The following is a 55450-nucleotide window of genomic DNA, read 5'->3' as shown; positions in this document are numbered from 1 at the left end:
CCGAGCGCGAAGACGCCGTCGATCTTCTCGACGGTCAGCTTCTCGACCCCGCGGGAGCGGACCAGCTGCGAGAGGGCGCCGGCCGCGTCGGCGAGGGCCGCCTCGTCGGCGGTGAAGGTGAGGGCCGTCTTGCCGCCGCGCTCGAGGTAGACCGCGAGCGTTCCGTCGACGACCGCGACCAGCGCGCCGGCCTTCCGACCGGGGCGGTGCCCCTCGCCCTGCGGCCACGGTAGAGCGGCGCCGAACGGATTCGCGGGGTCGGTCGCCGCGAGGGCGAGCACCGGCCGCGAGCACTCCTGCGCCTCGTCCTGCGGGGCGAACGTGCGGAGCCGGTCGACGCTGCCGGCCGTGCCGAACTGCGCTGCTCCCAGCTTCTCGATGAAGTAGCCCCTCCGGGCGCGGCCCTGCTGCTCGAAGCCGCTCAGCACCTTGTAGGCGAGGGCGAAGCCGCCGAGGACGCCCTCGGCCTGCACGGAGCCGCGGGTGACGATCCCGTACCGCTCGAGCAGCGTCTCGCCGAGCGCGTGCCCGCGGATCGTCGCGTCGGACTCCGCGAGCGGCACGATCGACCAGCGGCCGCCGGCGGTCGGGGGCCCGACGCGGGTGGCCATCGTGGGACGGGCGGTCATCCGGCCCCGCGGCGCGCGGGCGCGGGTGGGGGCGCGCGGCTGTCGGTGCGCGCCGCCGGTCGATCCGACGAGGGTGCGCAGCGGCGCCAGGGTGTCGTTCGTGACGAGTCCCGCCCAGACCAGCTCCCACAGGGCCTCGACGAGGCCGGCGTCGTCGGTGGAGCCGACCGCGTCGGAGAGCTGACGGAAGAAGTAGCCGCCGCCCGATCCGAGCACGCCGACGATCTCCTGCTGGAGCTCGGTCAGCGTCACGGACTCGGCGGCGGGGACGGGGAGGGTCAGCCCGGCCGTGTCGGCGAGGTGGAGGCTCACCCAGCCGTCGTTGCCGGGGAGGGTGCCCGCGCCGGCCCAGAGGACCTCGCCGGTCGCGGTGAGCTCGTCGAGCATCGCCGGGGAGTAGTCGCGCACCCGCGCGGGCAGGATCAGCGACTCCCAGGCGGACGCGGGGATGGGCGCGCCGGCCAGCTGGTCGATCACGGAGGCGACGCCGTCGATGCCGCGGAGCGAGCCGCCGACGTGCTGCCAGGCGGGGAGGAAGCGGGCGTACGCGGCCGCGTCGACCGGCTCGACCTCCTTGCGGAGCGCGGCGAGCGAGCGGCTGCGCAGGCGGCGCAGCACCTCGGCGTCGCACCACTCCGTCCCGGTGCCGGTGGGACGGAACTCGCCCTCCGAGACGCGGCGCTCGCCCGCGAGGCGCCGCAGGGTGTCGGTGACGACCGCGACTCCGAGGCCCAGGCGAGTGGCGACGGCGGCGGCGGTGAAGGGGCCGTGGGTGCGCGCGTAGCGGGCGACGAGGTCGCCGAGCGGATCGCGGACCGGGTCGATGAAGGCGACGGGGACGCCGATCGGCAGGGGCACGCCGAGGGCGTCGCGGAGCCGGGAGGCGTCCTCCATCGCGGCGTACCGCTGCTCGCCGCCGAGACCGACGGGCAGGACGCGCTTGGCCTTCACGAGCGCGGCCACGTCGGCCTCGAGCACCGGGCGCTCGATCGCGGGCGCCTTCGCGACGTCCGCCGAGGCGACCGACTCGTCGACCAGGCGCTCACCGAGCTCGTCGAGCGTCAGCGGCCCGAGCAGCCGGAGCAGGTCGGCGGCGCCCTCGAGGCCGCGGAGGCGGCGCTCCGGCTCCACGCGCTGCAGCTCGCGCTCGATCTGCGCGAGGACCGCCGGGTCGAGCAGCTCGCGCAGCTCCGCCCGGCCGAGCAGCTCGCCGAGGAGCGTCGCATCGACCGAGAGCGCGGCGGCGCGGCGCTCGGCGAGCGGGCTGTCGCCCTCGTACATGAAGGCCGCGACGTAGCCGAAGAGCATGGACCGCGCGAACGGACTGGCCGTCGGCGTCTCGACCTCGAGGATCCGCAGCTCGCGTCCGTCCAGCCGCGCGGCCAGCCGGAGCAGCGCGGGCAGGTCGTAGACGTCCTGAAGGCACTCGCGGACGGTCTCGAGGATGATCGGGAAGGTCGGGTAGGTGCGGGCGACGTCGAGCAGCTGCGCCGCCCGCTGCCGCTGCTGCCAGAGCGGGGAGCGCTTGCCCGGGTTGTACCTCGGGAGCAGGAGCGCCCGCGCCGCGCACTCGCGGAACCGGGCGGCGAAGAGGGCGGAGCCGCCGACCTCGCTCGTGACCAGCTGCTCCAGCTCCTCGCGCTCGAACAGGAACAGCTCGGAGCCCGGCGGCTCCGACTCGGTGTCGGGGATCCGCACGACGATGCCGTCGTCCCCGGCCATCGCCGCTCCGTCGACGCCGTGCCGCTCGCGGACGCGGGCGCCGATGGCGAGCGCCCAGGGCGAGTGCACCTGCATCCCGTACGGGGAGTGCAGCACCAGCCGCCAGTCGCCCAGCTCGTCGCGGAAGCGCTCGAGCACGAGGGTGCGGTCGTCGGGGATCTGCCCGGTGGCCAGGCGCTGCTCGTCGAGGAACGAGAGGAGGTTGTTGGTCGCGTACTCGTCGAGCCCGGCCGCCGTGCAGCGCTCGCGGGCCGTCTCGGGAGCGGCGGCGCCCACCTCGCGGGTGAACGCTCCGATCGCCTCGCCGAGCTCGGCGGGGCGTCCCTGCGAGTCGCCCTTCCAGAACGGCAGGCGCCCCGGCTCGCCGAACGCGGGCGTCACGATCACGCGGTCGTAGGTGATCTCCTGGATGCGCCAGCTCGTGGCTCCGAGCGCGAAGACGTCGCCGACGCGGGACTCGTAGACCATCTCCTCGTCGAGCTCGCCGACGCGGTTGCCGGTCGAGCCCGGCTCGCCGACCATGAACACGCCGAAGAGCCCCCGGTCGGGGATGGTGCCGCCGCTGGTGACGGCGAGGCGCTGAGCGCCGGGCCGACCGGTGAGCGTGTTCGCGTCGCGGTCCCAGACGAGGCGCGGCCGCAGCTCCGCGAACTGGTCGGAGGGGTAGCGGCCCGAGAGCAGGTCGAGGGTCGCCTCGTAGGCGGAGCGGGGCAGGGACACGAACGGGGCGCTGCGGCGGACGGTGTCGAACCAGTCGTCCACGTCGAGGCTCTCGAGGGCCGTCGCGGCGACGGTCTGCTGGGCGAGGATGTCGAGCGGGTTCGCGGGGACGGCGATCGCCTCGATCAGGCCCGAGCGCATCCGCTCCGTCGTCACAGCGGAGTGGAGCAGGTCGGCCCGGTGCTTGGGGTAGAAGGACCCGCGCGAGACCTCGCCGACCTGGTGGCCGGCGCGGCCCACGCGCTGCAGGGCGCTCGCGACCGAGGGCGGCGTCTCGACCTGGACGACGAGGTCGACCGCGCCCATGTCGATCCCGAGCTCGAGGCTCGAGGTCGCGACCACGCAGCGCAGGCGGCCGGACTTCAGGTCGTCCTCGATGATCGCGCGCTGCTCCTTGCTCACCGAGCCGTGGTGGGCGCGGGCGAGCAGCGGCTCCTCGTCGGGCGCGGACTGCCCGGTGCCGCTCGTCCCTCCGGCCGCTCCCATCGCCTCGGCGGGGGAGCGGCGGACGGAGGAGGACGAGGCCTCGGCGAGCAGGGCCCCGACCGCGACGGGCTCGCCCGCCTCGCGTGCGCGCTCGGCGGCCAGCTCGCGGCGCTCCGCGTAGATCTCGTTGAGCCGAGCGGTCAGCCGCTCGGCGAGGCGGCGGGAGTTCGCGAAGACGATCGAGGAGGTGTGCGCGAGGACCCGGTCGACGATCGACTCCTCGACGTGCGGCCAGATCGACCCGCTCTGCGGACCGGTGGCCCCCATCGTCGATCCGTCCTGCGGAGCCGCCGTCCCCAGTTCGGACATGTCCTCGACCGGGACGACGACGCTGAGGTCCCACTGCTTCTCGGACGCCGGAGCCACGATCGCGACGGGGGAGCGGCCGGCGAGGAACCGGGCCACCTCCTCGCGCGGGCGCACCGTCGCCGAGAGGCCGATGCGCTGCACCGGCTTCGGGAGCAGGGCGTCGAGCCGCTCGAGGGAGACGGCGAGGTGCGCCCCGCGCTTGGTCGACGCGACCGCGTGGACCTCGTCGACGATGACCGTCTCGACGCCGCGGAGCGACTCGCGCGCCGCCGAGGTGAGCATGAGGTAGAGGGACTCGGGGGTCGTGATCAGGATGTCCGGCGGCGTCTTCTGCAGAACGCGCCGCTCGGCGGCGGGCGTGTCCCCCGACCGCACCCCGACGGTGACCGTGGCCGGCGCGCTGCCGATCCCCTCGGCGCTGAGCCGCAGCGCCGTCTGCGTGACGCCGACGAGCGGCGAGCGGAGGTTGCGCTCGACGTCGACGCCGAGAGCTTTCAGCGGCGAGACGTAGAGCACGCGAGTGCGGTGCTGCGGATCCTCCGGCGGCGGGCCCTGCACGAGCCGGTCGATCGCCCAGAGGAAGGCCGAGAGCGTCTTGCCGGAGCCGGTGGGAGCGACCACCAGGGCGTGCGCTCCGCTGGAGATGGCGGACCAGGCGCCCTCCTGGGCGGCGGTCGGCGCCGGGAACGCGCCCTCGAACCACGCGCGCGTGGCGGGGGAGAAGCGCTCGAGGACGTCCGGCATGCACTCATCCTCCCTGCCACCTCCGACATTGCCGGGGCCGCCGCCCGGAGGCGAGCCCTTGACTCGGGGGAGCCCGTCCGTCAGGCGAAGCCGAGACGCACGAACGTGCCGACGTCGGCGAGCTCGGCCTGCCCGACTCCGTGGGCGACGCCCTCGTAGACCCGCGCGTCGAGCGCCGTGTGCTCCGGGAACCAGTCCGCCGCGTCCCGCACGAGCTCCTCCGGGATCACCGTGTCGAGCGTCCCGCGGCCCCAGAACACTGGAGGACGCTCGCGGGCGAGCCGCTCGTCCGCGTCGTCGCCCTCGGCGAGCGGGACCACGAATCCGGACAGGGCGACCGCGAAGGCGAAGCGGCCCGGCGCGCGCCGCAGCAGCTGCACCGCCAGAGCTGCGCCCTGGGAGAAGCCCAGCAGGCCGACCGGACCCGGGTGCCCCAGAGCGTCCAGCCACTCGATCACCCCCGCCGCCGCCGCCTCGACGGCCTCGGGATCGGCCCGCGGCTCGTCCGGCACCAGCGGCACTCGGAGGGGCCACCACGCGTTCGCCCCGCCGCCCAGAGCGAGCGGAGCCCGCAGGGACGCGAGGACCGGCTCCAGCGGCAGGTAGGCGCCGAGCGAGAACAAGTCCCCCTCGTGCGAGCCGTAGCCGTGCAGCAGCACCAGGAGGGGCCTGCCGACGCGGTCGCGCTCGGAGGAGGACCACAGCACCGCGTTCGCGTCGATTCCCATCGCACCATCATCCCCCTGAGCGCGGGATCGCCGCCGCCGGTCGGAACACCAGCCGCGAAGGGTGAGAATGGCTGCATGAGCGTGCGCACCCCTGACCCGAACTCCGGGTGGCTGTCCGACGACGAACTCGCCGAGATCCGCCGGCGGCTCCCGCTGCTGTACGTGGAGGCCGTGCCCGTCCGCGTCGACGGGCTCGGGCAGGTCACCGAGGTCGGCGTGCTCCTGCGCGCGACCTCCTCCGGCCAGATCACCCGCACGATCGTCTCCGGCCGGGTGATGTACGGCGAGACGTTGCGCGACGCGCTGTTCCGCCACCTCGAGAAGGACCTCGGCCCCATGGCCTTCCCCCTCCTCCCGGCGAGCCCGCTCCCCTTCCACGTCGCCGAGTACTTCCCCATGCCCGGCATGGGACCGTTCACCGACGACCGCCAGCACGCGGTGTCCCTCGCCTACGTCGTCCCCGTCACCGGCACCTGCGATCCCCGCCAGGACGCCCTCGAGCTCACCTGGATGACCCCCGACGAGGCCTGCTCCGACGCCGTCTCCGCCGAGATGGAGGGCGGGCGGGGCGCGCTGCTCCGCGCCGCCTTGGCCTCCGTGGGCCGGCTGTCCTAGCGGCGCGGAGCGGCCTTCTTGCGCGCCGCGTGGCGGCGCGCCGCGGTCGGCTCTCAGGGACGGCCGGGCGGGTGGAGCGTCGGGCGTTCGCCTAGACGGATTCGCTGGCACGCGAATCCGCCGTTCGGCTCGTGGATTCGGTGTCCACTCGGCCTCCTGCGACGGGGCGTGGAGAGGTGGCGGCGCTGACCGGCGACGGCGCAGCGAAGGGGATCGCCGACTCGCGACGCGGTGAGGACTTCCGGACCTCCCTGCGCGGGACTCCGCCCTGAGATGTGAAGCGAGAACGACGAAGGGCCGGAGCCTGCGACCGAGAGTCGCGGGCTCCGGCCCTCCGTGATCCTGTCGTCCTCACCAGGACGCGCGCTGTCCCGCGATCACCGATCGCCCGGCCCCCGGACCAGCCGCTCCCCGCGAGGCGAACGGTCGATCCGCGTGCGAGCGGATCGGCCTAGCCGGTCGTGACTCGCTGTGCGGATCGCGACCGTCCTGCCGGCCGACCGCGGTGCGCCGCTCTGCGGCGCACTCGAAGGCACAGGCGAACGGTCGATCCGCGTGCGAGCGGATCGGCCTAGCCGGTCGCGACCCGCTCTGCGCATCGCGACCGTCCTGCCGGCCGACCGCGGTGCACCGCTCTGCGGCGCACTCGAAGGCACAGGCGAACGGTCGATCCGCGTGTCAGCGGATCGGCCTAGCCGTTCGCGACACGCTCTGCGCNNNGAGAGCCGACCGCGGTGCACCGCTCTGCGGCGCACTCGAAGGCACAGGCGAACGGTCGATCCGCGTGTCAGCGGATCGGCCTAGCCGTTCGCGACACGCTCTGCGCGTCGCAACCGTGCTTGAAGCCGACCGCGGTGCACCGCTCTGCGGCGCACTCGAAGGCACAGGCGAACGGTCGATCCGCGTGTCAGCGGATCGGCCTAGCCGTTCGCGACACGCTCTGCGCGTCGCAACCGTGCTTGAAGCCGACCGCGGTGCGCCGCTCCGCGGCGCACGAAACGGTTCAGCCCTGCGCGCGCCGTCCGCCGCGGCGGGCGCCGCCGCCGGCGGACTCGCGAGCGGGTGCGGCCGAGGACGCGCCACCGGTCGCGGTGCTGTAGAACGAGCGCGATCCGCCCGAGGTCGAGGGGGCGCCGGCGGCCGAGCGGCTGCGGCCTCCGCGGGCGCCGCCGCGGGCGGGTCCCTCGGCGGCGGTGCGGTCGCGGCGGGGGCGGTCGCCTCCGCCGGTCGCGGCGCCCGTCGAGCGTCCGCCGCGGGGTGCGGCGGTGCCCTCGGTGCGGGCCGCGCGCTTGCGCTGCGCGTTGGCGCCCTGCGAGCGTCCGCCCTGCGACTGGCCGCGGGCGGGCTCGACGACCGCGCTGGGGGTGACGTACGGAGCGACGTCGCCGATGAGCTTCGCGACGGCGGCCGAGTCGGCGGTCACCTGCTGGGGCGCGACCTGGATCGCGGCCTTGCGCAGGAGGGTCTTCACGTCGCTGCGCTGCGTGGGCAGGACGACGGTGACGACGTCTCCCTCGCTGCCGGCGCGGGCGGTGCGGCCCGAGCGGTGCAGGTACGCCTTGTGCTCCATCGGCGGGTCGACGTGGATGACGAGCTCGACGTCGTCGACGTGCACGCCGCGGGCGGCGACGTCGGTGGCGACGAGGACCTTGACGGTGCCGGCGCCGAACGCGGCGAGGTTGCGGTCGCGGGCGACCTGCGAGAGGTTGCCGTGCAGGTCGACCGCGGGGATGCCCTGGCCGGTGAGCTGCTTGGCGAGCTTCTTCGCGTGGTGCTTGGTGCGCATGAAGAGGATGCGGCGGCCGGTGCCGGACGCGAGCGTCTTCACGAGCGCGTTCTTGGCGTCGAGGCCGTCGACCTCGAACACGTGGTGGGTCATCAGCGCGACGGGCGAGTTGGCCTCGTCGACCGAATGGAGCACCTCGTTCTGGAGGTACTTCTTGACCAGCTTGTCCACGCCGTTGTCGAGCGTCGCGGAGAACAGCAGGCGCTGCCCGCCGCGGGGGGTCTTGTCGAGGACGCGCGTGACGACCGGCAGGAAGCCGAGGTCGGCCATGTGGTCGGCCTCGTCGAGCACGGTGATCTCGACGGCGTCGAGGTTCACGAAGCCCTGCTTCATCAGGTCCTCGAGGCGGCCCGGGCAGGCCACGACGATGTCGACGCCCTGCTTGAGCGCCGCGACCTGGCGCTGCTGCGAGACGCCTCCGAAGATCGTGGTGGTGACGATGCCGTAGGCGTCGGCGAGGGGCTGCATCGCGGCGGTGATCTGCGTGGCGAGCTCGCGGGTCGGCGCGAGGACGAGTCCGAGCGGGCGGCCGGGGCGGCGGCGTCCGCCGGCGAGGGAGCCGCCGAGGCGGGCGATCATCGGGATGGAGAAGGCGAGGGTCTTGCCGGAGCCGGTCTTGCCGCGGCCGAGGACGTCGCGTCCGCCGAGCGTGTCGGGCAGGGTGTCGACCTGGATCGGGAAGGGCTCGGTGATGCCGCTCGCGGTGAGCGCGGCCACGAGGGGGGCCGGCACGCCGAGGGCGCTGAAGGAGAGGGGGGTGTTCGACATGGAGTGGTGCCTTTCGGGGGCATCATGCCGATCGAGGACGCGCAGGCGGTGGCCGGGGGCGCGGGTGATCGGCGTTCGGGCGAAGGTGACGGTGGTCACATCCGTTCGCCGTACGATTCGGTGCGCGCGGCCGGGGGCCTCATGCACGTGCGCCAGATGGTCGGGACGGATCCTCGACGGTCAGAGTCCTAGGGGACAAGGGGCGTTCTACGACGCGGGGGAGCGCAGTCGCTGCGCTCGCACCCTCCTACTCTAGTGGATGCCGATCCATCCGCGCATCGCGGCCTGCACGCGGGAGCCGTCGAGGTCGCTCAGCTTGGTTCCGACGAAGTCGCCCGCCCAGTCCGAGGTCTGCACGCGGAAGGCCGGCTCCGGGTCGCGCAGCGTCTTCAGGATGACGGCGGCGACGTCGGACGGGTCCTGCGCGTGGGTCGAGGAGAAGGACGACGCGGCGCGGTCGAGATAGGCGCCGAGCGCCGGCGCGTAGGGGCCGGCCTGCGCGAGCATCGCCGCCGCGTCGATGCCGACGTTCTCGACGAAGCTGCTGCGGACCGCTCCCGGCTCGATCAGCGACACGTGGACGCCGACGGAGGCGGCGACCGGGGCGAGCGCCTCGAAGAACCCCTCGACCGCGAACTTCGCCGCGCAGTAGTCCTCGTTGAAGGGCTGCCCGATCGCGCCGCCGACGCTCGAGACGGTGACGATGCGGCCGCGGGACGAGCGCAGCATCGGCAGCGCGGCGCGGGTGACCGCGACGGTGCCGAAGAAGTTGACCTCCATCACGCGGCGCAGCTCCTCCGGATCCTCCAGCTCGAGGGTGCCGAGATGGCCGGCTCCGGCGTTGTTCACGAGGGCGTCGAGACCACCGAGCTCCTCCTCCACGGCGCGGAGGCACCCGGCGACGGAGTCCGCGTCGGTCACGTCGAGCGCCCGCAGGTCGAGCTCGACGCGGGCCTCGGCGGCGGCGGCGCGCAGGCCCTCCGCCCGCTCCGGATCCCGCACCGTGGCGACCACCCGCCAGCCTGCGCGTGCGGCCTCGATCGCGGTGGCGCGGCCGATGCCGGTGGAGGTTCCGGTGACGAGGAGGACGGGACGGGGCATGCGGCTTTCCTGCTTTCCGGCGCGGGACGGCGCCGCCCGGAGGCTATCGGCCGACCCTCCGAGAACGTCCAGGGTCGGCGTCAGCCCCGGTAGCGCTCGCCGACCGGCACCTCGACCGCCAGCCGGTTGCCCGCCTGGGCGAGCGGGCAGGCCCAGGCGGGGTCGTAGGCGCAGGAGGGGTTGTAGGCGAAGTTGAAGTCGAGCACCAGCGTCCCCGGGGCGGAGCCCGGGCCGAGGTCGGCGCCCTTCACGGTGTCCAGGAGGTAGCGGCCGCCGCCGTAGGTGCCGCCGGGGGTCCCCGCGAGGGCGTCCTTGACCGGCAGGAACAGGCCCCCGCCGTAGGAGGCGAGCCGCCAGACGTCGAGGCTGCCGGCGTCGGGCACCTCGACCGTGCCGATCAGCTCGAAGGGGACGGTGCCGTCGGTGCCGGTCTCCACGTCCATCCGCCGCGCCTCCTCGGCGGGAGCCACCTCGAGCTCGAAGCGCCAGGCCGCGTCGTAGGGCGCGATCGGCAGCGAGCGGAAGTGCGCGCGATCGGCCGGCAGGAGCGGAGTGGAGGGGTGCTGCGCGAAGAGCGCGTTGCGCCCGCGGATCCAGGACGCGTGCGCGGCGAGCAGGTCCACGTTCGAGAGCCGGCGCACCTCCGCGTAGAGGGCCTGGACGTGGCGGCGCCAGTCCGACACCTCGACCGCGGTCGTGAGGCGGCGGCGGGGCGAGACGGCGTCGTCGTCGTCCTGCTCCTCCTCCTCGGCGGAGGGCCACTGCAGCCGCAGGAGCTCCGAGCGCGACAGCTCGGTCTCCTCCTCGGCGACGCCGTCGGGGCTCATGCGGCGGACTCCCCGCGCGGGCGGGTGTCGGCGCCGAGATCGTGGCGCCAGGTCGGGGCGAGGGAGCGGATGCGGATGCCGCGCCACTGCCAGAACGCCCACATCGACGGCCAGAGCGCGGCCGAGGCGAGGCCCGCCGAGAACTCGAGGCGGTCGCGGAAGAGCGTGCGCCCGTCGGGGAGCGGGGCCACGGCCATGCGGTGGTCCCACGCGGTGATCAGGCGGAGGGAGCCGGTGAGCGGCCCGCCGCTGTCGCGCAGGATCCGCACATCGGGCATCGAGGGGACGCGGCGGTAGGAGAGGTCGATCTCCTGCGCTCCCATCGGCACGATCCCGAGGGCGTCCATCGCGACCTCGTGGGAGCCCAGCCCCCAGGTCGGGCGGAAGCCGCCCTCGTCCAGCGACGCGGCGGTCAGGAGCGGGGACATCACCTCCCGGAACACGGCCGGACTCTGCAGGGCGCGCCAGGCGGAGTCGGCGTCGGTGTCGAGCACGTGCTTGAGCATCACCTTCACGAGGGACATCCTCCTCCGCCCGCCCCTGCGCGGGAACCGGGTGCGCGCGGAGCCCCGGACGTGTATGCGCGTCAGGGCTCGCTAGCGTGTCAGGGTGACCGCTCCCGCCGCCTCCGTCGACCAGTCGACCTATCAGATCCGCTTCGAGTGGGGCGCCCGCGCCCTCCGCGTGCTCGCCCCCGCCCACGTCACGGTGCTCGTCGACGCCCTGCCCGGAGGCGAGGGCCCGGACCTCGGGGCGGTGGAGGGCCGCGTCGTCCGAGCGGGACTGGCCGACCGTTCCGCCGTCGCCCGCTGGATCCTGGAGCGCCAGCACGAGAACGGCGGGCGCACCAGCGTCAACGTGATCGCCCTGGGCGACGTCGACGAGAGCGGAGCGGTGCGGTTCGCGATGGAGGACCAGCTGGCCGCCGGCGCCGTCGTCGACGCGCTCATCGGGCTGGGCATCGATCACGTCTCGCCCGAGGCCGCGGTGGCCTGCGCGTCCTACGAGGGCCTGCGCCGGGCGTGCGCGCACCTGCTCACCGCGTCCGAGTCCGGCCGTCTGCTCGCCGCCGAGGGGCGGGCGGACGAGGTCCGCGCCGCCGCGAGGGTCGACACCGTCGACGAGGTGGCGATCCTCCGCTGACCCGCCGCTCCGGCGGGCGCTGCCTCCGCGCGGTGCTGGAGGTCCGCGGAGCGCACAAGCCCCTGCGGATCGGAGCCGCCGCCTCGACCACGCGCCCGCCCCCGGCGTAGCGTTCGGCGGAGGCGGTCCCTCCGCCCCCGCCCCGACCGAAAGCTGGCCCGCATGAAAGCCGTTCTCCACGACGTCGTCCTCGCCGACGCCCCCGACTCCGACCTGATCTCGATCGAGGGCAACTGGTACTTCCCGCCGTCGAGCATCGCCGAGGGCGTGCTCGTCGAGAGCCCCACCCCCTACACCTGCCCGTGGAAGGGCGAGTGCCAGTACTTCTCGGTGCAGACCGGCGACGGCCTGCAGAAGGACAAGGCCTGGTCGTACCCGCACCCCTACCCGACGGCGTTCGACCGCGTCGGCAAGGACTTCTCGGGCTACGTCGCCTTCGACCGCTCGGTCCGCGTCTCCGACTGACCCGTCCCGCCGCGGCGCTGCTCCCGGTGCCGCGGCGGTCCGTCAGCCGCGCGGGGCGGCGGCGCGCGCCCGGTAGGCCCGGACCTTCGCCCGGTTCCCGCAGCGCTGCATCGAGCACCAGCGGCGCGAACCGGCGCGCGACGTGTCGAGGTAGAGCATCCGGCACTCCGGATCCGCGCAGCGCCGCAGCCGTCCGGCCACGGCCGGCCCCAGCAGCCCCACGGCCTCGCGGGCGATCGACGCGAGCGCCTGCCGGCCCGCCGCATGGAGCCGTCCGGCCTGCCGCGATCCGCCGCTCAGCACCGGCGGGATGTCGGGCATCGCTGCGACCAGGTTGACCACGTCGACGTCGCGCGGATCGAGAGCGGTGCCGGCCTCGGCCGCGACGGCCAGGCGCGCGATCGCGCCCCGGAGCATCAGCGCGTCGTCCAGGCGCGCGTCCCGGCTGTCGGGGCCGACCGCCTCGAAGCGCTCGGCGAGCCAGGCGGCCAGGGCGGCGTCGGAGTCGAGGTGCTCGGCCGCGCCCGCGGGCAGTGCTCCGGTCGTGGCGAAGTCGAGTGCGAGGCTGCCGGAGTCGAACCACCAGCGTCGGCCGTCGGCCTCGGGGAGCCACTGGCCGGTGACCGGGGTGCGGCCGCCGTGCGGAGCCTCGTCCGGGCTCACGGCGCCGGGACCGGTCGGCGGCGCCACTGGATCGCGTTCGCGGGCTCGAACCGGCGCGCGCAGCGGCCGCAGGCCAGGGGCCGGGTGGGTCGGCGGTGCCGGTAGAAGAGGTGGCCGCCCGGGCAGGTGCCGACCCACGGAGCGAGCTCGTCCGCGGTCGGGTTGCTGTGGGTGCGCGATCCCGTGTAGCCGAGCCGCCCAGCGATCCGCCCCCACTGAGGTCCGTGCCCGGCGTCGGGACCGGCGAGCGCGTGCGCGACCTCGTGCAGGAGGGTCTGCCGGACCTCCTCGTCGCTCCAGCGGGCGGCGAGGTGGCGCGAGACCGTGATCCGGCGGCGCGTCCAGTGGCAGGCGCCGCCGCGGGTGCGCGCGTGGTCGAGCGCGAAGGACCAGGAGGGGTCGAGGTGCTCCTCGATCAGCGCGTCGGCCCAGCGGGCCACGTCGTCGAGGTCGGCCACCGGTGGCGCTGCCTAGGACTCGTCGCCGTCGGCGCGGCGGCGGCCGCGGGCGGTGCCGTCGGCGCGGAGTGCGCGGTCGGACCCGTCCTGGAACTCGGACGCGGCGGCGTAGCCCAGGCGCGCGACCTCGAGCTCCTCCTCGGGGACCCCGACGCGCTCGCCGAGTGCGGTCGCGGCGTCGAAGTCGCGCATCGCCCGGCCGTACTCGCCCAGCTCGAAGAAGGTGAGGCCGCGGTGCTTGAGCGCGAAGGAGTGCTCGAGGTGCCACTCGTGCGTGCGCGCCTCCTCGACGCAGAGCGCGAGCTCCGAGAGGGCCTCGTCGGTGCGGCCCCGGAGCTGCATGAGGCGGGCGCGGCGGACGCGGGCGGTGAGCAGCTCGGCGCGGTCGCCGGAGAAGCGGGTGCGGCGGACGGCCTCGTTCGCGAGGTCCCACGCCTCGTCGACGCGCCCGAGCAGGCGCAGCAGCTCCGCCTTCTCGGTGAGCGCGGCGAGGCTGCGCAGCGCGCCGATCTCCTCCAGGCGCTCCTGGGCGGCGTCGACGTCGATCTCCTCGTGGAGGGTCGCGGGGTCGTGGCGGATGATGATGCTCAGGGCGATGCTTCCTCGTGGAGTGCGGATCCGGATCGTCGCGCGCGGCGGACGAGAGGACGGTCGGGGTCGCTGACCCCGGCGTCGAGTGTACCGGCGGGTCCCCGGACGGCGCCCCGACGCGCGGCCCGGGTCAGCCCCGTCGCACCTGGAAGATGCTCCGCGCCGGCAGCGGCGACGGGGTCGCGGTCTCGTCCGTGACGACGAGGGCGCCGGCGATGAAGTTCTCGAGCTCCCGTCCCTGCACGAGCTTGGAGGGCGCGGGGTCGGAGGCGAGGCGCCGCGGCAGGCCGTCGAGCGGCAGCGGATCGGCGGAGGCGAGCATCACCACGTTCCCGAAGCGCTTGGCCTTGAGCATCTGGGTGTCGGTCATGATCGCGGTGTGCGCGAAGACGGAGGCGAGCGTCGCGGCCTGGGCGCGGGCGAAGGCGAGCGCACCGCCGTCGGCCACGTTCACGGCGACGAGGCCGCCGGGGGCGAGCAGCGGCGCGATCGCCCGGTAGAACTCGGCGCTGGTCACGTGCGCGGGCGTGCGCGCGCCCGAGAAGATGTCGACCACGACCACGTCGACCGTGCCGCGCAGCCCGGGCGGCAGCTTGCCGAGCACCTCGCGGGCGTCGCCCTGGCGGATGCGGATCTGCGCCCCACGGGGGAGCGGGAGCGCCTCGCGCACCAGCTCGACCAGAGCGCCCTCGATCTCGACGACCTGCTGGCGCGAGCCCGGCCGGGTCGCGGCGACGTAGCGGGGGAGGGTCAGCGCTCCGGCTCCCAGGTGCAGCGCCGTGACGCTCTCGCCCTCGGGGGCGACGAGGTCGATCGCGTGGCCGATCCGGCGGACGTACTCGAAAGAGAGGTGCGTCGGGTCCGCGAGGTCGACGTGCGACTGCGGAGTGCCGTCGACGACCAGGGTCGCCGCCTCGGGCGAGTGCCGGTCGGGCTCGATCTGCGCGGTGTACCCGCTGGCGAGCACGGCGCGAGGGTGCTCGGAGTCGTCTCCGCGTCGGCGGCCGGTGCGTTCCTGCATCCGACCAGTCTGCCGCGACGGCGGGATCGCGGGGCTCCGCGCCCCGGCCCGCTCGGGACGATCCGGGAGGCCGTGGCCTCGTATACCGGACCCCGCGGGGCGGCGCAAGCATCCGCACTTGCGCGGCGTGGCGCGATACGGCTATATTCGTACTTTGCGCTCCCGAGTACCCATGCCCTCATATCGCGGTCGGCAGGTCACCGGAACCCGGCATCAGATGGTGGATGCCGTTGCCACACTCTAGCCCCGCCCCCAAGACCGAGTCGCCTCGGTCCGCACGGCGTGCGGGCAGGGGTGGCGGCCCGTCCGGCGGGAGCCCACTCCACACATCCCACAGATTGAGACCCGCGAGGGTCTACGGAGGTTCCTTCCTTGGCTGCTGCGTCCACCGCGACCACCACCTCACCCAAGAACGGACGCGGAGCTTCGCGTCTCTCGTTCGCCAAGATCAGCGACACCCTGACCGTTCCGGATCTGCTCGCGCTGCAGACCGAGAGCTTCGACTGGCTCGTCGGCTCGGAGGCGTGGAAGACCCGCGTCGCCGAGGCGAAGGCCGCCGGCCGGGAGGACCTCCCCGCCAACTCCGGACTCGACGAGATCTTCGAGGAGATCTCCCCGATCGAGGACCTCAGCGAGACGATGCAGCTGAGCTTCACGAACCCGTACCTCGAGCCCGAGAAGTACACGATCGAGGAGTGCAAGGAGCGCGGCAAGACCTACGCCGCTCCGCTGTACGTCGAGGCCGAGTTCATGAACCACCTCACGGGTGAGATCAAGACCCAGACGGTCTTCATGGGCGACTTCCCGCTGATGACCGAGAAGGGCACTTTCATCATCAACGGCACCGAGCGTGTCGTCGTGTCCCAGCTCGTGCGCAGCCCCGGCGTCTACTTCGAGCGCCAGCAGGAGAAGACGTCCGACAAGGACATCTACTCCGCCCGCGTCATCCCGAGCCGCGGCGCCTGGCTCGAGTTCGAGATCGACAAGCGCGACCAGGTCGGCGTGCGCATCGACCGCAAGCGCAAGCAGTCGGTCACCGTGTTCCTCAAGGCCCTCGGCCTGACGAGCGAGGAGATCCTCGAGCAGTTCGCCGGCTACGAGTCGATCGAGCTGACCCTCGAGAAGGACAACATCCTCACCAAGGAGGACGCCCTCCGCGACATCTACCGCAAGCTCCGTCCGGGCGAGCAGGTCGCCGCCGAGGCCGCCCGCGCGCTGCTGGACAACTTCTACTTCAACTCCAAGCGCTACGACCTCGCGAAGGTCGGCCGCTACAAGATCAACCGCAAGCTCGGCATCGACAAGGCGCTGTCCGACTCGGTGCTGACGGTCGAGGACATCATCGCGACCATCAAGTACCTGGTCGCCCTGCACGACGGCCGCACCGCCCTCCCCGGCGTGCGCGACGGCGAGGCGGTCGAGCTGCGTCTGGACGTCGACGACATCGACCACTTCGGCAACCGCCGCATCCGCGCGGTCGGCGAGCTGATCCAGAACCAGGTCCGCACCGGACTGTCCCGCATGGAGCGCGTCGTCCGCGAGCGCATGACCACGCAGGACATCGAGGCGATCACCCCGCAGACCCTGATCAACGTGCGCCCCGTCGTCGCCGCGATCAAGGAGTTCTTCGGGACCAGCCAGCTGTCGCAGTTCATGGACCAGAACAACCCGCTCGCGGGTCTGACCCACAAGCGCCGCCTGTCGGCGCTCGGCCCCGGCGGACTCTCCCGTGAGCGCGCCGGCGTCGAGGTCCGCGACGTCCACCCCTCGCACTACGGCCGCATGTGCCCGATCGAGACCCCGGAAGGCCCGAACATCGGCCTGATCGGTTCGCTCGCGTCCTTCGCGCGCATCAACTCGTTCGGCTTCATCGAGACGCCGTACCGCAAGGTCGTCGACGGCACCGTCACCTCGCAGATCGACTACCTCACCGCGTCCGAGGAGGACGAGTACCTGGTCGCCCAGGCGAACGCCCCCCTCACGAAGGACTTCCGCTTCGCGGAGGGCAAGGTCCTGGTCCGCCCCAAGGGCGGAGAGGTCGAGCTCGTCGACGCCGAGCGCGTCCACTACATGGACGTCTCGCCGCGCCAGATGGTCTCGGTCGCGACCTCGCTGATCCCGTTCCTCGAGCACGACGACGCGAACCGCGCGCTCATGGGCGCGAACATGCAGCGTCAGGCCGTCCCGCTGCTGCGCAGCGAGTCGCCCGTCGTCGGAACCGGCATGGAGGGCTTCGCGGCCATCGACGCCGGCGACGTCATCACCGCCGACAAGGCCGGTGTCGTCCAGGAGGTCTCCGCCGACTCCGTCACCGTCCAGCTGGACGAGGGCGGCACGCAGACCTACTTCCTCCGCAAGTTCGACCGCTCCAACCAGGGCACCTCGTACAACAACCGCGTGGTCGTCTCGGCCGGCGAGCGCATCGAGGTCGGCGAGGTCGTCGCCGACGGCCCCGCCACCGAGAACGGCGAGCTCGCGCTGGGCAAGAACCTGCTCGTCGCGTTCATGCCGTGGGAGGGCCACAACTTCGAGGACGCGATCATCCTCAGCCAGAACCTGGTGAAGGACGACGTCCTCTCCTCGATCCACATCGAGGAGTACGAGGTCGACGCCCGCGACACCAAGCTCGGCAAGGAGGAGATCACCCGCGACCTCCCCAACGTCAGCCCGGAGCTCCTGGCCGACCTGGACGAGCGCGGCATCATCCGCATCGGAGCCGAGGTCCGCCCCGGCGACATCCTCGTCGGCAAGGTCACGCCCAAGGGCGAGACCGAGCTCTCGGCCGAGGAGCGCCTGCTCCGCGCGATCTTCAACGAGAAGAGCCGCGAGGTCCGCGACACGTCGCTGAAGGTGCCCCACGGCGAGCAGGGCACGATCATCGGCGTCAAGGTGTTCGACGCGCAGGACGGCGACGACGAGCTCGGCTCGGGCGTCAACCAGCGCGTGGTCGTCTACATCGCCCAGAAGCGCAAGATCACCGAGGGCGACAAGCTCGCCGGCCGCCACGGCAACAAGGGCGTCATCTCGAAGATCCTGCCGGTCGAGGACATGCCGTTCCTCGCCGACGGCACCCCGGTCGACATCGTCCTCAACCCGCTCGGCGTCCCCGGCCGCATGAACTTCGGCCAGGTCCTCGAGATCCACCTCGGGTGGATCGCGAAGCAGGGCTGGAAGGTGGAGGGCCAGCCGGAGTGGGCCGCGCGCCTGCCCGAGCACGCCCGCGAGGCGGCGCCCGGCACCAAGGTCGCGACCCCCGTCTTCGACGGTGCGGCGGAGGAGGAGCTCGCAGGGCTGCTCGACTCGACCACCCCGACCCGCGACGGAGAGCGCCTGATCGGCTCGTCCGGCAAGACGCAGCTGTTCGACGGCCGCTCCGGGGAGCCCTTCCCGGACCCGGTCTCGGTCGGCTACATGTACATCCTGAAGCTGCACCACCTCGTCGACGACAAGATCCACGCGCGCTCGACGGGCCCGTACTCGATGATCACCCAGCAGCCGCTCGGTGGTAAGGCGCAGTTCGGCGGACAGCGCTTCGGCGAGATGGAGGTGTGGGCCCTCGAGGCCTACGGCGCCGCCTACGCCCTCCAGGAGCTCCTCACCATCAAGTCGGACGACATCCTCGGCCGCGTGAAGGTGTACGAGGCCATCGTCAAGGGCGAGAACATCCAGGAGCCCGGCATCCCGGAGTCCTTCAAGGTCCTCATCAAGGAGATGCAGTCCCTGTGCCTGAACGTCGAGGTCCTCTCGGCCGACGGCACCGCGGTCAGCCTGCGCGACACCGATGACGAGGTCTACCGCGCCGCGGAAGAGCTCGGCATCAACATCTCCTCCCGGTTCGAGTCGTCCTCCGTCGACGACATCTGATCCGCGCCAGCCTCCGACGACTCCCGTCTCTGACGAGACACCCTGTTTTCCGACAAGGAGAAAACATTGCTCGACGTAACCACTTTCGATGAGCTGCGCATCGGCCTCGCGACGGCCGATGACATCCGTCGCTGGTCGCACGGTGAAGTGAAGAAGCCCGAGACCATCAACTACCGCACCCTGAAGCCCGAGAAGGACGGACTGTTCGGCGAGCAGATCTTCGGACCCTCTCGCGACTGGGAGTGCTCCTGCGGCAAGTACAAGCGAGTCCGCTTCAAGGGCATCGTCTGCGAGCGCTGCGGCGTCGAGGTCACCAAGTCCTCGGTCCGCCGCGAGCGGATGGGCCACATCGAGCTCGCCGCCCCCGTCACCCACATCTGGTACTTCAAGGGCGTCCCCTCGCGCCTCGGATACCTGCTGGACATGGCGCCGAAGGACCTCGAGAAGGTCATCTACTTCGCGGCGTACATGATCATCGACGTGGACGACGACGGCCGTCACGCCGACATGCCCGGTCTCGAGAACGAGCTCCGGCTCGAGATCAAGACCCTCTCGGACCAGCGCGACTCCCGCATCGCGGACCGCCTGGCGCGCCTGGAGACCGACCTCGCCGCTCTGGAGGCGGAGGGCGCCAAGAGCGACCAGAAGCGCCGCACCAAGGACGGCGCCGAGAAGGAGATGGGCCAGATCCGCAAGTCCTTCGACGAGGACATCGCGCGGCTCGAGAGCGTGTGGGAGCAGTTCCGCACCCTCAAGGTCGGCGACCTCAAGCCCGAGGACGCGGTCTTCAACGAGCTCGTCGACCGGTACGGCGTCTACTTCGAGGCCTACATGGGCGCCGAGGCGATCAAGAAGCGCCTCGAGCAGTTCGACCTCCAGGCCGAGGCCGAGACGCTGCACCTGCAGATCGCCGAGGGCAAGGGTCAGAAGAAGATCCGCGCCATCAAGCGCCTGCGCGTCGTCAACTCGTTCCTCGCCACCGGCAACTCGCCGGCCGCGATGGTCCTCGACGTCGTCCCGGTCATCCCGCCGGAGCTGCGCCCGATGGTGCAGCTCGACGGAGGCCGGTTCGCGACGAGCGACCTGAACGACCTCTACCGTCGCGTGATCAACCGCAACAACCGCCTCCGCCGCCTGCTCGACCTCGGTGCCCCCGAGATCATCGTGAACAACGAGAAGCGCATGCTCCAGGAGGCGGTCGACGCCCTCTTCGACAACGGCCGCCGCGGCCGCCCCGTCACCGGAACCGGCAACCGCGCCCTGAAGTCCCTGAGCGACATGCTCAAGGGAAAGCAGGGTCGCTTCCGCCAGAACCTGCTGGGCAAGCGCGTCGACTACTCGGGCCGCTCGGTCATCATCGTCGGCCCGCAGCTCAAGCTGCACCAGTGCGGTCTGCCCAAGCAGATGGCACTGGAGCTGTTCAAGCCGTTCGTGATCAAGCGCCTGATCGACCTGTCGCACGCGCAGAACATCAAGGCCGCCAAGCGCATGGTGGAGCGCTCGCGCCCGCAGGTGTGGGACGTGCTCGAGGAGATCATCCGCGAGCGCCCCGTCCTGCTGAACCGCGCGCCCACGCTGCACCGTCTCGGCATCCAGGCCTTCGAGCCCCAGCTGGTCGAGGGCAAGGCGATCCAGCTGCACCCGCTCGTCTGCGCCGCCTTCAACGCGGACTTCGACGGCGACCAGATGGCCGTCCACCTGCCGCTGTCCGTCGAGGCTCAGGCCGAGGCGCGCATCCTGATGCTCGCGTCGAACAACATCCTCAAGCCCTCGGACGGCCGTCCGGTCACCCTGCCCACGCAGGACATGATCATCGGCCTCCACCACCTGACGACGATCCGCGAGGGCGCCGCCGGCGAGGGCCGCGCGTTCTCCTCCGTCTCGGAGGCGATCCTCGCGAAGGACCAGGGCTCGCTGCACCTGAACTCGAAGGTCAGGATCCGCATGTCGGACGTGTACTTCGCGCAGGGTCAGGCCCCCGAGGGCGTCGAGATCGACGAGAACGGCAAGGTCACCGCGCCGGTCCTCCTCGAGACCACGCTCGGCCGCGCCCTCTTCAACGAGGCGCTGCCGGTGGACTACCCCTACTTCGAGCAGGTCGCCGACAAGACGACCATCTCCGGGATCGTCAACGACCTCGCGGAGCGCTACCCGAAGGTGGAGGTCGCCGCCTCGCTCGACCGGATCAAGGACGCCGGCTTCTACTGGGCCACCCGCTCGGGTGTCACCGTGGCGCTGTCCGACATCCTCACGCCTCCGTCGAAGCCCGAGATCATCGCGGGCTACGAGAAGAAGGCCGCCAAGGTCGAGTCCGAGTACGACAAGGGTCTGACCACTCAGGCCGAGCGCCGCCAGGAGCTCGTGAAGATCTGGACCGAGGCGACCGACGAGGTCGCCAAGGCCATGCGCGCGAACTTCCCGACGGACAACACCATCAACCGCATGGTCACCTCCGGTGCCCGCGGAAACTGGCTGCAGGTGCGCAACATCGCCGGCATGCGAGGCCTGGTGAACAACCCGAAGGGCGAGATCATCGCCCGACCGATCATCTCCTCGTACCGCGAGGGCCTGTCGGTCGCCGAGTACTTCATCGCCACGCACGGTGCCCGCAAGGGCCTGGCCGACACCGCGCTCCGCACCGCGGACTCGGGCTACCTGACGCGTCGACTCGTCGACGTCTCGCAGGACGTCATCATCCGCGAGGAGGACTGCGGCACCTCGAAGGGCCTCGACCTGCCGATCATGCTCCAGGACGCCACCGGCGCCTGGATCAAGGACTCCAACGTCGAGAACTCCGTCTACGCCCGTTCGCTCGCCACCCCGGCGTCGAACGAGGCCGGCGAGCTCGTCGCCGAGGCCGGCGAGGACGTGGGCGACGTGCTCATCGAGAAGCTGGTCGGAGCGGGCGTGCGCCACATCAAGGTGCGCTCCGTCCTGACCTGCGAGTCCGCCGTCGGCGTCTGCGCGGCCTGCTACGGCCGCTCGCTCGCCACCGGCAAGCTCGTCGACATCGGAGAGGCCGTCGGCATCATCGCGGCCCAGTCGATCGGCGAGCCCGGCACGCAGCTCACGATGCGCACCTTCCACACCGGTGGATCGGCCTCGGCCGACGACATCACGCAGGGTCTTCCCCGCGTGCAGGAGCTCTTCGAGGCCCGCACCCCCAAGGGCGCGTCGCCGATCGCGGAGGCCGCCGGCCGGATCACCATCGAGGACACCGACCGTGCCCGCCGCGTCATCCTCCAGCCGGACAACGGCGACGAGGCGGTCATCTACCCGGTGCTCAAGCGCTCGCAGCTCCTCATCGAGGACGGCCAGCACGTCGAGCTCGGGCAGCAGCTGCACGTCGGAACGGTCGACCCCAAGGAGGTCCTGCGCGTGCTGGGCGTCCGCGAGGTCCAGAAGCACCTGGTGGGCGGCGTCCAGGGCGTCTACCGCTCGCAGGGTGTGCCGATCCACGACAAGCACATCGAGGTCATCGTGCGTCAGATGCTCCGCAAGGTCACCGTGGTCGACCACGGCGACACGGAGCTGCTGCCGGGCGAGCTCGTCGACCGCTCGCGCTACAGCGAGGTCAACCGTGCGGCTCTGACCGAGGGCAAGCGGACCGCGTCCGCCCGCCAGGAGGTCATGGGCATCACCAAGGCCTCGCTCGCGACCGAGTCGTGGCTGTCGGCCGCGTCCTTCCAGGAGACCACCCGCGTCCTGACGCAGGCGGCCATGGAGGGCAAGCGCGACCCGCTGATGGGCCTGAAGGAGAACGTGATCATCGGAAAGCTGATCCCGGCGGGAACCGGTCTGCCCAAGTACCGGAACGTGTCGGTCGAGGCGACCGAGGAGGCGAAGGCCGAGCGGTACCCCAACCGCATCTTCGCCGACGACGCCGCGTTCAGCGACGCCGACCTCTCGTTCGTGGACTTCGACTCGTTCTCGAGCGACGGCTACGAGCCGGGCAACTACAGCTGATTGAGATGAGCTGAACGATCGAAGGCCCCGTCGGGACACCGGCGGGGCCTTCGACGTCCCCGGCCCGCGGTCACCCGCACGGGGGGGGCCGCCCGTTCGCGACGAGCGGCCTTCCCCACGGCGGCGGGGTGATTGACTCGACAGGTGCTCGTCGGGTCGAGCCTGTACCCGTTCCCCCGTCCTGGTCGCGGCACATGAGGAAACGCGCGGATGAGACTCGTGATCGTCGTGCTGGCCGCACTGCTCGTGGTGGTCGGTGCCGTCGTCGTGCCCGCGGGGCGGGCGGAGGCGGCGGAGGCGGTCGCTCCCTCGTCCTGCGGCGTGGCGGAGCTGGCTCCCGTGCTCACGGGGGACGACGTCCGGCCGCGCTCCGCCGCCGGCCTGGTCCCCATCGTGATGCTGCACGGGTGGCTGGGCACGGCGACCCACGACGCCGACCGCACGGGGGCCTTCTCCCACCTCGTCGACATGGTGTCCTCCGAGTCGGCGACCCCTCCGCTCGACGCTCCCGAGCCGTCCCTCCTCGGGCGGCTGCAGCAGATCGACGGCGCCGCGGTCTACACCTTCGACTACCGCCGGCTCGCCGCGCGCTGGGTGACCGACCCGGGGATCAGCGACGCGCTCGCCTCCTCGATCGCGTGCCTCGTCTCCGCGACCGGGCACCGCGCCGTCGTCGTCGCGCACTCGATGGGCGGCCTCGCTGCGCGTCAGGCGCTGAGCGGCGCGGTCGACGGCACCGCCGTCTCCTCGATGGTCTCGTCCGTCCTCACCTTCGGCACCCCGAACACGGGATCCGATGTCGCGGAGCGCCTCGGACGGATGGTCGACGACTCCGGTCAGGTCAGCCCCGCGGTGATCGCGGGACTGGACCCGCAGAGCCGGCTGAGCGTCTCGGCGATGCTCGCCTCCTGCGGGGACGCCGTCTCGGAGGACGCCGAGCACGCGGGGGAGTGCACGGGAGTGCCGATGATCGACGCCCTCGCCTCGGCGGCGGGCAAGGGTCTGCGGACGGGATCGACCGAGCTCGGCTCCCTGCCGCCCTGGCCCGCCGGCGTGCACGTGACGGCGCTGGTGGGCGACATCCAGGTGACCGCCGCGGTGGCGCTCGGCCTCGCCAGCGCCCCGGTCGACCTCGGCGACATCATGGTCGCGACCGGATCGGCGACGGCCGGAGTCGACGACTACGTGGTCTCGACCTGCCGCTACACGTACCTCGCCGCAGCCGACGTGCCGTCCCTCGTCGCCGAGCTCTCGCCGTTCGCGCGGCTCGGCGACGCCCTGCGCTTCGCGAAGCTCGTGGTCGACGTCGACGCGAGCCCGTGCCACCACGCGCGGCTGACCCGGAACGTCGACCTCGTCGAGCACGCCACCGCCGTCGTGTCGGACGTCGTCGCGGGCGCGCTGTCCGCTCCGCACGCCTCTCGAGCGCAGACCGCGGCGAGGGCGCTCCCGGCGGCGGAGGAGTCCCGGAGGCGGTCCTCGTGACAGGGTGGCGGCCGCCACGAGGAGACATCATGTCGCGTCAGTTGACGGACGTCTGTCGGGAAGCATACGGTCGGACCGGCCCATGGGGAGGCCGCCTGGGGGACAGGCAGCGCGGCCCGCGCGGCACCCGAGCCGCATGCGCGGGCCGCGCCCGTCTCCGATCTCCTCTCACGTTCCGCGCTCCGTCCGGGTACGCTCGGCTGCAGCAGATGCCGGAGGAACCTCCGTGCATCCCGGCGCCGGAGGCCTGATGAGCGACGACCCCCTCGACGCGGAGGAGTCGGCGCGTCCTCCGCGCCTGACCCGCGATCAGGTCCGCACCCGCCTGCTGGACGCCGCTCTGGCGGTCGTCCGCGCCGAGGGCCTGCGCGTCGGAGTCGCTCACCTGCCCCTCGAGGACGTCATCCGCTCGGCGGGCGTGCCGCGCAGCACCGTGTACCGGATCTGGCCCACCCGGCAGTCCTTCTACGACGAGCTGATCGCCGCGATCCCGGAGCGGGTCCTCGCCACCCGGCTCGATCAGCCGTCCCTGCGGGCAGGGAACGCCCACCTCCACCGGAGCCTCGATCCGGAGCCCACCCCGGCGCAGCGCCGCGAGGCTCTGATCGCCTCCGTCCGGATCGCCGTGGACGCGAACGTCGACAACGTCTTCTCGGCGCAGCACTGGCGCAACTTCATCGCTCTCGCCGGCGCGGTCGACTCGCACGAGGAGCCGGCGCGGTCCGCCATCGGCTCCGCTCTGCGCGCCCGTCAGCTGCACTTCATCGACAACATGGCGAAGTACTACGAGCACACCCTCGCCGAGGCGGGGCTCCGGCTGCGCCCGGGCCGCGGCTCCGCCGCTCTCGCCTCCGCCGTCTCGGCCCTGGTCGAGGGGCTGTGCGTCGCGCGCATCGCGGCACCGGAACTGGTCACCGGCCCGCTCGACCCGGCCGATCCCGACGGGCCGTCGCTGGCGGTGGTGTCGGTGCTGCTGCTGATCGACGGGTTCACCGAACCGGACGAGTGATCCGGGCGGCGGATCCGCTCAGTCCTCCGCGACCGGCTCCAGCATCCCGTCGACGATCGAGCGGATCGTCCAGGCCGCGAGGGTCCACTCGACCGGCTCGCCGTCGAGGCCGGGGGCGGTCACCGGAGCGTCGAGGTCGTCGTCGAGGAGCCGGCCGCGGTGCGCGAGCCCGTCGACCACGATCGCGGTGAGGTGGGCGAGCTGGAGCGTCGTGAATCCCGGGCGCATCGTGCCGCCGAAGACCGCCAGCGTCTCCTCGTAGAAGTCGCGCATCCGGCGAGTGAGCATGCCCTCGATCCGCTTCGCCGTGGCGCGCACCGCGTCGCGCGCAGGCCCCTCCTCCATCGAGAACGTGCAGGCGAGCAGCGCGTTGTAGGACGACCAGTCGGCGGAGCGGCGCAGCGACTCGGCGTTCGCCCGCGCGCCGATGCGGATGGTCTCCCAGGCGACCCGCCGACGGCCGGCGGCGGTGGAGAGGAGCTCGGCGGAGCGGTCGTAGACCTCGCGCATCTCCTGCTGAGCCTCGGGATCGGAGCCCTCCGCGTACCGGTCCCGCACGAAGACCTCCCCGATGAGGTCGGCCACGAACTCCTCGCGGGTGCTCCAGATGCGGTAGACGGAGCTGCGCGGCACCCCGGCCAGACGGATGTACTCCTCCATGGGCAGGTGCGCGAAGCTCACCGTGAGGCCGTGGTTCGAGACGACGTCGCGCGCCGTGGTGATCATCCGGCTGCGGACCTGCTCCGCAGGGATCCTCCGGGCCCGCCGGGAGCCCTCTGCGCTGTCGTCCATGGAGAGGGACATTAGCCCCAGACGGCGCCGCGGGGGGTCCTCCACGCGCTCCGTGAGCCGATCCGGAGCGCTCTGTCGGCGTCCTCACACTGAGACGGAATGTCCCGTCGCGTGCGCGACGTCGCAGCGGCCCGCTACGGTGCAGCCGGGGCGGACCCGAACCTGCCCCTGCTAGGGGACCCCCGTGACCGGATTCGATCGGTTCACGCTGGCCGTCGTGGACGGACCAGCGATCGAGCGCGCCGCGCTTCAGGCGCTGCTCGCACAGCTGCTGCCGCAGTTCTCGCACGACGAGGAGGGCGTCGACCGCATCGCGGTCCTCGACCTCGACGGCGTGCCCGGCGAGGAGGTGGCCGACACTCTCGAGCGCGCGGCGGCCCGGACCGTCGGACTCGTCGTCCTCTCCTCCTCCGACTCCCTGGAGCCGGTGCGGGCGGTGCTGCGACGGGAGAGAGCGGCCTACGTCTGGAAGGGCGACGACCCGAGCGAGCTCGCCGCGGCGGTCGTCTCGGTCGCCTCCGGCCGCACCTGGATCTCGGACACGGCCCGCCACCGGCTCGTGCACGGGCGCGAGGAGCGCCGCCCGGTGCTGAGCCCGCAGGAGAGCCGCGTGATGCGCGCCTACGGAGCGGGTGCCGCGGTCCGCACCGTCGCGGTCGACCTCAGCGTCGCCGAGCACACCGTCCGCACCTACATCAAGCGGATCCGCGCCAAGTACCTCGAGACCGGCGTCACGCTCGATTCACGGGTCGACTTCTACCGCCACCTCGGTGACCACGACGTCGCGATCCGCCGCGGCGGAGACCGGGTGCGGGCCGGCGCGCAGCAGGCGGTCGGCGACGTGGTCGGCGATCGCCGAGCCTGAGGCGAGCAGGATCGCGTTCCCGCTGGTGCGCCCCTCGACGAACGCGGTCGATCCGACCGCTGCGGTGACCGGGAGCAGCCCGCGGACGACCCCGCGCAGGCGGTCCAGCCTCCGGTGGTCGGCGTCGTCGGCGACGTTGACCGCGAGGAGCCCGTCGGCGCCGACCCGGGCGGCGAGCGGAGCGAGGACGGACGCGCGGTAGAACGCCTCGGGGATCTCGTCCCCGTCGTACACGTCGAGCACGACGAGGTCGGCGCTCCAGGGCGGCAGGGGCCCTGCGGCGTCGGCCGTGAGAAGCCGGACGCGCGCGCCGCGGGGGAGCGGGGCGTGCTCGAGCACGAACTCCACGAGTCCCGCCGCGCTCTCGACCGCGAGCTGCTCGGAGCCCGGCCGGGTCGCGTCGACGTAGCGGGCCAGGGCCAGGGCGCCGGCTCCGAGGTGCAGCACGCGCAGCGGCTCGCCGGGAGGGGCGGCGGCGTCGACCACCGCGCCGAGGCGCGCGAGGTACTCGAGGTGCAGGGCACGGGGATCGCCCGGATCGATCAGCGACTGCTCCGCGCCGTCGACCGTGAGAAGCAGCGCCTCCGGCCGCACCGGATCCGGCCCCAGCACGGCCCTGCGGCCTCCCGGCAGCACGAGGGACGGAGGCATCCCGTCACGCTAGCGCTCCTCGCGCGAGCCGCCCCGCCGCCGCTACGGTGACAGGCATGGCCGCCCTGATCCTGCTCGACGTCGACGGCGTCCTGAACCCCTCCGTCCGCAGCGATCGCGCCTCGGGCTCGCACCGCCTGGAGCTCGAGCCGGAGCGGGAGGCGCTCGTGGCCCGGCTGGCCGCGGTCGGCACGATCGTCTGGGCCACCACCTGGCCGCCGCGCTTGACGCGGGTCCTCGCGCAGGACCTCGGGCTGCCGGCCGGCACGGACGCGATCGTCTTCGACGGGGGCCTTCCGCGCGACCCGCGATTCCCGGGCCGGACGGGCAAGCTCCAGCCCGTCGCGGTGTGGCTGGAGGCGGCCGCCGAGCGCGGCCCGATCGACGCCGTGGTGTGGATCGACGACAACCTCCACGAGGACGCCTACGACTGGGCCTGCGAGCAGAGCACCCCCTTCCACCTGGTGCGTCCGGAGTCGGCGACGGGCCTCACGAGCGAGGAGGTCGACGGCGCCGAGCGCTTCCTGGCCGGACTCCCGGCGTCACACGGCGACATGCGGGAATAGGGCCGCCCCCTCCACTGGTTATCGTCACTCCGGGCGGTTCCGCCGAGCAGCGGTCCGCCCCGGGACGACCCGTCCCCTCGTCGATCCCCGCGCCGCATCCGGCGCAGCGGGACCGCCACGACTCCGTGATGCACCGAAGGACAACACCGTGACCCTCTCCGCCCGCACCTCCCTGCGCGTCCTGGTCGGCACGACCGCCGCCGCCGCCGCCCTGGTCCTCGCCGGCTGCGCGCCCGCCTCGACCGACGATGTGGTCTCCGGCTCGAGCGGCGAGGGCACCGCCTCCGCGAGCTCCGGCCTGACCCTGGCCGAGGTGGAGGACTCGGGGAAGCTCACCATCGGCACCGAGGGCACCTACCCGCCCTTCTCCTTCCACGCCGACGGCGGGACCGGAGCTCTCACCGGCTACGACGTCGACGTGATCACCGCCGTGGCCGAGAAGCTGGGCGTCGAGCCCGACTTCCAGGAGACGCAGTGGGACGCGATGTTCGCGGGCCTGGACGCAGCGCGCTTCGACGTGATCGCGAACCAGGTCTCGATCAACGACGAGCGCGAGGCGAAGTACGACTTCTCGGAGCCGTACTCGGTCAGCCCCGGCGTCGTGATCGTCCCCTCGAGCGACACCTCGATCACCGACCTCGCCGGCCTCTCCGGCAAGACCACCGCGCAGTCGCTCTCGAGCAACTGGTACACCGTCGCGCAGGAGAACGGCGCCGAGGTCGAGGGTGTCGAGGGCTGGGCGCAGGCCATCGCCCTCGTCGAGCAGGGACGCGTCGACGCGACCGTGAACGACCGCCTCACCTGGCTCGACTGGTCCACGACCTACCCCGACCAGGCCGCGGGCCTCAAGGTCGCCGTCACCACCGACGACACCTCCGAGAGCGCCTTCACCTTCCCGAAGGGCTCGGACGACCTCGTCGAGGCCGTCGACTCCGCCCTCGACGAGCTGCGCGAGGACGGCACCCTCGCCTCCATCTCCGAGCGCTACTTCGGAGCCGACGTCTCCCAGTAGTCCGGCACCGAGACGGCTCCTCCCCTCCCGGGAGGGGCCGTCTCGTGCGTGAGCGGCGCCGACGCGGGGCGCGGCGGAGCGGCTCAGGCCGCGGGTCCGCCCGCAAGAGCGCCCGCCCCGGCGCGAAGCGTGCCAGCATTCCCGAGGAGGCGGACACGATCCGCCCCGACGCCACCACCCGATTGAGCCGACCGCGGATCCTCCCGCGAAGGCGGGAGAACACAATGGACCTCGTCCTCCGGTCGTTCTGGCCGATCCTCTCCGGGGGCATCGTCGGGACGATCCCGCTCGCGCTGGCGAGCTTCGCCATCGGGCTCGTGCTCGCGCTCGCGGTCGCCCTGATGCGGCTCTCGCGCGTGCGGATCCTCTCGTGGATCGCGCGCGCCTACATCTCCGTCATCCGGGGCACGCCGCTCCTGGTACAGCTGTTCGTGATCTTCTACGGCCTGCCGAGCCTCGGACTGAAGATCGACCCCTGGCCCAGCGCCACCATCGCGTTCGCCCTCAACGTGGGCGGCTACGCGGCGGAGGTCATCCGCGCGGCGATCCTCAGCGTCCCGAAGGGGCAGTGGGAGGCGGCGCACACGATCGGGATGAGCCGCTCGCTCTCGCTGCGGCGCATCATCCTGCCGCAGGCCGCGCGCGTCTCCGTCCCGCCCCTGTCGAACACCTTCATCTCGCTGGTGAAGGACACCTCGCTGGCCTCCCTCATCCTGGTGACCGAGCTCTTCCGGCAGGCGCAGAAGATCGCCACCGCGTCGAGCGAGTTCATGCTCCTCTACCTCGAGGCCGCTCTGATCTACTGGCTCATCTGCCTGGTGCTCTCCAGCGGCCAGGGCCTGCTCGAGAAGCGATTGGACCGCTATGTCGCCCGCTGACACCCCGACCGACGCCCGGCCCGTGCTCACGGCCCGCGGACTCCGGAAGTCGTTCGGCGGGGTGGAGGTGCTGCGCGGCATCGACCTGGAGGTCCGCCGCGGCGAGGTCGTCGCCCTGATCGGGCCGTCCGGCTCGGGCAAGACCACCGTCCTGCGCTCGCTGAACAGTCTCGAGGTGCCGGACGGCGGGGTGGTCGAGCTCGCCGACGGCAGCGTCCTCGACTTCGACCGCAGCGTCGGCCGGAAGGCGCTGACCAAGCTGCGCGACCACTCCGCGATGGTCTTCCAGCACTTCAACCTCTTCCCGCACCTGACGGTCCTCCAGAACGTGACGGAGGGGCCGCTGCGGGTGCAGCGCCGTCCCGCGTCCGAGGTGGTCCCGGAGGCGGAGCGCCTGCTCGAGCGCGTCGGCCTCGGCGGCCGGGGGAGCGCCTACCCCTTCGAGCTCTCCGGTGGTCAGCAGCAGCGCGTGGGCATCGTCCGGGCACTCGCGCTGCGGCCCGATCTGCTCCTCTTCGACGAGCCCACCTCGGCGCTGGACCCGGAGCTGGTCGGCGACGTGCTCTCGCTGATGCGGGAGCTGGCGGGGGAGGGCTGGACCATGCTCGTCGTGACGCACGAGCTCGAGTTCGCCCGGCAGGTGGCCTCGGAGGTCGTCTTCATGGCCGACGGCGTGGTCGTCGAGCGGGGCGCCCCCGCGCAGATCCTCCGGGAGCCGCGCGAGCCGCGCACCCGGCAGTTCCTGCACCGCCTCCTCCACCCGCTCGAGTAGACGATCGGCGCTGTCCCCCATCGACGGGGAGCCGCGCGGCGCACCGGGCGCGGCGGACGGCGTGCCTATGCTGTCCGGGTGACCTGGAGCAGCGACGCCGAGACCACGCGGATCCCCTCCGCGACCGAGACGTCCGGCGGAACCGGACCCCAGCCGACCCGCGAGTACGTGTGGCCCGAGCCCGTGACCGGCCGGCAGCCGACCGTCGAGCCCGCCGCCCCGGCCGCCGCGGCGTCCGCCCCCAGCGCCCTCGGGCCGGTCGAGGCCGAGCCCGAGCCGACCCAGCGCTCCGGCAACCGCCTCGCGGGCCTCGCGCTCGCCCTCCTGACGACCGCGGTCTTCGCCGTCCTGTACCTCGTCGCCCTCACCGCGATCCGCCTCCTCGTCGACCGCGTCGGCGGCGATCCGGTCGCCCTCGCGCTCGAGGTGGCGCCGACCGCGCTGTTCCTCGCCCCGGTCGCCGCGTTCCTCGTCGGCCTGGCGCTGATCGTGCTCGTCGTGAACCGCGCGGGCTGGTGGGCCTACGTCCTCGGCGGCTTCCTCGTCGCCCTCCTCACGGCTGCGGCCGCGCTGGTCGGCGGCTGGAGCGCCGTCGGACCGCTCGCCCTGCCGATCGACCGCTCCGTCGCGCTCGAGTTCGTCCGCGATCCCGCCGTCCTCGCGGCGGTCCTCGCCGCGGGCGTCCTCGGCCGGGAGGCGAGCGTCTGGGGCGGCGCCGCGATCGCGGGCCGCGCCCGGGGCGTCAAGCGCCGCAACGCCGAGCGCGAAGCGGCCGCGCAGTCGTGACTCCGGAGCGGCAGGGGCAGGGCCGCGGAGCCGGGCTGGGCTACGGCCTCGCGCTGGCCGGCTTCGCCGCGTTCCTCTACCTCGCTCTGGTCGTCTGCGCGTTCGGGGTCCTCAGCCTCCTGCTGGACCAGGACGTCGTGCCCGAGCGCGACGCCGGCCCGCTGCTGGGGCCGGTGTCGGTGGCGGTCTGCGTCGTCGCCGTGCTGGTCGCGATGGTGACCCTCGCCGCCCGTCCCGCCGTCCACCGCGTCCTCGGCCCGTCGCTGCTGACCGGGGTCGTCGTCTACCTGCTCTTCCTCCTCACGGGCGGAGCGCTCTACGGGCTCGGCCGTCAGGAGCCGGGGAAGATCCTCGGCTGGATCCTCGCTCATGCGCCCACTGTCTTCGCGATCGCGACCGGCGTGCTCGCGGCCGCCGTCCAGCTCGTGTTCCTCCTGCTCCTGGCCCGTCGCGACGCCGGCGGCCGCAGCCCCCACTGGGGCTGGGAGGGCGACGAGCGGGAGTGACGGCGGAGCCCCGGCGCGGCTCGTCGCGGCGCCGCGGCATCTCCCAGGGCGAACGCCGCTCGGTTGACCGGCCCCGTCACTCCCCGTAATATTCTTCGGGTGTGCGCTTTGCCGTGCGCTTGTGTCGTGCCTCCGGGTCGATGCGGTCGCCGCACTTCGCTCTACCGGGTCCGCGAGGATCCGCGGGTTCGTCCGATCGGGCGGCCCCCACGGCATACCCCTCACCCTCCCGGTCCCGCTCGCGGGGCCGCGGGGTGCGTCGGGTCCAGATGAACTCGGCCGTTCCCGGAGACGGGAGGGCCGAATGTCGACCATCGATCCGCTGTCACCGTGCAGCATTCAAGGAGCAAAACCAGTGCCAACGATTCAGCAGTTGGTCCGCAAGGGACGCACGCCGAAGGTCACCAAGACCAAGGCGCCCGCCCTGAAGGCCAACCCCCAGCAGCGCGGCGTCTGCACGCGCGTCTACACGACCACGCCCAAGAAGCCGAACTCGGCCCTCCGCAAGGTGGCCCGCGTGAAGCTCTCCAACGGCACCGAGGTCACCGCCTACATCCCCGGCGAGGGCCACAACCTGCAGGAGCACTCGATGGTGCTCGTGCGCGGCGGTCGCGTCAAGGACCTCCCCGGTGTCCGCTACAAGATCGTTCGCGGCGCCCTGGACACCCAGGCCGTCAAGAACCGCAAGCAGGCTCGCAGCCGGTACGGCGCGAAGATGGAGAAGAAGTAATGCCTCGTAAGGGCCCCGCTCCCAAGCGCCCCGTCGTCGCAGACCCCGTCTACGGCGCCCCCATCGTCAGCCAGCTCGTCAACAAGATCCTCCTGGACGGCAAGAAGGGCCTCGCCGAGCGCATCGTCTACGGTGCCCTCGAGGGCGTCGCCGGCAAGAACGGCCAGGACGCGGTCGTCACCCTCAAGAAGGCGCTCGACAACGTCCGCCCGACCCTCGAGGTCCGCAGCCGCCGCGTCGGCGGCTCGACCTACCAGGTCCCGGTCGAGGTCAAGCCCCACCGCGCCAACACCCTCGCGCTCCGCTGGCTCACCAGCTACGCGAAGGCCCGTCGCGAGAAGACGATGACCGAGCGTCTCATGAACGAGATCCTCGACGCGTCGAACGGTCTGGGCGCCGCTGTCAAGCGTCGCGAGGACACCCACAAGATGGCCGAGTCGAACAAGGCCTTCGCGCACTACCGCTGGTAGCGCACCCCGCGGCCGCCTCCGGGCGACCGCGACCACCGGGCCCGCGGCGTCAGCGCTGCGGGCCCGGTCCCGGCGGCGGATCGCCCGATCCCCGCGACCGGGCGACCGCCACCACCAGAATCCCAGCCATTCGGCCATGAACCCGGTGCGCTGGCTCCATCACCTATCGGAGGAACTCCGTGGCACAAGATGTGCTCACCGACCTGAACAAGGTCCGCAACATCGGCATCATGGCCCACATCGATGCCGGCAAGACCACCACCACCGAGCGCATCCTGTTCTACACGGGTATCACGCACAAGATCGGCGAGGTCCACGACGGCGCCGCGACGATGGACTGGATGGCGCAGGAGCAGGAGCGCGGCATCACGATCACGTCCGCCGCGACGACCTGCTTCTGGAACAAGAACCAGATCAACATCATCGACACCCCCGGTCACGTCGACTTCACGGTCGAGGTCGAGCGCTCGCTCCGCGTCCTCGACGGCGCCGTCGCCGTCTTCGACGGCAAGGAGGGCGTCGAGCCCCAGTCCGAGACCGTCTGGCGTCAGGCCGACAAGTACGACGTCCCGCGCATCTGCTTCGTCAACAAGATGGACAAGCTCGGCGCCGACTTCTACTACACGGTCGACACGATCATCAAGCGCCTCGGCGCGAAGCCGCTGGTCATCCAGCTGCCCATCGGCGCCGAGTCCTCCTTCGAGGGCGTCGTCGACCTGGTCGAGATGCGCGCGCTCACGTGGCGCGGCGACTCGAAGGGCGACGTCGCGCTCGGCGCGAAGTACGAGATCGAGGAGATCCCGGCCGATCTGGCCGACAAGGCGGCGGAGTACCGCGAGAAGCTCCTCGAGACCGTCGCGGAGACCTCCGACGAGCTGCTCGAGAAGTACTTCGGCGGCGAGGAGCTCACCGTCGCGGAGATCAAGGGCGCCATCCGCAAGATGACCGTCAACTCCGAGATCTACCCGGTGCTCTGCGGCTCCGCGTTCAAGAACCGCGGCGTCCAGCCGATGCTCGACGCGGTCGTCGACTACCTCCCCTCCCCGCTCGACGTCCCCGCCATCGAGGCGCACGACGTCCGCGACGAGGAGAAGGTCATCATGCGCCACGCGGACTCGACCGAGCCCTTCTCGGCGCTCGCGTTCAAGGTCGCCGTGCACCCGTTCTTCGGCCGCCTGACCTACGTCCGCGTCTACTCGGGCAAGCTCGACTCCGGCGCCCAGGTCATCAACTCGACCAAGGGCAAGAAGGAGCGCATCGGCAAGATCTTCCAGATGCACTCCAACAAGGAGAACCCGGTCGACTCGGTCACCGCCGGCCACATCTACGCCGTCATCGGCCTCAAGGACACCACCACCGGTGACACCCTGAGCGACCCGGCCGCGCAGGTCGTGCTCGAGTCGATGACCTTCCCGGAGCCCGTCATCGAGGTCGCCATCGAGCCCAAGACGAAGGCCGACCAGGAGAAGCTCGGCACCGCGATCCAGAAGCTCGCGGAGGAGGACCCCACCTTCCGCACCGAGCAGAACCAGGAGACCGGTCAGACGGTCATCAAGGGAATGGGCGAGCTGCACCTCGACATCCTGGTGGACCGCATGAAGCGCGAGTTCAACGTCGAGGCCAACGTGGGCAAGCCCCAGGTCGCGTACCGCGAGACGATCCGCCGCACGGTCGAGAAGTACGACTACACCCACAAGAAGCAGACGGGTGGCTCCGGCCAGTTCGCGAAGGTCCAGATCACCATCGAGCCGATGGAGGTCGAGGCCGACAAGACCTACGAGTTCGTCAACGGCGTCACCGGTGGCCGAGTCCCGCGCGAGTACATCCCCTCCGTCGACGCGGGCATCCGCGACGCCATGCAGGTCGGCGTGCTCGCCGGCTACCCCATGGTCGGCGTGAAGGCGACCCTGGTCGACGGAGCGGCGCACGACGTCGACTCCTCCGAGATGGCGTTCAAGATCGCCGGCTCGATCGCGTTCAAGGAGGCCTCGCGCAAGGCGCAGCCGGTCCTCCTCGAGCCGCTCATGGCCGTCGAGGTCCGTACTCCCGAGGAGTACATGGGCGACGTCATCGGCGACATCAACTCGCGTCGCGGGATGATCCAGTCGATGGAGGACGCCACCGGCATCAAGGTCATCCGGGCCAACGTCCCGCTGTCCGAGATGTTCGGCTACATCGGAGACCTGCGCTCGAAGACCTCGGGCCGTGCCGTCTACTCGATGACGTTCGAGACCTACGCCGAGGTCCCCAAGGCCGTGGCCGAGGAGATCGTCCAGAAGAACAAGGGCGAGTAGCTCCGCCCCTGGGCCGTCGCCGTTCCCCGGAACGGCGACGGCCTGGTAGTGTCGTGCGGGTTTGCTGCCGAGTGCAGCGCGCCCCCTGTCGCAGCGGGACGGCCGCACGACCACTGCCGGTAACATACGTACACAAAACCCCCGCAAGTCCTCCTGTCCTCGTGTCGCCCCGTGCGGCCGCCCGGATGCGGATGCTTGCACCTAAGTCCTGAGGAGGACCCACAGTGGCTAAGGCCAAGTTCGAGCGGACCAAGCCGCACGTCAACATCGGAACCATCGGTCACGTCGACCACGGAAAGACCACGCTCACCGCGGCGATCTCGAAGGTTCTGGCGGACAAGTTCCCGTCCGCGACCAACGTCCAGCGTGACTTCGCGTCGATCGACTCCGCTCCCGAGGAGCGCCAGCGCGGCATCACGATCAACATCTCGCACGTCGAGTACGAGACGCCGAAGCGCCACTACGCGCACGTCGACGCCCCCGGTCACGCCGACTACATCAAGAACATGATCACCGGCGCGGCCCAGATGGACGGCGCGATCCTCGTGGTCGCCGCCACCGACGGCCCGATGGCTCAGACCCGTGAGCACGTCCTCCTCGCCAAGCAGGTCGGCGTCCCCTACCTCCTCGTCGCCCTGAACAAGGCCGACATGGTGGACGACGAGGAGATCCTGGAGCTCGTCGAGCTCGAGGTCCGCGAGCTCCTCTCGTCGCAGGGCTTCCCCGGCGACGACGCCCCCGTCGTGCGCGTCTCCGGCCTCAAGGCCCTCGAGGGCGACGAGACCTGGACCCAGTCGATCCTCGACCTCATGGACGCGGTCGACGAGTCCATCCCGGACCCGGTGCGCGACAAGGACAAGCCGTTCCTGATGCCGATCGAGGACGTCTTCACGATCACCGGTCGTGGAACCGTCGTCACCGGCCGTGCGGAGCGCGGAACCCTCGCTCTGAACTCCGAGGTCGAGATCGTCGGCATCCGCCCGACGCAGAAGACCACGGTCACCGGAATCGAGATGTTCCACAAGCAGCTCGACGAGGCCTGGGCCGGCGAGAACTGCGGTCTGCTCCTCCGCGGCACCAAGCGCGAGGACGTCGAGCGCGGCCAGGTCGTCGTCAAGCCGGGTTCGGTCACGCCGCACACGGACTTCGAGGGCACCGCGTACATCCTGTCCAAGGATGAGGGTGGGCGTCACAACCCGTTCTACGCGAACTACCGTCCGCAGTTCTACTTCCGCACCACCGACGTCACCGGCGTCATCACGCTGCCCGAGGGCACCGAGATGGTCATGCCCGGCGACACCACCGACATGACGGTCGCGCTGATCCAGCCGATCGCCATGGAGGAGGGCCTCGGCTTCGCCATCCGTGAGGGTGGACGCACCGTGGGTGCCGGTACGGTCACCAAGATCGTCAAGTAGGTCCGTCCTACCGATCTCTCGAGAGGGGTCGTCCGCTTCGGCGGGCGGCCCCTCTCGTCGTTCCCGGGACGCCCGGCTAGCGTGGCCGCATGCCCTTCGTGAAGAGCGACCCCCGTGCCCGCCCGCAGTTCTTCGAGTGGGAGGCGGCCGGCCTGGGCTGGCTGCGCGAGGCGGACGGGGGTGCGCGCTGCGTCGGGGTGGAGGCGGTGTCGCCCGGGCGCATCGAGCTGGAGGAGATCCGCTCGGTCCGCCCGTCGGCCGAGTCGGCTCGCGCCTTCGGCGCCGCGCTCGCGCGGACGCACGACGCGGGAGCCACCGCCTTCGGAGCACCGCCCCCGGGCTGGACCGGCCCCGCGTACATCGGCCGCCGCGCGATGCCGTGCCGCCCCGACGACTCGTGGGGGCGCTTCTACGCGGAGCAGCGGGTGCGCCCGTTCCTGGGCCCCGCCGTGGAGGCGGGAACCCTCACCGCAGCCGAGTCGCGGGCCGTCGAGCGGGCGCTGGACCGGGTGGCGGCGGGCGCTTTCGACGACGGGGCGGGGCCCGCCAGGATCCACGGGGACCTCTGGACCGGCAACGTGCTCTGGTCGGCGGAGGGCGCCGTCCTGATCGACCCCGCCGCTCACGGCGGCCACCGCGAGACCGACCTGGCGATGCTGTCCCTCTTCGGCGCTCCGCACCTCGGCGCCGTCCTCGAGGGCTACCGCGAGCAGCATCCGCTGGAAGCCGGCTACGAGGAGCGGGTGCCGCTGCACCAGCTGCACCCGCTCGCCGTCCACGCCGCCGGTCACGGTCCCTCCTACGGCCGCGCCCTGGCCGACGCCGCGGCGCGGGTGATCGCGCTGGCCGGCTGACCGGCGCGCCCGCACCGTTCCCTCAGCCGGGAGCGCCACACTGAGGCACGCGCCGCCCTGTGCGCGTCGACAAGGAGGCATCATCGTGGATCTCGGGAAGCTCGGACGCCAGGCCGGCGAACTGCTCAACAGCCGGAAGGCCCAGGACGCGCTGCGGAGCGAGAAGGCCGAGCAGGTCTCCGACCAGACCCTCGAGAAGGCCGGCGAGATCGCCAGCCGCCTCACCAACGGCAAGTACGACGACCGCATCGAGGACCTGAAGCGCCAGGCCGACAAGCGGATCGGCAACGAGTAGCGGCTCCCGTCCGACTGCTCCTCCCCGCCGTCAAGCGGGTGCGGCCCTCCGATCCGCCGTCCTATCGTCGGATCGATGGCTGACACTCGCGCGCAACGACTCCGCAGGACCGATTCGAGCGGACGCGGCTACACCCGGGTGCGTGCGGGCTCCGGCTTCAGCTACCGCGACCCGAAGGGCGCGACGGTCGCCGACACGGAGCTGCGCGCGCGCTTCGACCGTCTCGGCATCCCGCCGGCCTGGACGGACGTCTGGATCGCCCCGTACCCCAACGGGCACATCCAGGCCACCGGCGTCGACTCGGCCGGCCGCCGCCAGTACATCTACCATCCGACCTGGCGCGAGCAGAAGGATCGGATCAAGTTCGACCGGGCACTGCGGCTCGCGGAGGCCCTGCCAGGGGCGCGCCGGGCCGTGACCATCGCCCTCCGATCGGACGGGCCCAGCCGCGAGCGGGCGCTGGCGACCGCCTTCCGGATGCTCGACACCGGGTCGCTCCGCGTCGGCAGCGAGAGGTACGCGAAGGAGCACGGCAGCATCGGCCTCTCGACGCTCCTGTGCGCGCACGCCACGACCCACGGGGACCGTGTCGCCCTCGCCTTCCCGGGGAAGAGCCACCAGGCGTGGACGAGCGAGATCCTCGACCACGATCTCTCGCGGGTCGTCCGTGCACTCAAGCGGCGCGGACCGAACGCCCGCCTGCTCGCCTGGAAGGACGGGCGGGAGTGGCGGCCGGTCTCGGCGCCCGAGATCAACGACTACGTGCGCGAGCGCGCGGGGGACGACTTCACGGCGAAGGACTTCCGCACTCTCCACGGCACGGTCGCCGCTGCGCTGAGCCTGGCGAAGTCGGGCCCGCAGGCCACGCAGCGCGCTCGGAACTCCGCGATCGCCCAGGCGATGCGCGACGCCTCCGACGTGCTCGGCAACACGCCCACGGTCGCCCGCGCCAGCTACGTCGACCCGCGACTGCTGGACCACTTCCGCGCCGGTGAGACGATCGACGCGTCGCGCCCCGCCTCGGCCGAGGCCGCCGTCCGGGCGCTGCTCTTCGAGTAGCAGGGGAGGCCCTCCTGCCCGCGGCGCGGCCGGGGATCATCGGCTCCGAGGGGAGGTCACGACGCGGTCGTGGAGGAGCCCTCCGGCGCGACACGCCCGGGTTGCAGGGGTGGGGCATCTGTGGGAGACTCTTCTAGTTCAAAATTTCCTCTCGGGCGGCGTGCTGCTCGGAGGGGGACACTGCCAGGCAGTGCCGAGACGGCATCGCGGAGGCTCGACCCGAGAGGGCGGCCACGCGGGTGCGACGTCGAGGCGGCGGGTAGCAGAACGACAACAACCGACATCTCAACGGGTTCTCCGTGCGTCGTGCGTTCTGCACGCCGATCGGAGCGCCCCCGGGATGCGGTGCTTTTGACAGAAGAACACTGGTTGCACTTTTCCGGGTCACCGGAGTTCCTTCGCGAGCGCGTCCAATGCGAGACGAGTCCGGCTCCGGCCGGGGGAGTCGCGTACGACGCAATAACAAGAGAGTGAGAGATCACACATGGCGGGACAGAAGATCCGCATCCGACTGAAGTCGTACGACCACGAGGTCATCGACACGTCGGCGCGCAAGATCGTCGACACGGTCACCCGTGCCGGTGCAACGGTGGTCGGCCCCGTGCCGCTGCCGACGGAGAAGAACGTGGTCTGCGTGATCCGTTCTCCCCACAAGTACAAGGACAGCCGCGAGCACTTCGAGATGCGCACCCACAAGCGCCTCATCGACATCATCGACCCGACGCCCAAGGCCGTCGACTCGCTCATGCGCCTCGACCTGCCGGCCGACGTCAACATCGAGATCAAGCTCTAAGGAGGAGTGCCACCATGTCTGTCACTGTTTCCCCCACGCTGAAGACCAGCAAGGGCCTCCTCGGCACCAAGCTCGGAATGACCCAGGTCTGGGACGAGGACAACAAGCTCGTGCCGGTCACCGTCATCGAGATCAGCCCCAACGTCGTGACCCAGGTCCGCACGGAGGAGAAGGACGGCTACACCGCCGTCCAGCTCGCCGCCGGTGCGATCGACCCGCGCAAGGTGAACAAGCCCGCCGCCGGTCACTTCGACGCCGCGGGCGTCACCCCCCGCCGCCACCTCACCGAGGTCCGCACCTCCGACGCCGCCGACTACTCGGCCGGCCAGGAGCTGACCGTGGACGCCGTCTTCGAGGCCGGCACCAAGGTCGACGTCGTCGGCACCAGCAAGGGCAAGGGCTTCGCCGGTGTCATGAAGCGCCACAACTTCAAGGGCGTCTCGGCTTCGCACGGTTCGCACCGCAACCACCGCAAGCCCGGCTCCATCGGCGCCTCCTCGACCCCCAGCCGTGTCTTCAAGGGCATGCGCATGGCCGGTCGCATGGGTGGCGAGCGCGTCACCGTGCTCAACCTCAAGGTGCACTCCGTCGACGCCGAGAAGGGCCTGCTGCTCGTCAAGGGCGCCGTCCCCGGTGCCCGCGGTCGCCTCGTGTTCGTTCGCAACGCCGTGAAGGGAGCGTAGTTCCATGGCTACCTCTGTCGACATCATCGACGTCAAGGGCCAGAAGGCGGGCTCGGTCGAGCTCCCCGCCGCGCTCTTCGACGTCCAGACCAACATCCCCCTCATCCACCAGGTCGTCGTGGCCCAGCTCGCCGCGGCGCGCCAGGGAACCCACAAGACGAAGAACCGCGGTGAGGTCTCCGGAGCCGGTCGCAAGCCGTTCAAGCAGAAGGGAACCGGTCGCGCTCGTCAGGGCTCGATCCGCGCCCCGCACATGACCGGCGGTGGCGTGGTCCACGGACCGACCCCCCGCAGCTACGCGCAGCGCACCCCCAAGAAGATGATCGCCGCGGCTCTGCTCGGCGCTCTCTCGGACCGCGCGCGCGGCGCCCGCATCCACGTGGTCGAGTCCCTCGCCCTCGGCGACACCCCCCGGACCAAGGACGTCCTCGTCCTGCTCGACGCCCTCTCGGTGTCGCGCAACGTCCTCGTGGTGCTCGAGCGCGACGACTACATCGCCGAGCTCTCGCTCCGCAACGTGCCGTTCGTGCACATCCTGCCGGCCGACCAGCTCAACGCGTACGACGTGCTCGTCTCCGACGACATCGTGTTCTCGAAGGGCGCGCTCGACGCGTTCATCGCGGCCAAGTCGGGCGTCGAGTCCAACAAGGAAGAGGTGAACGCATGAGCCAGTCCGCCGCGTTCAACAAGGACCCCCGCGACGTCATCATCTCCCCGGTGGTCTCGGAGAAGTCCTACGGACTGATCGACGAGGGCAAGTACACCTTCGTGGTCGACCCGCGTTCGAACAAGACCGAGATCAAGCTCGCCATCGAGAAGATCTTCGGCGTCGAGGTCGCGTCGATCAACACGCTGAACCGCCAGGGCAAGACCCGCCGCACGAAGTTCGGCACCGGCAAGCGCAAGGACACCAAGCGCGCGATCGTCACGCTGAAGTCCGGCTCCATCGACATCTTCACGAGCGTCGGCTGAGCCGAAGAAGCGTAGAGGAAACAGACAATGGCTATTCGTAAGTACAAGCCCACGACCCCCGGTCGCCGCGGCTCCAGCGTTGCCGACTTCGCCGAGATCACCCGCTCGACGCCCGAGAAGTCGCTCCTGCGCCCGCTGTCCAAGACCGGTGGCCGCAACAACTCCGGCCGCATCACGACGCGTCACATCGGTGGTGGCCACAAGCGCCAGTACCGCCTGATCGACTTCCGTCGCAACGACAAGGACGGCGTCAACGCCAAGGTCGCTCACATCGAGTACGACCCCAACCGCACGGCGCGCATCGCGCTGCTCCACTTCGTGGACGGCACCAAGCGCTACATCCTGGCCCCGAACAAGCTCTCCCAGGGCGACATCGTGGAGTCGGGCGCCGGAGCCGACATCAAGCCCGGCAACAACCTGCCGCTGCGCAACATCCCGACCGGTACGGTCATCCACGCCATCGAGATCAAGCCGGGAGGCGGCGCCAAGCTCGCCCGCTCGGCCGGCACCTCGGTCCGCCTCGTCGCCAAGGACGGCCCCTACGCGCAGCTCCGCCTGCCGTCGGGCGAGATCCGCAACGTCGACGCGCGCTGCCGCGCCACGATCGGCGAGGTCGGCAACGCCGAGCAGTCGAACATCAACTGGGGCAAGGCCGGCCGCATGCGCTGGAAGGGCGTCCGCCCGACCGTCCGCGGTGTCGCGATGAACCCGGTCGACCACCCGCACGGTGGTGGAGAGGGCAAGACCTCCGGTGGACGCCACCCGGTCAGCCCGTGGGGTCAGTCCGAGGGACGCACCCGTCGCCCCAACAAGGAGAGCGACAAGCTCATCGTTCGCCGCCGCACCGCCGGTAAGAAGCGCAAGTAGGAGTTGTAGAAGATGCCTCGCAGTCTCAAGAAGGGCCCCTTCGTTGACGACCACCTGCTCCGCAAGGTGTTCACGGCCAACGAAGCCGGCAACAAGAACGTCATCAAGACCTGGTCGCGCCGTTCGATGATCATCCCGGCGATGCTGGGTCACACCATCGCGGTCCACGACGGTCGCAAGCACATCCCCGTGTTCGTGACCGAGACCATGGTCGGCCACAAGCTCGGCGAGTTCGCCCCCACTCGGACCTTCCGCGGTCACGAGAAGGACGACAAGAAGGGCCGTCGCCGCTGACGCGGCGACGAGAAGGAGGAGAGAAATGGTGGAGTCGATCGCACGCGTGCGACACATCCGCGTCACCCCCCAGAAGGCTCGCCGTGTCGTGAACCTGATCCGCGGGAAGCAGGCTCAGGAGGCACTGGCCATCCTGAAGTTCGCGCCGCAGGGTGCGTCCGAGCCCGTCTACAAGCTCGTCGCCTCGGCGATGGCCAACGCTCGCGTCAAGGCCGATGCCTCGAACGAGTACCTCGACGACCAGGACCTGATCGTGTCCCGCGCCTTCGTCGATGAGGGAACCACCCTCAAGCGATTCCAGCCCCGTGCTCAGGGTCGTGCCTTCCGCATCAACAAGCGCACCAGCCACATCACCGTCGTGCTGGCCACTCCTGAGGAGGGGACCAAGTAATGGGTCAGAAAGTAAACCCCTACGGTTTCCGTCTGGGAATCACCACCGACCACGTGTCGCGCTGGTTCTCCGACAGCACCAAGAAGGGCCAGCGGTACAGCGACTACCTCGCCGAGGACGTCAAGATCCGCCGACTCCTCGCCACGCAGCTCGACCGTGCGGGCGTCGCCCGCATCGAGATCGAGCGCACCCGTGACCGCGTCCGCGTCGACATCCACACCGCCCGCCCGGGCATCGTGATCGGTCGCCGCGGCGCCGAGGCCGAGCGCATCCGCGCCGACCTCGAGAAGCTCACGGGCAAGCAGATCCAGCTGAACATCCTCGAGGTCAAGAACCCCGAGGCCGAGGCTCAGCTGGTCGCCCAGGGCATCGCCGAGCAGCTCTCCGCCCGCGTGGCCTTCCGCCGCGCGATGCGCAAGGGCCTGCAGGGTGCTCAGCGCGCCGGCGCCAAGGGCGTCCGCATCCAGGTCTCCGGCCGCCTCGGCGGCGCCGAGATGAGCCGCTCGGAGTTCTACCGCGAGGGACGCGTGCCGCTGCACACCCTCCGCGCGAACATCGACTACGGCTTCTACGAGGCGAAGACCACCTTCGGCCGCATCGGCGTGAAGGTCTGGATCTACAAGGGCGACATCACCAACAAGGAGCTCGCCCGCGAGCAGGCGAACAGCAAGTCGTCGCGCCCCGAGCGCAGCGACCGTCCGCGCCGTGCACCCCGCCAGCAGAGCGAGGCGCCCGTCGCAGCAGGAGTTGAGGCATAACCATGTTGATTCCGCGTCGAGTCAAGCACCGCAAGCAGCACCACCCGGGCCGGTCCGGCCAGGCCACCGGTGGCACCAAGGTGTCGTTCGGTGAGTTCGGCATCCAGGCCCTCACCCCCGCCTACGTGACCAACCGTCAGATCGAGTCCGCTCGTATCGCGATGACGCGTCACATCAAGCGCGGCGGAAAGGTGTGGATCAACATCTACCCCGACCGTCCGCTCACCAAGAAGCCCGCCGAGACCCGCATGGGTTCCGGTAAGGGCTCGCCGGAGTGGTGGGTCGCGAACGTCAAGCCGGGTCGCGTCCTCTTCGAGGTCGCCGGCGTCGACGAGCAGCTCGCTCGCGAGGCCATGACCCGTGCCATCCACAAGCTGCCCCTCAAGGCACGCATCATCAAGCGCGAGGAGGGAGACGCGTAATGGCGATCGGATCCAAGGAGCTCGCCCCCGCCGAGCTCGACACCTACGAGGACGAGCGTCTCGTCACCGAGCTGAAGAAGGCCAAGGAGGAGCTGTTCAACCTCCGCTTCCAGTCGGCCACCGGTCAGCTGGACACCAACGGCCGCCTGCGTGCCGTCAAGCGCGACATCGCCCGCATCTACACGGTCATCCGTGAGCGCGAGCTGGGCATCCGCGCCACCCCCGCACCCGTCGAGGCTCCGGCCAAGGCGGAGAAGAAGCCGAAGACCAAGAAGGCCGCCAAGGCCGAGGTCGAGGCGACCGAGTCGAACGAGGAGGCCAAGTAATGGCAACCGTCAATGACAGCGCCGGCCACGAGTCGGCCGCCCACGACGTGAAGGAGGCGGGCGCTCGCGGATACCGCAAGACCCGTCGCGGCTACGTCACCAGCGACAAGATGGACAAGACCATCGTCGTCGAGGTCGAGGACCGGGTGAAGCACCCGCTGTACGGCAAGGTCATCCGCCGTACGTCCAAGGTCAAGGTCCACGACGAGCTGAACTCCGCCGGCATCGGCGACTCCGTCGTCATCAGCGAGACCCGTCCCCTCAGCGCCACCAAGCGCTGGCGCCTGGTCGAGATCCTCGAGAAGGCCAAGTAGGCCGCGGCCTACTTGAGTTAGCAGGAGAGACACATGCTTCAGCAAGAATCCCGAGTCAAGGTCGCCGACAACACCGGCGCCAAGATGCTCCTCACCATCCGCGTCCTCGGAGGCTCCGGCCGCCGCTACGCGGGCCTCGGTGACATCATCGTCGCCACCGTCAAGGACGCGATCCCCGGTGGCAACGTGAAGAAGGGCGACGTGGTCAAGGCCGTCATCGTCCGCACCATCAAGCAGACCCGTCGAGCCGACGGCTCGTACATCAAGTTCGACGAGAACGCCGCCGTCATCCTCAAGAACGACGGGGACCCCCGTGGCACCCGCATCTTCGGACCGGTCGGTCGCGAGCTCCGCGACAAGAAGTTCATGAAGATCGTCTCGCTGGCACCGGAGGTTATCTAGTCATGGCCAAGATCAAGAAGGGTGACCTCGTCCAGGTCATCTCGGGAGCTACCCAGGCCCGCGGTGGAGACCGCGGCAAGCAGGGCAAGGTCCTCGAGGTGCTGGTCGAGCGCAACCGCGTCGTCGTCGAGGGCGTGAACTTCGTCAAGAAGCACGTCCGCGTCGGCCAGACGCAGCGCGGCTCGAAGGAGGGGGGCATCGAGACCGTCGAGGCCTCGATCCACATCTCCAACGTCGCGCTCGTCGACCCGAAGACCAAGAAGCCGACCCGGGTCGGCCACCGCAACGTGGCCGTCACCAAGGACGGCGTGACCAAGACCGTTCGCGTGCGCTACGCGAAGGCGTCGGGTGAGGAACTGTAATGACTGACACCACCGCAGTGGCTGCGAAGGTTCAGCCGCGGCTCAAGGCCAAGTACCAGGCCGACATCATCCCCGCTCTCAAGGAGCAGTTCGGCTTCGGCAACGTCCACCAGGTCCCCGGCCTGGTCAAGGTCGTCGTCAACACCGGTGTCGGTGAGGCTGCCCGCGACGGCAAGATCATCGACGGCGCGGTCAAGGACCTCACCGCCATCACCGGTCAGAAGCCTCAGGTCACCAAGGCCCGCAAGTCCATCGCGCAGTTCAAGCTGCGCGAGGGCCAGGCCATCGGCGCTCACGTCACCCTCCGTGGCGACCGCGCCTGGGAGTTCCTGGACCGCCTGCTCTCGGTGGCGCTGCCCCGCATCCGCGACTTCCGCGGACTGTCGGACCGCCAGTTCGACGGCAACGGCAACTACACCTTCGGCATCACGGAGCAGTCGATCTTCCACGAGATCGACCAGGACCGCATCGACCGCGTCCGCGGCTTCGACGTGACCGTCGTGACCACCGCCAAGACCGACGACGAGGGCCGCGCGCTGCTCAAGCAGCTCGGCTTCCCGTTCAAGTCGGCGGACAACGCGTAAGCAGCAAGCCTCGAGGCCGGGGGACGGTGAGAACCGCCCTCCGGCCTCGTCGTGCGTCCGCCGCCGGACCGGTCCGCCCGGAGCCGGCGGCGGGAGCCATGCGGGATCTCCGGATCCCGTGCACGATCGGCCCTCGACCGCAGGACCTCGGCCATGTAGCATGGCTCGTTGGCCTGCGTTCGCGCGGCCGCATGGGCGTCGACGTCGTCGGCGCCGTCCCACACCACAGGTCGTCACTCTTGTAAAGGGTGCCGAAACCAGGCGAGAAAGGCACCATCAGCCATGACCATGACTGATCCGGTCGCAGATCTGCTGACCAGAATCCGTAACGCGAACTCCGCGCACCACGACTCCATCACCCTCCCGGGCTCGAAGCTCAAGGCGAACATCGCCGAGATCCTCAAGACCGAGGGCTACATCGCCGACTGGAAGGTCGAGGAGGCGCGCGTCGGCACGACGCTCTCCATCTCCCTCAAGTACGGCCCGAACCGCGAGCGCTCGATCGCCGGCATCAAGCGGGTCTCGAAGCCCGGACTCCGCGTGTACGCGAAGTCGGCCGAGATCCCCACCGTGCTCGGCGGCCTCGGCGTCGCCATCCTGTCCACCTCGAGCGGTCTGCTGACCGACCGCCAGGCCGAGAAGAAGGGCGTGGGTGGGGAAGTCCTCGCCTACGTGTGGTAACCCCTCATGTCGCGTATTGGAAGACTCCCCATCGAGATCCCGGCGGGCGTCGACGTCTCCGTCGCCGGATCCGCTGTGACCGTCAAGGGCCCCAAGGGCGAGCTGACCGTCTCGGTCGCCAGCCCCATCCAGGTGTCCGTCGAGAACGGCCAGGTGCTGGTCTCGCGTCCCGATGACGAGCGCGAGTCGCGCTCGCTCCACGGCCTCACCCGCACGCTCATCGCGAACGACATCATCGGTGTCACGCAGGGCTACTCCAAGGGCCTCGAGGTCGTCGGAACCGGTTACCGCGTGCTGGCGAAGGGCTCGGACATCGAGTTCGCGCTCGGCTTCTCGCACCCGGTCGTCGTCACTCCGCCCGCGGGCATCTCGTTCACGGTCGAGGGCAACAACAAGCTCACCGTGCACGGCATCTCGAAGCAGGCCGTCGGTGAGGTGGCCGCCAACATTCGTAAGATCCGCAAGCCCGAGCCCTACAAGGGCAAGGGCGTGCGCTACGCCGGCGAGGTCGTTCGCCGCAAGGCCGGAAAGAGCGGTAAGTGATCATGGGACTCGGAACCAGAGGAAAGAGCAAGTCCGCTGCGCGCGGTCGTCGTCACGACCGTCTGCGCAAGAAGGTCGTCGGATCCGCCGAGCGCCCCCGCCTCGTCGTCAACCGCTCGGCCCGCCACGTCTTCGTGCAGGTCGTCGACGACGCTCAGGGCCGCACCCTCGCGTCGGCGTCGACCCTCGAGGCCGACCTGCGCGTGTTCGACGGCGACAAGACCGCCAAGGCGCGCAAGGTCGGCGAGCTCGTCGCCGAGCGCGCCAAGAACGCCGGTGTCGAGGCGGTCGTCTTCGACCGCGGAGGCAACAAGTACGCCGGTCGCGTCGCCGCGATCGCCGATGGAGCACGAGAGGCAGGGCTCAACCTGTGAGCGCCGCAGAGAACAAGGAACCCGAGGTCGCCGCTGTGTCGGAGGCCCCCGTCGAGACCGCTGCGTCCACGCAGCCGCAGCAGGAGGCTCGTGAGCCCCGCCGCGGCGGCCGCGACCGCAACCAGGGTGGCCGCGACCGCGGTGGCCGTGACGCCGAGAAGAGCCAGTTCCTCGAGCGCGTCGTGACCATCAACCGCGTGTCGAAGGTCGTCAAGGGCGGTCGTCGCTTCAGCTTCACCGCGCTTGTGGTCGTCGGAGACGGCAACGGACTGGTGGGCGTCGGCTACGGCAAGGCCCGCGAGGTCCCGACCGCCATCTCCAAGGGCGTCGAAGAGGCGAAGAAGAACTTCTTCCGCGTCCCCCGCGTCGCCTCGACCATCCCGCACCCCGTCCAGGGTGAGGCCGCCGCCGGTGTGGTGCTCCTGCGCCCCGCCGCCGCGGGTACCGGTGTCATCGCCGGCGGTCCCGTCCGCGCCGTCCTCGAGTGCGCCGGCATCCACGACGTCCTGAGCAAGTCGCTCGGCTCGTCGAACACCATCAACATCGTCCACGCGACCGTCGAGGCTCTGAAGCAGCTCGAGGAGCCGCGCGCCGTCGCCGCCCGTCGTGGTCTCGACTTCGACCAGGTCGCGCCGGCACGTCTCGTCCGTGCCGAGGCCGACGCCCTCGCCGCCGCGTCCAACGCGAAGGCAGGTGCCTGATGGCCCAGCTCAAGGTGACCCAGATCAAGTCGAAGGTCAGCGAGAAGCAGTACCAGCGCGACACGCTGCGCTCGCTCGGCCTCAGGAAGATCGGTCAGAGCGTCGTCCGCGAGGACAACGCCCAGAACCGCGGATACGTGAAGACCGTCGCCCACCTGGTGAAGGTCGAGGAGATTGACTAATGGCTGAGACGAAGAAGGCCGCCGCCGCGGAGTCCACGACTCCCGCGCAGGCGACCACCACGAAGGGCGCGGCGGCGCCGGCGACCAAGGAGCACGTGCTCAAGGTCCACCACCTCCGCCCCGCTGCCGGAGCCAAGAAGGCCAAGACCCGCGTGGGTCGCGGTGAGGGCTCCAAGGGAAAGACCGCCGGTCGCGGCACCAAGGGCACCAAGGCCCGCTACCAGGTGCGCGTCGGCTTCGAGGGTGGGCAGATGCCGCTGCACATGCGCACCCCGAAGCTCCGCGGCTTCAAGAACCCGTTCCGGGTCGAGTACCAGGTCGTGAACCTGTCCGCTCTCGCGGAGCTCTACCCCCAGGGCGGCGACGTCACCATCGGCGACCTGGTCGCCAAGGGTGCTGTCCGCAAGAACGAGAAGGTCAAAGTCCTCGGGGACGGCGACATTGCGGTTAAGCTGAACGTCGCGGTCGACAAGGTCTCCAGCTCTGCCGAGCAGAAGATCGTCGCTGCGGGCGGATCCATCAAGTAGCACCAGCAGCTTGTCGGTCGAGCTTGCCACGCCGACTCCCTCCGGGAGCGCGTGGCAAGCTCGACCTGTATCCCGCACCACAGAATTGAGCAGGAGACCTTAGGTAGTGTTTGGCGCCGTTGCGCGGATCTTCCGCACCCCCGACCTCCGCCGCAAGATCGGCTTCACTCTCGCGATCGTGGCGATCTTCCGGCTGGGATCCTTCATCCCTGCTCCATTCGTCGACTTCAGCGCCGTGCAGGCCTGTCTCGCCGGCAACCAGGGCACCTCGGGTCTCTACGAGCTCGTGAACCTCTTCAGCGGTGGAGCACTGCTCCAGCTGTCGATCTTCGCGCTCGGGATCATGCCGTACATCACGGCGTCGATCATCGTGCAGCTGCTGCGCGTGGTCATCCCTCACTTCGAGACGCTGTACAAGGAGGGGCAGTCCGGTCAGGGCAAGCTCACCCAGTACACGCGGTACCTCACCATCGCGCTCGGCGTCCTCCAGTCGACGACGCTGATCACCGTCGCCCGCTCGGGAGCCCTCTTCGGCAACTCCGGCGTGCCGGAGTGCTCGGCGCTCATCATCACCGACGAGTGGTACTCCATCCTGCTCATGGTCGTCACCATGACCGCGGGCACCGGAATCATCATGTGGATGGGCGAGCTCATCACCGAGCGCGGCATCGGCAACGGCATGTCGCTGCTGATCTTCACCTCGATCGCCGCCCAGTTCCCCACCTCGCTCTGGTCGATCGCGCAGTCGCGCGGCTTCGAGACCTTCCTCCTCGTCCTCGGCGTGGGCCTCGTGCTCGTGGTCGCCGTGGTTTTCGTGGAGCAGTCCCAGCGGCGGATCCCCGTGCAGTACGCCAAGCGGATGGTCGGCCGCCGCACCTACGGCGGCAACAACACCTACATCCCGATCAAGGTCAACATGGCCGGCGTCGTGCCCGTCATCTTCGCCTCGTCGCTCCTGTACCTGCCCGCGCTCATCGCGCAGTTCAATCAGCCCGCCGCGGGCCAGGAGGCACCGGTCTGGGTCACCTGGATCACGAACTACCTCACCAAGGGCGATCACCCGCTCTACATGGCGCTGTACTTCCTCCTGATCGTGGGCTTCACCTACTTCTACGTCGCGATCACCTTCAACCCGGACGAGGTCGCCGACAACATGAAGCGCTACGGCGGCTTCATCCCCGGCATCCGCGCCGGCCGCCCGACCGCCGAGTACCTCAACTACGTGCTCACCCGCGTGACGCTCCCCGGATCGGTCTACCTCGGCCTCATCGCGCTCGTGCCCCTCGTGGCCCTCGCGCTGGTCGGGGCGAACCAGAACTTCCCCTTCGGCGGCACGTCCATCCTGATCATCGTCGGAGTCGGCCTGGAGACGGTGAAGCAGATCGACTCCCAGCTGCAGCAGCGCCACTACGAAGGACTCCTCCGATGACGTCGCACCCGATCGGCTTCCGTCTCCTGCTGATCGGCCCTCCCGGCGCAGGCAAGGGGACCCAGGCCGCTCGACTGAGCGACATCCTCCGGGTGCCCGCCATCTCGACCGGGGACATCTTCCGCGCGAACGTCGCCAACGAGACCGAGCTCGGCCTCCAGGCGAAGGCCTACCTCGACGCCGGCCGCTACGTGCCGGACGAGCTGACCAACGCGATCGTGCACGACCGCCTCCAGGAGGCGGACGCGTCGACCGGGTTCCTGCTGGACGGCTACCCGCGCACCACGGAGCAGGTCGACGAGCTCGACCGCATCCTCGCCGCCGACGACAACCGGCTCGACGCGGTCGTCCAGCTGACGGCCGATCCCGACGAGGTCGTCGGCCGCCTGCTCAAGCGCTCGCTCGAGCAGGGGCGCAGCGACGACACCGAGGACGTCATCCGGCGCCGACTCGCGCTCTACGAGGAGCAGACCGCGCCGCTCATCGACGTGTACGCGGCCCGCGGGCTCGTGGTCGTGGTCGACGGACTCGGGCCGGTCGACGAGGTGACCGAGCGGATCGTCGTCGCCCTCGAGGGCCACCGGGTGGGCCGCCTCGACACCCCGGCCGCCTGAGCCGTGGCGTTCCGCTCCTCGCTGTACAAGACGCCCGCGCAGCTGCGGTCGATGCTCGCTCCGGGCCTCGCGACGGCCGCGTCGCTCGACGCGGTCCGCGCGGCGATCCGACCGGGGGTCACCACGCTCGAGCTCGACGCGATCGCCGAGGCGGCGATCGTCGAGCTCGGCGGCCACTCGAACTTCCAGCTCGTCCCGGGCTACCGGCACACGATCTGCTCCTCGGTCAACGACGAGGTCGTCCACGGAATCCCCGGCGGGCGCGTGCTCGAGCCGGGCGACCTGGTCTCCATCGACAGCGGCGCCGAGATCGACGGCTGGAACGGCGACTCCGCGATGACGGTCGTCCTGCCCGATCCCTCCCGCCCCGAGGAGGTCGCGGCGCGCGCCGAGCTCTCGCGGGTGACCGAGGGATCCCTCTGGCGGGGGATCGCCGCCCTCGCCTCCGCCCGCCACCTCAACGAGGTCGGCGCGGCGATCGAGGAGTACATCGAGGACGAGGCCGAGCGCTCGGGCCGCGTCTACGGCATCCTGACCGACTACATCGGCCACGGCATCGGGCGCACCATGCACGAGGCTCCGCCGGTCTTCAACTACCGGGTGCGCCAGCGCGGCCCCGAGGTGAAGCCGGGGCTCGTCGTCGCGATCGAGCCGATGGTCACCGCGGGCAGTGCCGAGACGTTCGTCCGCGAGGACGAGTGGACGGTCGCGACCGAGGACAGCAGCATGGCCGCCCACTGGGAGCACTCCGTCGCCGTGCACCACGACGGCATCTGGGTCACCACGCTCGCCGACGGCGGCGCGGCCGGCCTCGCCCCCTACGGGATCGTGCCGACGCCCTTCGCCTGAGGCGTGCGGCGCCTGCTTCTGCCGGGTGCGCGGCCTCCGCGCGGTCTCGTGCCCACCGGATCGGAGCCGACGCGCGTCCGGCGGTGATGATGCGACCCAGTGAGGGTCGCCGGCGCGTGACACGGTCTTCCGCGGCGAGGGCGGTCCACCGGACCGCCCGGCTGCCGCCTCGGAGGAGCCGGTGCGGGTGATCGACAGTCAGCTGTCGATCACTCGCACCAGCTCCTCGATGAAGCCGCCGAAGTCCGTCGAGCGCCGGATGAGGCGCTGCACCTCCGCCCGGTCGGCGAACACCTCGACGAACTGGTCGAACACCGACTGGAAGGTGCTGCGGCCGGCCGAGGCGAACGCGATCATCGCGATCACGTTCACCCGCTGCTCGCCCCACTCCATCGCCGTGTCGTTCACGACGATCGCTATGGAGGTGCGGCGGGCGCTCATCGCCATCGCGTGCGGGACCGCGAGGTTGTCGGTGAAGGCCGTGGAGCTCATCCGCTCGCGCTCGATGGCGCCGTCGACGTAGTCCTCGTCGATGATGCCGCCGGCGATCATCCGCTCGCCCAGCATCCGGATCATCGCCGCCTCGTCGCGCGCGTGCACGTTGCGGAAGAACAGCTCCTCGTCGAAGAACTGGAGCAGCTCGTCCTTGATCTGCGCGCGGCGGCGGTGCCGGCGGACGCGGGCGATCGCCCGGCGCACCGTCTCGACGTCGTGGTCGGTGAGGAACGGCTGCACGACCACGACGTCGTCGGACGCGGGACGCTCGTCGATCGTGGTGATCACGAGGTCGGCGGTGAGCCGGCCCCAGTCGACGTCGCTCCGCGTGATCAGCGAGCGCACCTCCACCTCGGTTCCGAGCGAGCGCTCGACGCGCAGACGCAGCATGTGCGCGAGGTCGTAGTAGTTGGGGCAGACGATCACGCAGGACAGCCGCTCCTCCCGCCGCGACACCCGCTCGAGGAACGAGCCGACGTGGAGGGCGATGTAGGCGATCTCGTCCTCGTTGACCACGATGCCCCTCCGGCGCTGCAGCCCGCTCGCCAGGAACACCGCGATCTCGTACGTCATCGGGTAGCTGGTCTTGATCGAGCGCGTCAGCGGATTGCGGGAGTAGCCGCCCTCGGAGGCCCGGGCGATCAGGTTCCGCACGTGCAGGGCGAGGCGGACGATGAAGCCCTCGTCGTCGAGGTCGACCAGGTACTCGCGGTTCACATCGGCGACGAGATCGCGGACGACGGTGAGGTCCTCCGGGTCGAGGTAGTTCTCGACCACGGTGGCGACCGGCTCGTTCTGCCCGGGCGTCGCCACCCGCGTCGTCATCAGGATCGCGAGCTGGGCGAGCTCGGCGTCGGTCAGGCGCGTCGCGAAGTGCCGCTCGACCAGCTCCGCCAGCAGGGCGGCGAGCTCGCCGTGGATCGCGGGGGAGGGGCGGGAGCCGGAGGAGTCCCCGATGCCGCGGGCGACCCGGTCGACGGCGATCGCGATGTGGAGGAGGACGCTGTTCACGCCGTAGTCGTTGATGTAGTAGCCGCGGGTCTCGAGCTCGGCCAGCAGCTCGGTCTTGAACGCGCCGAGCCCGGGGGAGGCGAACTCGCGCTGGACGTCGTCGAGGGTGAAGACCCCCTGCGCGCTCTCGTCGCGGAACATGCGGGAGATCAGGCGGCGGCGGGCCTCCTCGCTGCCCTCGAGGCGCACCGACGGGCCGCGGCGGACCAGTCCGAGGCCGGCCTCGTCGGCGAGGGACTTCACCCGGCGCAGGTCGGCGTCGACCGTCGACTCACTCACCGACAGCGCCTCGGCGAGGGCGAAGACGTCCAGGCCCTCGTCGGAGTCGACCAGACGGCGGACGATGCTGTACAGCCGGTCGCGCGGGGTGTCGGGCTCGACGTCGCGGCTGCGCTGCGCCTCCAGGTACGCCGCGTACGCCTCGCGCGCGAGCCGGTAGCCGTTCGCGGAGGACTCGACCGGCTCCAGCGGGGCCGCCTGCGCCTTCACCGCGGTGACGTAGCTCCGGACGCTGCGGGTGGTGACCCCGAGCCTGTCGGCGAGCTCGTGCGCCGTCACCCAGCCGTCGGCGCGGGAGAGGTACTCCAGCAGTCGTTCGCGGTTGTCAGGCATCAGGCTCCAGGCGTGCGGTCGGGGCGGGCGCCGGGAGCGCCACGACCGTGCCGCGGGCCCGCAGGACGCGGGCGGCGAGTCGTACGTCCCGCCAGTCAATCACCCCGGCGACGCGCCCGGGAGTCCCCGCGCCGCGGGCGGAAGGGGCCGTCTTCCGCCCCCGCGGAAGATTGTCTGCTGGAGGGTGCCGCCCCTCCGAGGGGATGCTTGGATGAATCACGACCCGGACGCGAGGAGGCGAACGAGGTGCGGAAGATCCTGATCGTCTGCGGTGCAGGCGCGTCGAGCACGTTCCTGGCCCACCGGCTGCGAGCGGGCGCGAAGGAGCGCGGCATGGATGCCGTGTTCCGCTCCGAGACCCTCACCGGTCTCGACAACTCCCTCCCCGAGGCCGACGTCCTCCTCGTGGGGCCGCACCTCGAGTCGCAGTTCGACGGACTCCGCCACCGTGCGGAGCTCGTGGGTGCCGCGGCCGCCCTCCTCCCGCCCGATGTCTTCGGAGCGCACGGTGCCGATGCCGTGCTCGAGACCCTTCCCGTCCTCTTCGCCGCTCGCGCGGTCGTCGCGGGCGCGGACGGGGACTCCTCCACCCGCCCGGTCCGTCCGGGCGAGCCCGACTCCGGGCACCACTGATGCAGTCGCGACTGCAGGATCAAGGAGAAACGTTCATGGTCGAGCGCACCGTGCAGGTTGCATCGTCGAAGGGCCTCCACGCCCGCCCCGCCTCGCTGTTCAGCCAGGCCGCGGCGAAGTCGGGTCAGAAGGTCCTCGTCGCCAAGGGCGACGCGACCCCGGTCAACGCCGCGTCGATCCTCGGGATCATCTCGCTCGGCATCGAGCACGGCGACGAGCTCACCGTCACCGTCGAGGGCGACAACGAGCAGGCCGTGCTCGAGGAGCTCGCGACCTTCCTCACCACCGACCACGATGCGTGACGCGTAGCGTCACGAACGGCGGCGAGCCCCGGCGCACACGGCGCCGGTAGCCGCGGCAGCCCCTGGAGCGTGACGGCACCCGTGACGCATCGCGTCACGCAAGGCGGCCAGCCCCGGCGCACACGGCGCCGGAAGCCGCGGCAGCCTCTGAGACGCAACGGCGACCCTCAATGGGTCGCACGAGGTGCCTGCGAGACCCGGCCCCACGAGGAGGACGTCGGCCTCGGGGAGGGAGTTGTCGAGACCGGTGAGGGTCTCGGAGCGGAACACGGCATCCATGC

At 71.0% G+C, this 55450-nt stretch carries 58 protein-coding genes (1 of these 58 cut by a window edge); 46 read left to right on the top strand and 12 right to left on the bottom strand.

Annotated features, from left to right (window positions below):
• Both C5D44_RS11585 and C5D44_RS11580 read right to left on the bottom strand, forming a co-directional pair.
• Window positions 1–4610, bottom strand: partial view of an ATP-dependent helicase gene (locus tag C5D44_RS11585; RefSeq protein WP_104281719.1) — the 5' portion only. The gene continues 73 nt to the left of window position 1, outside the view; the window shows 4610 of its 4683 coding nt (coding positions 1–4610); it begins with the start codon at window positions 4608–4610; its stop codon lies beyond the left edge, outside the window.
• 80 nt (window positions 4611–4690) lie between these two features.
• Window positions 4691–5338 carry an alpha/beta hydrolase gene (locus C5D44_RS11580; RefSeq protein WP_104281718.1) on the bottom strand — a complete coding sequence of 216 codons (648 nt, stop codon included), beginning with the start codon at window positions 5336–5338 and terminating at the stop codon, window positions 4691–4693.
• Between the two features lie 75 nt (window positions 5339–5413).
• Here C5D44_RS11580 and C5D44_RS11575 point away from each other — a divergent pair, with 75 nt between their 5' ends.
• On the top strand, window positions 5414–5953 hold the full coding sequence (locus C5D44_RS11575) for an NUDIX hydrolase family protein (RefSeq protein ID WP_104281717.1): 540 nt from the start codon (window positions 5414–5416) through the stop codon (window positions 5951–5953).
• Window positions 5954–6956: 1003 nt separating this feature from the next.
• Here the strand turns inward: C5D44_RS11575 and C5D44_RS11570 are convergent.
• The 4 genes from C5D44_RS11570 to C5D44_RS11550 form a co-directional block, all read right to left on the bottom strand.
• On the bottom strand, window positions 6957–8507 hold the full coding sequence (locus C5D44_RS11570; protein ID WP_104281716.1) for a DEAD/DEAH box helicase: 1551 nt from the start codon (window positions 8505–8507) through the stop codon (window positions 6957–6959).
• A gap of 252 nt (window positions 8508–8759) precedes the next feature.
• Window positions 8760–9608 (bottom strand): SDR family oxidoreductase, encoded by an 849-nt coding sequence (locus C5D44_RS11560; protein ID WP_104281715.1) that lies wholly within the window; start codon window positions 9606–9608, stop codon window positions 8760–8762.
• Between the two features lie 80 nt (window positions 9609–9688).
• Window positions 9689–10435: a DUF1684 domain-containing protein gene (locus C5D44_RS11555; RefSeq protein ID WP_104281714.1), complete on the bottom strand. Its 747-nt coding sequence runs from the start codon at window positions 10433–10435 to the stop codon at window positions 9689–9691.
• On the bottom strand, window positions 10432–10959 hold the full coding sequence (locus tag C5D44_RS11550; RefSeq protein ID WP_258065059.1) for a hypothetical protein: 528 nt from the start codon (window positions 10957–10959) through the stop codon (window positions 10432–10434). The genes C5D44_RS11555 and C5D44_RS11550 overlap by 4 nt, the downstream gene beginning before the upstream one ends.
• Window positions 10960–11044: 85 nt before the next feature.
• Here C5D44_RS11550 and C5D44_RS11545 point away from each other — a divergent pair, with 85 nt between their 5' ends.
• Together C5D44_RS11545 and C5D44_RS11540 are read left to right on the top strand one after the other, a co-directional pair.
• Complete coding sequence (locus C5D44_RS11545) at window positions 11045–11578, top strand: 2-phosphosulfolactate phosphatase (protein WP_104281713.1); 534 nt, start codon at window positions 11045–11047, stop codon at window positions 11576–11578.
• A gap of 162 nt (window positions 11579–11740) precedes the next feature.
• Window positions 11741–12043, top strand: a complete 303-nt coding sequence (locus tag C5D44_RS11540) for a DUF427 domain-containing protein (RefSeq protein WP_104277002.1) — start codon at window positions 11741–11743, stop codon at window positions 12041–12043.
• Between the two features lie 42 nt (window positions 12044–12085).
• Here the strand turns inward: C5D44_RS11540 and C5D44_RS11535 are convergent, their stop codons facing one another.
• The 4 genes from C5D44_RS11535 to C5D44_RS11520 all read right to left on the bottom strand — a co-directional run bounded on the left by C5D44_RS11535 (window position 12086) and on the right by C5D44_RS11520 (window position 14776).
• Window positions 12086–12706: a CGNR zinc finger domain-containing protein gene (locus C5D44_RS11535; protein ID WP_104277026.1), complete on the bottom strand. Its 621-nt coding sequence runs from the start codon at window positions 12704–12706 to the stop codon at window positions 12086–12088.
• Window positions 12703–13164, bottom strand: a complete 462-nt coding sequence (locus C5D44_RS11530) for a SprT-like domain-containing protein (protein WP_104281712.1) — start codon at window positions 13162–13164, stop codon at window positions 12703–12705. The genes C5D44_RS11535 and C5D44_RS11530 overlap by 4 nt, the downstream gene beginning before the upstream one ends.
• Before the next feature lie 12 nt (window positions 13165–13176).
• A complete protein-coding gene (locus tag C5D44_RS18095) occupies window positions 13177–13506 on the bottom strand; it encodes a hypothetical protein (RefSeq protein WP_181118496.1) in 330 nt (109 codons plus the stop codon).
• A 379-nt stretch (window positions 13507–13885) separates the two neighbouring features.
• The gene (locus C5D44_RS11520; RefSeq protein ID WP_104277004.1) at window positions 13886–14776 is read right to left on the bottom strand and encodes a spermidine synthase; all 891 of its coding nucleotides are present in this window, start codon (window positions 14774–14776) and stop codon (window positions 13886–13888) included.
• Window positions 14777–15148: 372 nt separating this feature from the next.
• Between C5D44_RS11520 and rpoB the strand changes: the two genes are divergently transcribed.
• The 4 genes from rpoB to C5D44_RS11500 all read left to right on the top strand — a co-directional run bounded on the left by rpoB (window position 15149) and on the right by C5D44_RS11500 (window position 25100).
• Window positions 15149–18640, top strand: a complete 3492-nt coding sequence (gene rpoB, locus C5D44_RS11515; RefSeq protein WP_104247589.1) for a DNA-directed RNA polymerase subunit beta — start codon at window positions 15149–15151, stop codon at window positions 18638–18640.
• A 66-nt stretch (window positions 18641–18706) separates the two neighbouring features.
• Entirely contained in the window at window positions 18707–22606 is a 3900-nt protein-coding gene (locus C5D44_RS11510; protein WP_104224580.1) for a DNA-directed RNA polymerase subunit beta', read from the top strand.
• A gap of 210 nt (window positions 22607–22816) precedes the next feature.
• Window positions 22817–24091: a triacylglycerol lipase gene (locus C5D44_RS11505; RefSeq protein ID WP_104281711.1), complete on the top strand. Its 1275-nt coding sequence runs from the start codon at window positions 22817–22819 to the stop codon at window positions 24089–24091.
• A 250-nt stretch (window positions 24092–24341) separates the two neighbouring features.
• A complete protein-coding gene (locus C5D44_RS11500) occupies window positions 24342–25100 on the top strand; it encodes a TetR/AcrR family transcriptional regulator (RefSeq protein ID WP_146082528.1) in 759 nt (252 codons plus the stop codon).
• Between the two features lie 18 nt (window positions 25101–25118).
• On the opposite strand, the gene C5D44_RS11495 is transcribed toward C5D44_RS11500, so the two are convergent.
• Window positions 25119–25892 carry a TetR/AcrR family transcriptional regulator gene (locus C5D44_RS11495; protein ID WP_146082529.1) on the bottom strand — a complete coding sequence of 258 codons (774 nt, stop codon included), beginning with the start codon at window positions 25890–25892 and terminating at the stop codon, window positions 25119–25121.
• Between the two features lie 184 nt (window positions 25893–26076).
• Here C5D44_RS11495 and C5D44_RS11490 point away from each other — a divergent pair, with 184 nt between their 5' ends.
• The 37 genes from C5D44_RS11490 to map all read left to right on the top strand — a co-directional run bounded on the left by C5D44_RS11490 (window position 26077) and on the right by map (window position 52116).
• Entirely contained in the window at window positions 26077–26757 is a 681-nt protein-coding gene (locus tag C5D44_RS11490) for a LuxR C-terminal-related transcriptional regulator (RefSeq protein ID WP_104277008.1), read from the top strand.
• A 707-nt stretch (window positions 26758–27464) separates the two neighbouring features.
• Window positions 27465–27974 (top strand): HAD domain-containing protein, encoded by a 510-nt coding sequence (locus C5D44_RS11485; RefSeq protein WP_104281709.1) that lies wholly within the window; start codon window positions 27465–27467, stop codon window positions 27972–27974.
• 148 nt (window positions 27975–28122) lie between these two features.
• Window positions 28123–28986: an amino acid ABC transporter substrate-binding protein gene (locus tag C5D44_RS11480; RefSeq protein WP_374954076.1), complete on the top strand. Its 864-nt coding sequence runs from the start codon at window positions 28123–28125 to the stop codon at window positions 28984–28986.
• Window positions 28987–29210: 224 nt separating this feature from the next.
• Entirely contained in the window at window positions 29211–29864 is a 654-nt protein-coding gene (locus C5D44_RS11475) for an amino acid ABC transporter permease (protein WP_104224574.1), read from the top strand.
• On the top strand, window positions 29851–30636 hold the full coding sequence (locus C5D44_RS11470) for an amino acid ABC transporter ATP-binding protein (protein ID WP_104281708.1): 786 nt from the start codon (window positions 29851–29853) through the stop codon (window positions 30634–30636). Before C5D44_RS11475 ends, C5D44_RS11470 begins: the two co-directional genes overlap by 14 nt.
• Before the next feature lie 78 nt (window positions 30637–30714).
• Window positions 30715–31422 (top strand): hypothetical protein, encoded by a 708-nt coding sequence (locus tag C5D44_RS11465; RefSeq protein WP_104281707.1) that lies wholly within the window; start codon window positions 30715–30717, stop codon window positions 31420–31422.
• Window positions 31419–31928 carry a DUF6121 family protein gene (locus C5D44_RS11460; RefSeq protein WP_104281706.1) on the top strand — a complete coding sequence of 170 codons (510 nt, stop codon included), beginning with the start codon at window positions 31419–31421 and terminating at the stop codon, window positions 31926–31928. The genes C5D44_RS11465 and C5D44_RS11460 overlap by 4 nt, the downstream gene beginning before the upstream one ends.
• Window positions 31929–32283: 355 nt before the next feature.
• Entirely contained in the window at window positions 32284–32658 is a 375-nt protein-coding gene (rpsL, locus tag C5D44_RS11455; protein WP_011186743.1) for a 30S ribosomal protein S12, read from the top strand.
• Entirely contained in the window at window positions 32658–33128 is a 471-nt protein-coding gene (gene rpsG, locus C5D44_RS11450; RefSeq protein ID WP_068251443.1) for a 30S ribosomal protein S7, read from the top strand. The genes rpsL and rpsG overlap by 1 nt, the downstream gene beginning before the upstream one ends.
• Window positions 33129–33307: 179 nt before the next feature.
• Complete coding sequence (gene fusA, locus C5D44_RS11445; protein WP_104224571.1) at window positions 33308–35422, top strand: elongation factor G; 2115 nt, start codon at window positions 33308–33310, stop codon at window positions 35420–35422.
• 224 nt (window positions 35423–35646) lie between these two features.
• Window positions 35647–36840, top strand: coding sequence for an elongation factor Tu (tuf, locus tag C5D44_RS11440; protein WP_104277013.1), 1194 nt, complete (start codon window positions 35647–35649; stop codon window positions 36838–36840).
• Between the two features lie 89 nt (window positions 36841–36929).
• Window positions 36930–37694 (top strand): fructosamine kinase family protein, encoded by a 765-nt coding sequence (locus C5D44_RS11435; RefSeq protein ID WP_104277014.1) that lies wholly within the window; start codon window positions 36930–36932, stop codon window positions 37692–37694.
• An 85-nt stretch (window positions 37695–37779) separates the two neighbouring features.
• Window positions 37780–37989, top strand: a complete 210-nt coding sequence (locus C5D44_RS11430; RefSeq protein WP_159939075.1) for an antitoxin — start codon at window positions 37780–37782, stop codon at window positions 37987–37989.
• A 75-nt stretch (window positions 37990–38064) separates the two neighbouring features.
• Window positions 38065–39048 carry a DNA topoisomerase IB gene (locus tag C5D44_RS11425; protein WP_104281705.1) on the top strand — a complete coding sequence of 328 codons (984 nt, stop codon included), beginning with the start codon at window positions 38065–38067 and terminating at the stop codon, window positions 39046–39048.
• A gap of 484 nt (window positions 39049–39532) precedes the next feature.
• Window positions 39533–39841 carry a 30S ribosomal protein S10 gene (rpsJ, locus tag C5D44_RS11420; protein WP_005050520.1) on the top strand — a complete coding sequence of 103 codons (309 nt, stop codon included), beginning with the start codon at window positions 39533–39535 and terminating at the stop codon, window positions 39839–39841.
• A gap of 14 nt (window positions 39842–39855) precedes the next feature.
• Window positions 39856–40524: a 50S ribosomal protein L3 gene (rplC, locus tag C5D44_RS11415; protein ID WP_104277017.1), complete on the top strand. Its 669-nt coding sequence runs from the start codon at window positions 39856–39858 to the stop codon at window positions 40522–40524.
• A gap of 4 nt (window positions 40525–40528) precedes the next feature.
• On the top strand, window positions 40529–41191 hold the full coding sequence (gene rplD, locus C5D44_RS11410; protein WP_104224565.1) for a 50S ribosomal protein L4: 663 nt from the start codon (window positions 40529–40531) through the stop codon (window positions 41189–41191).
• Window positions 41188–41496 (top strand): 50S ribosomal protein L23, encoded by a 309-nt coding sequence (gene rplW / locus C5D44_RS11405; RefSeq protein ID WP_068209445.1) that lies wholly within the window; start codon window positions 41188–41190, stop codon window positions 41494–41496. Before rplD ends, rplW begins: the two co-directional genes overlap by 4 nt.
• A gap of 27 nt (window positions 41497–41523) precedes the next feature.
• Window positions 41524–42363 carry a 50S ribosomal protein L2 gene (gene rplB, locus C5D44_RS11400; protein WP_055787074.1) on the top strand — a complete coding sequence of 280 codons (840 nt, stop codon included), beginning with the start codon at window positions 41524–41526 and terminating at the stop codon, window positions 42361–42363.
• A 12-nt stretch (window positions 42364–42375) separates the two neighbouring features.
• Window positions 42376–42657, top strand: coding sequence for a 30S ribosomal protein S19 (rpsS, locus tag C5D44_RS11395; RefSeq protein ID WP_055787078.1), 282 nt, complete (start codon window positions 42376–42378; stop codon window positions 42655–42657).
• Window positions 42658–42682: 25 nt separating this feature from the next.
• On the top strand, window positions 42683–43048 hold the full coding sequence (gene rplV / locus C5D44_RS11390) for a 50S ribosomal protein L22 (RefSeq protein ID WP_077221988.1): 366 nt from the start codon (window positions 42683–42685) through the stop codon (window positions 43046–43048).
• Window positions 43048–43806, top strand: a complete 759-nt coding sequence (gene rpsC, locus C5D44_RS11385; protein ID WP_068209439.1) for a 30S ribosomal protein S3 — start codon at window positions 43048–43050, stop codon at window positions 43804–43806. The genes rplV and rpsC overlap by 1 nt, the downstream gene beginning before the upstream one ends.
• 2 nt (window positions 43807–43808) lie before the next feature.
• Complete coding sequence (gene rplP, locus C5D44_RS11380; protein WP_068209436.1) at window positions 43809–44228, top strand: 50S ribosomal protein L16; 420 nt, start codon at window positions 43809–43811, stop codon at window positions 44226–44228.
• Complete coding sequence (rpmC, locus tag C5D44_RS11375; protein ID WP_104224564.1) at window positions 44228–44554, top strand: 50S ribosomal protein L29; 327 nt, start codon at window positions 44228–44230, stop codon at window positions 44552–44554. The genes rplP and rpmC overlap by 1 nt, the downstream gene beginning before the upstream one ends.
• Window positions 44554–44868, top strand: coding sequence for a 30S ribosomal protein S17 (gene rpsQ, locus C5D44_RS11370; protein ID WP_104224563.1), 315 nt, complete (start codon window positions 44554–44556; stop codon window positions 44866–44868). Before rpmC ends, rpsQ begins: the two co-directional genes overlap by 1 nt.
• Window positions 44869–44901: 33 nt before the next feature.
• Window positions 44902–45270, top strand: a complete 369-nt coding sequence (gene rplN, locus C5D44_RS11365) for a 50S ribosomal protein L14 (protein WP_104224562.1) — start codon at window positions 44902–44904, stop codon at window positions 45268–45270.
• A gap of 2 nt (window positions 45271–45272) precedes the next feature.
• The gene (gene rplX, locus C5D44_RS11360; protein WP_104224561.1) at window positions 45273–45632 is read left to right on the top strand and encodes a 50S ribosomal protein L24; all 360 of its coding nucleotides are present in this window, start codon (window positions 45273–45275) and stop codon (window positions 45630–45632) included.
• Complete coding sequence (rplE, locus tag C5D44_RS11355; protein WP_104281704.1) at window positions 45632–46216, top strand: 50S ribosomal protein L5; 585 nt, start codon at window positions 45632–45634, stop codon at window positions 46214–46216. Before rplX ends, rplE begins: the two co-directional genes overlap by 1 nt.
• Window positions 46217–46498: 282 nt before the next feature.
• Window positions 46499–46897 carry a 30S ribosomal protein S8 gene (rpsH, locus tag C5D44_RS11350; protein WP_068209423.1) on the top strand — a complete coding sequence of 133 codons (399 nt, stop codon included), beginning with the start codon at window positions 46499–46501 and terminating at the stop codon, window positions 46895–46897.
• A 6-nt stretch (window positions 46898–46903) separates the two neighbouring features.
• Window positions 46904–47440 carry a 50S ribosomal protein L6 gene (gene rplF / locus C5D44_RS11345; RefSeq protein WP_104224560.1) on the top strand — a complete coding sequence of 179 codons (537 nt, stop codon included), beginning with the start codon at window positions 46904–46906 and terminating at the stop codon, window positions 47438–47440.
• Window positions 47441–47442: 2 nt separating this feature from the next.
• Window positions 47443–47814, top strand: a complete 372-nt coding sequence (rplR, locus tag C5D44_RS11340; RefSeq protein ID WP_056037296.1) for a 50S ribosomal protein L18 — start codon at window positions 47443–47445, stop codon at window positions 47812–47814.
• Window positions 47811–48515 carry a 30S ribosomal protein S5 gene (gene rpsE, locus C5D44_RS11335; RefSeq protein ID WP_104224559.1) on the top strand — a complete coding sequence of 235 codons (705 nt, stop codon included), beginning with the start codon at window positions 47811–47813 and terminating at the stop codon, window positions 48513–48515. The genes rplR and rpsE overlap by 4 nt, the downstream gene beginning before the upstream one ends.
• The gene (rpmD, locus tag C5D44_RS11330; protein WP_181024623.1) at window positions 48515–48697 is read left to right on the top strand and encodes a 50S ribosomal protein L30; all 183 of its coding nucleotides are present in this window, start codon (window positions 48515–48517) and stop codon (window positions 48695–48697) included. The genes rpsE and rpmD overlap by 1 nt, the downstream gene beginning before the upstream one ends.
• Complete coding sequence (gene rplO / locus C5D44_RS11325; protein WP_104226755.1) at window positions 48697–49224, top strand: 50S ribosomal protein L15; 528 nt, start codon at window positions 48697–48699, stop codon at window positions 49222–49224. Before rpmD ends, rplO begins: the two co-directional genes overlap by 1 nt.
• A 106-nt stretch (window positions 49225–49330) precedes the next feature.
• A complete protein-coding gene (gene secY, locus C5D44_RS11320) occupies window positions 49331–50653 on the top strand; it encodes a preprotein translocase subunit SecY (RefSeq protein WP_104277019.1) in 1323 nt (440 codons plus the stop codon).
• Window positions 50650–51267 carry an adenylate kinase gene (locus C5D44_RS11315; RefSeq protein WP_181110094.1) on the top strand — a complete coding sequence of 206 codons (618 nt, stop codon included), beginning with the start codon at window positions 50650–50652 and terminating at the stop codon, window positions 51265–51267. The genes secY and C5D44_RS11315 overlap by 4 nt, the downstream gene beginning before the upstream one ends.
• 3 nt (window positions 51268–51270) lie before the next feature.
• The gene (gene map, locus C5D44_RS11310; protein WP_104277020.1) at window positions 51271–52116 is read left to right on the top strand and encodes a type I methionyl aminopeptidase; all 846 of its coding nucleotides are present in this window, start codon (window positions 51271–51273) and stop codon (window positions 52114–52116) included.
• A gap of 198 nt (window positions 52117–52314) precedes the next feature.
• On the opposite strand, the gene C5D44_RS11305 is transcribed toward map, so the two are convergent.
• A complete protein-coding gene (locus C5D44_RS11305; RefSeq protein ID WP_104281703.1) occupies window positions 52315–54234 on the bottom strand; it encodes a transcription antiterminator in 1920 nt (639 codons plus the stop codon).
• Window positions 54235–54441: 207 nt separating this feature from the next.
• Here C5D44_RS11305 and C5D44_RS11300 point away from each other — a divergent pair, with 207 nt between their 5' ends.
• Window positions 54442–54867, top strand: coding sequence for a PTS sugar transporter subunit IIB (locus tag C5D44_RS11300; RefSeq protein ID WP_146088037.1), 426 nt, complete (start codon window positions 54442–54444; stop codon window positions 54865–54867).
• 35 nt (window positions 54868–54902) lie between these two features.
• Window positions 54903–55169 carry an HPr family phosphocarrier protein gene (locus C5D44_RS11295; protein ID WP_104277022.1) on the top strand — a complete coding sequence of 89 codons (267 nt, stop codon included), beginning with the start codon at window positions 54903–54905 and terminating at the stop codon, window positions 55167–55169.
• The last annotated feature ends 281 nt before the right edge of the window (window positions 55170–55450 follow it).

Origin of the sequence: Rathayibacter sp. AY1B5 (assembly GCF_002932795.1) — a bacterium.
Lineage (GTDB): Bacteria > Actinomycetota > Actinomycetes > Actinomycetales > Microbacteriaceae > Rathayibacter.
The sequence above is the reverse complement of the archived record's forward strand: the minus strand, read 5'-3'. Positions and strand labels throughout refer to the sequence as shown.

Excerpts from the sequence above, each read along its gene's own strand:
- rplP (WP_068209436.1), top strand. The coding sequence starts at position 43,809 with ATGTTGATTCCGCGTCGAGTCAAGCACCGCAAGCAGCACCACCCGGGC.
- C5D44_RS11305 (WP_104281703.1), bottom strand. The coding sequence starts at position 54,234 with ATGCCTGACAACCGCGAACGACTGCTGGAGTACCTCTCCCGCGCCGAC.
- C5D44_RS11560 (WP_104281715.1), bottom strand. The coding sequence starts at position 9,608 with ATGCCCCGTCCCGTCCTCCTCGTCACCGGAACCTCCACCGGCATCGGC.
- C5D44_RS11495 (WP_146082529.1), bottom strand. The coding sequence starts at position 25,892 with ATGGACGACAGCGCAGAGGGCTCCCGGCGGGCCCGGAGGATCCCTGCG.
- rpsQ (WP_104224563.1), top strand. The coding sequence starts at position 44,554 with ATGGCAACCGTCAATGACAGCGCCGGCCACGAGTCGGCCGCCCACGAC.
- rpmD (WP_181024623.1), top strand. The coding sequence starts at position 48,515 with ATGGCCCAGCTCAAGGTGACCCAGATCAAGTCGAAGGTCAGCGAGAAG.
- rpsH (WP_068209423.1), top strand. The coding sequence starts at position 46,499 with ATGACCATGACTGATCCGGTCGCAGATCTGCTGACCAGAATCCGTAAC.
- C5D44_RS11315 (WP_181110094.1), top strand. The coding sequence starts at position 50,650 with ATGACGTCGCACCCGATCGGCTTCCGTCTCCTGCTGATCGGCCCTCCC.
- C5D44_RS11550 (WP_258065059.1), bottom strand. The coding sequence starts at position 10,959 with ATGTCCCTCGTGAAGGTGATGCTCAAGCACGTGCTCGACACCGACGCC.
- C5D44_RS18095 (WP_181118496.1), bottom strand. The coding sequence starts at position 13,506 with ATGCAGCTCCGGGGCCGCACCGACGAGGCCCTCTCGGAGCTCGCGCTC.
- rpsJ (WP_005050520.1), top strand. The coding sequence starts at position 39,533 with ATGGCGGGACAGAAGATCCGCATCCGACTGAAGTCGTACGACCACGAG.
- rpsS (WP_055787078.1), top strand. The coding sequence starts at position 42,376 with ATGCCTCGCAGTCTCAAGAAGGGCCCCTTCGTTGACGACCACCTGCTC.
- rplE (WP_104281704.1), top strand. The coding sequence starts at position 45,632 with ATGACTGACACCACCGCAGTGGCTGCGAAGGTTCAGCCGCGGCTCAAG.
- C5D44_RS11540 (WP_104277002.1), top strand. The coding sequence starts at position 11,741 with ATGAAAGCCGTTCTCCACGACGTCGTCCTCGCCGACGCCCCCGACTCC.
- C5D44_RS11470 (WP_104281708.1), top strand. The coding sequence starts at position 29,851 with ATGTCGCCCGCTGACACCCCGACCGACGCCCGGCCCGTGCTCACGGCC.
- C5D44_RS11435 (WP_104277014.1), top strand. The coding sequence starts at position 36,930 with ATGCCCTTCGTGAAGAGCGACCCCCGTGCCCGCCCGCAGTTCTTCGAG.
- C5D44_RS11500 (WP_146082528.1), top strand. The coding sequence starts at position 24,342 with ATGAGCGACGACCCCCTCGACGCGGAGGAGTCGGCGCGTCCTCCGCGC.
- rplO (WP_104226755.1), top strand. The coding sequence starts at position 48,697 with ATGGCTGAGACGAAGAAGGCCGCCGCCGCGGAGTCCACGACTCCCGCG.
- rpsC (WP_068209439.1), top strand. The coding sequence starts at position 43,048 with ATGGGTCAGAAAGTAAACCCCTACGGTTTCCGTCTGGGAATCACCACC.
- C5D44_RS11505 (WP_104281711.1), top strand. The coding sequence starts at position 22,817 with ATGAGACTCGTGATCGTCGTGCTGGCCGCACTGCTCGTGGTGGTCGGT.
- rplD (WP_104224565.1), top strand. The coding sequence starts at position 40,529 with ATGGCTACCTCTGTCGACATCATCGACGTCAAGGGCCAGAAGGCGGGC.
- rplW (WP_068209445.1), top strand. The coding sequence starts at position 41,188 with ATGAGCCAGTCCGCCGCGTTCAACAAGGACCCCCGCGACGTCATCATC.
- rplR (WP_056037296.1), top strand. The coding sequence starts at position 47,443 with ATGGGACTCGGAACCAGAGGAAAGAGCAAGTCCGCTGCGCGCGGTCGT.
- rpmC (WP_104224564.1), top strand. The coding sequence starts at position 44,228 with ATGGCGATCGGATCCAAGGAGCTCGCCCCCGCCGAGCTCGACACCTAC.
- rplX (WP_104224561.1), top strand. The coding sequence starts at position 45,273 with ATGGCCAAGATCAAGAAGGGTGACCTCGTCCAGGTCATCTCGGGAGCT.
- C5D44_RS11570 (WP_104281716.1), bottom strand. The coding sequence starts at position 8,507 with ATGTCGAACACCCCCCTCTCCTTCAGCGCCCTCGGCGTGCCGGCCCCC.
- rplC (WP_104277017.1), top strand. The coding sequence starts at position 39,856 with ATGTCTGTCACTGTTTCCCCCACGCTGAAGACCAGCAAGGGCCTCCTC.
- C5D44_RS11580 (WP_104281718.1), bottom strand. The coding sequence starts at position 5,338 with ATGGGAATCGACGCGAACGCGGTGCTGTGGTCCTCCTCCGAGCGCGAC.
- rplV (WP_077221988.1), top strand. The coding sequence starts at position 42,683 with ATGGTGGAGTCGATCGCACGCGTGCGACACATCCGCGTCACCCCCCAG.
- C5D44_RS11575 (WP_104281717.1), top strand. The coding sequence starts at position 5,414 with ATGAGCGTGCGCACCCCTGACCCGAACTCCGGGTGGCTGTCCGACGAC.
- rplF (WP_104224560.1), top strand. The coding sequence starts at position 46,904 with ATGTCGCGTATTGGAAGACTCCCCATCGAGATCCCGGCGGGCGTCGAC.
- C5D44_RS11295 (WP_104277022.1), top strand. The coding sequence starts at position 54,903 with ATGGTCGAGCGCACCGTGCAGGTTGCATCGTCGAAGGGCCTCCACGCC.
- rplB (WP_055787074.1), top strand. The coding sequence starts at position 41,524 with ATGGCTATTCGTAAGTACAAGCCCACGACCCCCGGTCGCCGCGGCTCC.
- C5D44_RS11520 (WP_104277004.1), bottom strand. The coding sequence starts at position 14,776 with ATGCAGGAACGCACCGGCCGCCGACGCGGAGACGACTCCGAGCACCCT.
- C5D44_RS11475 (WP_104224574.1), top strand. The coding sequence starts at position 29,211 with ATGGACCTCGTCCTCCGGTCGTTCTGGCCGATCCTCTCCGGGGGCATC.
- C5D44_RS11425 (WP_104281705.1), top strand. The coding sequence starts at position 38,065 with ATGGCTGACACTCGCGCGCAACGACTCCGCAGGACCGATTCGAGCGGA.
- rplN (WP_104224562.1), top strand. The coding sequence starts at position 44,902 with ATGCTTCAGCAAGAATCCCGAGTCAAGGTCGCCGACAACACCGGCGCC.
- rpsG (WP_068251443.1), top strand. The coding sequence starts at position 32,658 with ATGCCTCGTAAGGGCCCCGCTCCCAAGCGCCCCGTCGTCGCAGACCCC.
- C5D44_RS11555 (WP_104281714.1), bottom strand. The coding sequence starts at position 10,435 with ATGAGCCCCGACGGCGTCGCCGAGGAGGAGACCGAGCTGTCGCGCTCG.
- C5D44_RS11485 (WP_104281709.1), top strand. The coding sequence starts at position 27,465 with ATGGCCGCCCTGATCCTGCTCGACGTCGACGGCGTCCTGAACCCCTCC.